This window comes from Actinoalloteichus caeruleus DSM 43889, from assembly GCF_000429185.2.
GTDB classification, from domain to species: domain Bacteria; phylum Actinomycetota; class Actinomycetes; order Mycobacteriales; family Pseudonocardiaceae; genus Actinoalloteichus_B; species Actinoalloteichus_B caeruleus.
The window spans coordinates 4,145,130-4,202,800 of record NZ_AUBJ02000001.1 but is presented as its reverse complement, the minus strand read 5'-3'; the positions used below and the strand labels follow the sequence as shown (position 1 = coordinate 4,202,800).

Annotated in this window: 47 protein-coding genes; 18 read left to right on the top strand and 29 right to left on the bottom strand. The window is 72.4% G+C overall.

The window, feature by feature from the left end:
- Nucleotides 1-297 precede the first annotated feature (297 nt).
- The 5 genes from G443_RS16625 to G443_RS16605 form a co-directional block, all read right to left on the bottom strand.
- Entirely contained in the window at nt 298-756 is a 459-nt protein-coding gene (locus tag G443_RS16625) for a hypothetical protein (protein WP_026417908.1), read from the bottom strand.
- A 570-nt stretch (nt 757-1,326) separates the two neighbouring features.
- Nucleotides 1,327-2,145: an acyl carrier protein gene (locus G443_RS16620; protein ID WP_026417907.1), complete on the bottom strand. Its 819-nt coding sequence runs from the start codon at nt 2,143-2,145 to the stop codon at nt 1,327-1,329.
- Nucleotides 2,146-3,023: 878 nt separating this feature from the next.
- On the bottom strand, nt 3,024-3,500 hold the full coding sequence (locus G443_RS16615; RefSeq protein ID WP_155886052.1) for an acyl carrier protein: 477 nt from the start codon (nt 3,498-3,500) through the stop codon (nt 3,024-3,026).
- A gap of 163 nt (nt 3,501-3,663) precedes the next feature.
- A complete protein-coding gene (locus G443_RS16610) occupies nt 3,664-5,271 on the bottom strand; it encodes an AbgT family transporter (protein WP_081715282.1) in 1,608 nt (535 codons plus the stop codon).
- A 550-nt stretch (nt 5,272-5,821) separates the two neighbouring features.
- Nucleotides 5,822-7,153: a M20 family metallopeptidase gene (locus tag G443_RS16605; protein ID WP_026417905.1), complete on the bottom strand. Its 1,332-nt coding sequence runs from the start codon at nt 7,151-7,153 to the stop codon at nt 5,822-5,824.
- Nucleotides 7,154-7,333: 180 nt separating this feature from the next.
- Between G443_RS16605 and G443_RS16600 the strand changes: the two genes are divergently transcribed.
- The gene (locus G443_RS16600) at nt 7,334-7,585 is read left to right on the top strand and encodes a LapA family protein (protein WP_051313573.1); all 252 of its coding nucleotides are present in this window, start codon (nt 7,334-7,336) and stop codon (nt 7,583-7,585) included.
- Nucleotides 7,586-7,652: 67 nt separating this feature from the next.
- Here G443_RS16600 and G443_RS16595 read toward each other — a convergent pair whose 3' ends face one another.
- The 6 genes from G443_RS16595 to G443_RS16570 form a co-directional block, all read right to left on the bottom strand.
- Nucleotides 7,653-8,438, bottom strand: a complete 786-nt coding sequence (locus tag G443_RS16595) for an amino acid ABC transporter ATP-binding protein (protein ID WP_372492983.1) — start codon at nt 8,436-8,438, stop codon at nt 7,653-7,655.
- On the bottom strand, nt 8,435-9,235 hold the full coding sequence (locus tag G443_RS16590) for an amino acid ABC transporter permease (protein ID WP_026417902.1): 801 nt from the start codon (nt 9,233-9,235) through the stop codon (nt 8,435-8,437). The genes G443_RS16595 and G443_RS16590 overlap by 4 nt, the downstream gene beginning before the upstream one ends.
- A gap of 178 nt (nt 9,236-9,413) precedes the next feature.
- A complete protein-coding gene (locus tag G443_RS16585; RefSeq protein WP_245588715.1) occupies nt 9,414-10,355 on the bottom strand; it encodes a transporter substrate-binding domain-containing protein in 942 nt (313 codons plus the stop codon).
- A gap of 91 nt (nt 10,356-10,446) precedes the next feature.
- Entirely contained in the window at nt 10,447-11,283 is an 837-nt protein-coding gene (locus tag G443_RS16580) for a transporter substrate-binding domain-containing protein (RefSeq protein ID WP_026417901.1), read from the bottom strand.
- A gap of 262 nt (nt 11,284-11,545) precedes the next feature.
- On the bottom strand, nt 11,546-12,379 hold the full coding sequence (locus G443_RS16575; protein ID WP_026417900.1) for an ABC transporter substrate-binding protein: 834 nt from the start codon (nt 12,377-12,379) through the stop codon (nt 11,546-11,548).
- Nucleotides 12,380-12,584: 205 nt separating this feature from the next.
- Complete coding sequence (locus tag G443_RS16570) at nt 12,585-14,039, bottom strand: M20/M25/M40 family metallo-hydrolase (protein ID WP_026417899.1); 1,455 nt, start codon at nt 14,037-14,039, stop codon at nt 12,585-12,587.
- Nucleotides 14,040-14,387: 348 nt separating this feature from the next.
- Here G443_RS16570 and pdhA point away from each other — a divergent pair, with 348 nt between their 5' ends.
- Genes pdhA through G443_RS16555 form a run of 3 tightly spaced genes read left to right on the top strand, consistent with a single transcriptional unit; the run spans nt 14,388 to nt 18,048 of the window.
- Entirely contained in the window at nt 14,388-15,632 is a 1,245-nt protein-coding gene (gene pdhA, locus G443_RS16565; RefSeq protein ID WP_081715281.1) for a pyruvate dehydrogenase (acetyl-transferring) E1 component subunit alpha, read from the top strand.
- The gene (locus G443_RS16560; RefSeq protein ID WP_026417897.1) at nt 15,632-16,672 is read left to right on the top strand and encodes an alpha-ketoacid dehydrogenase subunit beta; all 1,041 of its coding nucleotides are present in this window, start codon (nt 15,632-15,634) and stop codon (nt 16,670-16,672) included. The genes pdhA and G443_RS16560 overlap by 1 nt, the downstream gene beginning before the upstream one ends.
- Before the next feature lie 8 nt (nt 16,673-16,680).
- The gene (locus tag G443_RS16555) at nt 16,681-18,048 is read left to right on the top strand and encodes a dihydrolipoamide acetyltransferase family protein (RefSeq protein WP_026417896.1); all 1,368 of its coding nucleotides are present in this window, start codon (nt 16,681-16,683) and stop codon (nt 18,046-18,048) included.
- Between the two features lie 164 nt (nt 18,049-18,212).
- Here G443_RS16555 and G443_RS16550 read toward each other — a convergent pair whose 3' ends face one another.
- Nucleotides 18,213-18,833 carry an SIMPL domain-containing protein gene (locus G443_RS16550; RefSeq protein WP_035275418.1) on the bottom strand — a complete coding sequence of 207 codons (621 nt, stop codon included), beginning with the start codon at nt 18,831-18,833 and terminating at the stop codon, nt 18,213-18,215.
- A gap of 359 nt (nt 18,834-19,192) precedes the next feature.
- Here G443_RS16550 and G443_RS16545 point away from each other — a divergent pair, with 359 nt between their 5' ends.
- Nucleotides 19,193-19,342, top strand: coding sequence for a hypothetical protein (locus tag G443_RS16545; protein ID WP_169731680.1), 150 nt, complete (start codon nt 19,193-19,195; stop codon nt 19,340-19,342).
- 764 nt (nt 19,343-20,106) lie between these two features.
- Here the strand turns inward: G443_RS16545 and G443_RS16540 are convergent.
- The 5 genes from G443_RS16540 to G443_RS16520 all read right to left on the bottom strand — a co-directional run bounded on the left by G443_RS16540 (nt 20,107) and on the right by G443_RS16520 (nt 25,825).
- Nucleotides 20,107-20,796: an SDR family oxidoreductase gene (locus G443_RS16540; protein WP_026417894.1), complete on the bottom strand. Its 690-nt coding sequence runs from the start codon at nt 20,794-20,796 to the stop codon at nt 20,107-20,109.
- A gap of 187 nt (nt 20,797-20,983) precedes the next feature.
- Entirely contained in the window at nt 20,984-23,050 is a 2,067-nt protein-coding gene (locus tag G443_RS16535) for a PhoX family protein (RefSeq protein WP_272500737.1), read from the bottom strand.
- Nucleotides 22,935-23,648, bottom strand: a complete 714-nt coding sequence (gene cutA, locus G443_RS25535) for a divalent-cation tolerance protein CutA (RefSeq protein WP_308208890.1) — start codon at nt 23,646-23,648, stop codon at nt 22,935-22,937. Before cutA ends, G443_RS16535 begins: the two co-directional genes overlap by 116 nt.
- Before the next feature lie 375 nt (nt 23,649-24,023).
- On the bottom strand, nt 24,024-25,115 hold the full coding sequence (locus G443_RS16525) for an inositol-3-phosphate synthase (protein ID WP_026417891.1): 1,092 nt from the start codon (nt 25,113-25,115) through the stop codon (nt 24,024-24,026).
- An 83-nt stretch (nt 25,116-25,198) separates the two neighbouring features.
- Complete coding sequence (locus tag G443_RS16520) at nt 25,199-25,825, bottom strand: PadR family transcriptional regulator (RefSeq protein ID WP_035291497.1); 627 nt, start codon at nt 25,823-25,825, stop codon at nt 25,199-25,201.
- A 201-nt stretch (nt 25,826-26,026) separates the two neighbouring features.
- On the opposite strand from G443_RS16520, the gene G443_RS16515 reads away from it, so the two are divergent.
- A complete protein-coding gene (locus tag G443_RS16515) occupies nt 26,027-26,431 on the top strand; it encodes a DUF5318 family protein (RefSeq protein ID WP_026417890.1) in 405 nt (134 codons plus the stop codon).
- Nucleotides 26,432-27,629: 1,198 nt separating this feature from the next.
- Entirely contained in the window at nt 27,630-30,194 is a 2,565-nt protein-coding gene (locus tag G443_RS25120; RefSeq protein ID WP_162147277.1) for a transglycosylase domain-containing protein, read from the top strand.
- 467 nt (nt 30,195-30,661) lie between these two features.
- On the opposite strand, the gene G443_RS16505 is transcribed toward G443_RS25120, so the two are convergent.
- The 4 genes from G443_RS16505 to G443_RS16490 form a co-directional block, all read right to left on the bottom strand.
- Nucleotides 30,662-32,227, bottom strand: a complete 1,566-nt coding sequence (locus G443_RS16505) for a glycosyltransferase family 87 protein (protein ID WP_051313645.1) — start codon at nt 32,225-32,227, stop codon at nt 30,662-30,664.
- Nucleotides 32,228-32,402: 175 nt separating this feature from the next.
- Entirely contained in the window at nt 32,403-32,648 is a 246-nt protein-coding gene (locus G443_RS16500; RefSeq protein WP_051313643.1) for a DUF397 domain-containing protein, read from the bottom strand.
- A gap of 368 nt (nt 32,649-33,016) precedes the next feature.
- Entirely contained in the window at nt 33,017-34,654 is a 1,638-nt protein-coding gene (locus G443_RS16495; protein WP_155886051.1) for a glycosyltransferase family protein, read from the bottom strand.
- A gap of 206 nt (nt 34,655-34,860) precedes the next feature.
- A complete protein-coding gene (locus G443_RS16490; RefSeq protein ID WP_026417887.1) occupies nt 34,861-35,634 on the bottom strand; it encodes a deoxyribonuclease IV in 774 nt (257 codons plus the stop codon).
- Nucleotides 35,635-35,913: 279 nt separating this feature from the next.
- On the opposite strand from G443_RS16490, the gene rpsF reads away from it, so the two are divergent.
- The 5 genes from rpsF to dnaB all read left to right on the top strand — a co-directional run bounded on the left by rpsF (nt 35,914) and on the right by dnaB (nt 39,352).
- Nucleotides 35,914-36,210, top strand: coding sequence for a 30S ribosomal protein S6 (rpsF, locus tag G443_RS16485; protein WP_081715277.1), 297 nt, complete (start codon nt 35,914-35,916; stop codon nt 36,208-36,210).
- Between the two features lie 22 nt (nt 36,211-36,232).
- A complete protein-coding gene (locus tag G443_RS16480) occupies nt 36,233-36,724 on the top strand; it encodes a single-stranded DNA-binding protein (protein WP_026417886.1) in 492 nt (163 codons plus the stop codon).
- A 70-nt stretch (nt 36,725-36,794) separates the two neighbouring features.
- A complete protein-coding gene (gene rpsR, locus G443_RS16475; protein ID WP_016698008.1) occupies nt 36,795-37,043 on the top strand; it encodes a 30S ribosomal protein S18 in 249 nt (82 codons plus the stop codon).
- Nucleotides 37,044-37,061: 18 nt separating this feature from the next.
- Nucleotides 37,062-37,517 (top strand): 50S ribosomal protein L9, encoded by a 456-nt coding sequence (gene rplI, locus G443_RS16470; protein WP_026417885.1) that lies wholly within the window; start codon nt 37,062-37,064, stop codon nt 37,515-37,517.
- A 473-nt stretch (nt 37,518-37,990) separates the two neighbouring features.
- On the top strand, nt 37,991-39,352 hold the full coding sequence (gene dnaB, locus G443_RS16465; RefSeq protein ID WP_026417884.1) for a replicative DNA helicase: 1,362 nt from the start codon (nt 37,991-37,993) through the stop codon (nt 39,350-39,352).
- 415 nt (nt 39,353-39,767) lie between these two features.
- Here dnaB and G443_RS16460 read toward each other — a convergent pair whose 3' ends face one another.
- Nucleotides 39,768-40,610: an LLM class F420-dependent oxidoreductase gene (locus tag G443_RS16460; protein WP_026417883.1), complete on the bottom strand. Its 843-nt coding sequence runs from the start codon at nt 40,608-40,610 to the stop codon at nt 39,768-39,770.
- A 64-nt stretch (nt 40,611-40,674) separates the two neighbouring features.
- Here G443_RS16460 and G443_RS16455 point away from each other — a divergent pair, with 64 nt between their 5' ends.
- On the top strand, nt 40,675-41,262 hold the full coding sequence (locus tag G443_RS16455) for a TetR/AcrR family transcriptional regulator (RefSeq protein ID WP_026417882.1): 588 nt from the start codon (nt 40,675-40,677) through the stop codon (nt 41,260-41,262).
- 239 nt (nt 41,263-41,501) lie between these two features.
- Here the strand turns inward: G443_RS16455 and G443_RS16450 are convergent, their stop codons facing one another.
- The 3 genes from G443_RS16450 to G443_RS16440 all read right to left on the bottom strand — a co-directional run bounded on the left by G443_RS16450 (nt 41,502) and on the right by G443_RS16440 (nt 44,630).
- Entirely contained in the window at nt 41,502-42,614 is a 1,113-nt protein-coding gene (locus G443_RS16450) for an NAD(P)/FAD-dependent oxidoreductase (RefSeq protein ID WP_035291491.1), read from the bottom strand.
- A gap of 74 nt (nt 42,615-42,688) precedes the next feature.
- A complete protein-coding gene (locus G443_RS16445) occupies nt 42,689-43,579 on the bottom strand; it encodes an RNA polymerase sigma-70 factor (RefSeq protein ID WP_026417881.1) in 891 nt (296 codons plus the stop codon).
- Between the two features lie 121 nt (nt 43,580-43,700).
- Nucleotides 43,701-44,630: a hypothetical protein gene (locus G443_RS16440; RefSeq protein WP_155886050.1), complete on the bottom strand. Its 930-nt coding sequence runs from the start codon at nt 44,628-44,630 to the stop codon at nt 43,701-43,703.
- A 499-nt stretch (nt 44,631-45,129) separates the two neighbouring features.
- Here G443_RS16440 and G443_RS16435 point away from each other — a divergent pair, with 499 nt between their 5' ends.
- Complete coding sequence (locus tag G443_RS16435) at nt 45,130-46,047, top strand: diguanylate cyclase domain-containing protein (RefSeq protein WP_081715276.1); 918 nt, start codon at nt 45,130-45,132, stop codon at nt 46,045-46,047.
- Between the two features lie 1,368 nt (nt 46,048-47,415).
- On the opposite strand, the gene G443_RS16430 is transcribed toward G443_RS16435, so the two are convergent.
- Both G443_RS16430 and G443_RS16425 read right to left on the bottom strand, forming a co-directional pair.
- Nucleotides 47,416-49,101 carry a hypothetical protein gene (locus G443_RS16430; RefSeq protein WP_026417879.1) on the bottom strand — a complete coding sequence of 562 codons (1,686 nt, stop codon included), beginning with the start codon at nt 49,099-49,101 and terminating at the stop codon, nt 47,416-47,418.
- Nucleotides 49,102-49,336: 235 nt separating this feature from the next.
- Nucleotides 49,337-50,368: a hypothetical protein gene (locus G443_RS16425; protein ID WP_026417878.1), complete on the bottom strand. Its 1,032-nt coding sequence runs from the start codon at nt 50,366-50,368 to the stop codon at nt 49,337-49,339.
- A gap of 363 nt (nt 50,369-50,731) precedes the next feature.
- On the opposite strand from G443_RS16425, the gene G443_RS16420 reads away from it, so the two are divergent.
- Nucleotides 50,732-52,033 (top strand): AI-2E family transporter, encoded by a 1,302-nt coding sequence (locus G443_RS16420; protein WP_211237466.1) that lies wholly within the window; start codon nt 50,732-50,734, stop codon nt 52,031-52,033.
- A 317-nt stretch (nt 52,034-52,350) separates the two neighbouring features.
- Here the strand turns inward: G443_RS16420 and G443_RS16415 are convergent, their stop codons facing one another.
- The gene (locus G443_RS16415; RefSeq protein WP_026417877.1) at nt 52,351-53,550 is read right to left on the bottom strand and encodes a diguanylate cyclase; all 1,200 of its coding nucleotides are present in this window, start codon (nt 53,548-53,550) and stop codon (nt 52,351-52,353) included.
- A gap of 373 nt (nt 53,551-53,923) precedes the next feature.
- Here G443_RS16415 and macS point away from each other — a divergent pair, with 373 nt between their 5' ends.
- The 3 genes from macS to G443_RS16400 all read left to right on the top strand — a co-directional run bounded on the left by macS (nt 53,924) and on the right by G443_RS16400 (nt 56,575).
- Nucleotides 53,924-55,084: a MacS family sensor histidine kinase gene (macS, locus tag G443_RS16410; RefSeq protein WP_245588713.1), complete on the top strand. Its 1,161-nt coding sequence runs from the start codon at nt 53,924-53,926 to the stop codon at nt 55,082-55,084.
- Entirely contained in the window at nt 55,081-55,743 is a 663-nt protein-coding gene (locus tag G443_RS16405; protein ID WP_026417875.1) for a response regulator, read from the top strand. Before macS ends, G443_RS16405 begins: the two co-directional genes overlap by 4 nt.
- A 244-nt stretch (nt 55,744-55,987) precedes the next feature.
- Nucleotides 55,988-56,575 (top strand): DUF1707 domain-containing protein, encoded by a 588-nt coding sequence (locus G443_RS16400; RefSeq protein ID WP_051713233.1) that lies wholly within the window; start codon nt 55,988-55,990, stop codon nt 56,573-56,575.
- 112 nt (nt 56,576-56,687) lie between these two features.
- Here the strand turns inward: G443_RS16400 and G443_RS16395 are convergent, their stop codons facing one another.
- Nucleotides 56,688-57,611 (bottom strand): sugar ABC transporter substrate-binding protein, encoded by a 924-nt coding sequence (locus G443_RS16395; protein WP_162147276.1) that lies wholly within the window; start codon nt 57,609-57,611, stop codon nt 56,688-56,690.
- Between the last annotated feature and the right edge of the window lie 60 nt (nt 57,612-57,671).

The following is a 57,671-nucleotide window of genomic DNA, read 5'->3' as shown; positions in this document are numbered from 1 at the left end:
GGCACCCCGAGGCCGGAGCGCGAGGATCGGAACGGGTCGGCGTGGCTCCGCCGCGAGGTCGACGCGGCTCCGCGCCCCGGTCCCGGGTCGTCACGGGTCGGGGTCTCCGCATACTGGCAGGCCGCACGACCGATGACCACACCCCGGGAGGAGTATTCGCCGGTCGGGCGTGGCGGCCGGCCCCGCGGTCGCGGGCGGGCCTGGGTCGGCGGCCCGCGGTGGTCGGGCGGTCCTGTTCACACGGCCCGTCCCCCAGCGCCCCGAGGTGAGCTCTCCGGCGAGGTACCCGACGACGGTTCAGAAGGACCGCGACGCCAACTCGTGGACGGGGGACCGCAACATCGTGGCTCCCTCCTCCAACAACACCGCCAGTCGGTCCGCCGCCTCCCCACCGAACCGCACCCGCCAGTCGGGGACGCGGTCGCCGTCCAGCCACAGGACCACTCCGGACACGGCGGCCGCCAGGTACAGCCGGGCGACGACCGCGTACGGGTGCAGCACCGTCACGGCGGACCGCACCCGGCCCCGGATCGCCGAGGCGGCCTGCTCGGCCTGACCGCGTTCGAACCCGATGGTGCCGAGCATGGTCGACGCGAGTCGCAACACGACGAGCTGCTTCTTCGGGCCGATCTCGACCATGCTGGTGACCGGACCGGTTTCCTCGTCATACCCCTTGAGGTGGTGGAACCAGCTGAATCTCGAGGAGTCCGCGGTAGGCACCAGGTCGTCGGCCGCGATGGGCATGTGCTGGGTCATGACGCCTCCCGGAGGTGCGGACGGATCGGGATCGCGGGAACCGGTGGCAGCGGTACCACCGGGCTCGTCCGGAGATCCGCCTCACCGACCACACCGCTCGACGCGAAACTCACATCACGGTCAGTATCGTGCGGTCTCGGGGACGACTTCAGCGATTCCACCCGGCGGTGCGCGATGATCACGCGTTGGCAGGCCGGGGTGGCGGTGGGTAGCCAGCTCCCCGGCCGGGTCCGCACCGGTCGGCTGGCGCGGGACCCTGCTCGGGCGAAGCGCCCGTCCCAGAGCCGCCGCCACCGGGGATCTCATCCCACGGCGGGGCGTTCTCGTCCCACGGCCCCGAACCGGGGGTCGCGAGCGGGCGAAGCCCAGCAGAGGAGCCGAACGTCTCCTCCTGGGTGGCGGTGCCTCCGCCACGTCGGGACAGGGCCCGGATAGGCGTCCCCGCCGTAGTGCCTACCCGCACCACGCCTCCAGCCGAACGCGCACATGGCCACCGGCTGTCAGCCGATGGCCACGTACCCGCTGGGAGGGCTGGCACGAGCGCCAGTCCCAGCGCACGAACGGGTGGGATCAGAGTCGTCCGTCCGAGCTCATGTCCTTGGGCTTGGACGGCGAACCCGGCAGGCACTCGCAACCGTCGCCCTCACCCGGCTTGCCGGGCTTGCCGGGCTTCCCCGGCTTGCCGGGCTTCCCCGGGTCGCTCGGGTCACCGGGGTCTCCCGGGTCGCTCGGGTCTCCCGGGTCGCTCGGGTCTCCCGGGTCGCTCGGGTCACCGGGGTCGCCCGGGTCACCCGGGTCACCGGGGTCGCCCGGGTCACCGGGGCCACCCGGGTCGCCGGGCAAGCAGGGTGAGCACGGCGCGCAGCCGCACCCTCCGCCGGAGACCGACGATTCCGAGGTCTCCGAGGTCTCCGAGGTCTCCGAGATCACCACGTCGAGCAGTGCGTGGACGACCTTGTCCCCCACGAGGTGGACCAGATCCCCGACGCTCTGCAACGCGGCGACCTCGTCCGCCAGCAGGGTGACCTCGTAGCGTTCCTCGACCGAGCGGCTGATCGAAGCCAGATCCTCGGCTGTCGCGCCGAGGTCCCGACGCAGGTGGAGGGAGTCGTCGATCTCCCGCCTCGGAACGGCGAGACGCGCGGAGATGATGCCGTGCACCTCCTCCCGTACCTCGTCCAACAAGGGTTCTCTCGGGCGCGCGTCGTGTCTCGCCACGGCGGAACCCGCGTCAGACCGTGGCGAGCTCGTCCCCACACCGGACACCGGGGTGCCGGCGACCTCAGCGGCCGGTCCCTCGGCCGCCGCCGCCGACGTGAGCGGCGCCAGGAACAGGCTCGACGCGGCCGCCGCGACGGCGACTACCAACTCCTTGCGAAACTGCCACACAGGTTCTCTCCTCTCGGTGGGCAACCCATCCAGATACTCCGCGTAGCGGGACAAGCGCGCTCCGTGACGCCCCTGCTTCCACGCCAAGGGGTGAGCGCCACTAACACTGGTGGTGGCGACCAATGGCCACCACCAGGCACTTCCGGACCACACGGCTCTATCCACCCGTGTGGGAGAAGGCTTTCGTTTCATCGGACAGCGCATTCCCGGCCGCCGCGCGAGGCCGTCCCGTGCCGAGCCACGGTCAAGGTGGTGGGGGACGTCCCGCACGGGTCGTCGCTGTCGCTCCGCGACGGTACGAGCTGGCCGGCACTGGCGGCACGCCGGTGGCCCAACGCCGGAACCCGGGCGCGCCAACGTCCGGTCCGCCCAGCACGGGCAACCCACCCCGGCAACGCTCGGCGCACCCGTGGTTCGGGATCCTCGACCAGGGGGAGCCTCCCGCGCACCCTGGGAGCCACGAACTCGGGCGGGCGTTGTTCCCGTCCGGCGTGCACGACGTCGTCCGATCGACGAGCAGGGCGGGGGATCGCCGGACACGGCCACGGGCAGGAAGTCCGGCGCGGCTCCTCGGCTGACGGGTACCGGCCGCCACCGCGCTGTCCTGTCGCCGTGCTGGGCGACCACGTCCGGTACCGGCGTTCGGAGCCAGGCGTCACACCCGCGACCTGGTGAACCCCGCGGGGACGCCTGACCGCCCGCATCACGGGGTCATCGGAGCCCCGGCCACGCCGGTCCTCCTGGCGACCACGGCTCCCGAACGAACACGGAGGTCCTGGGCTCGTGTGCTCAGGACCTCCGTACGCGTACCGGCCGGCCGGACCGGTGCCGGCACGCACGTCGGGGGAGAACCCGGGTTCACCCCCCGCTCACCACCGTCACCTCGCGGGCCGGGATGCCACCTCACTCGTCGCGCCGCCATCCGTCGACAGCGCGTCACCGTTCAGCACGGACACCAGCTTGTCCCGCACCAGCAGGACGAGGGATCCGACATCGCTGAGTTCCCGCACGTCCAGCTGGAGCAGCTGGACGCCGTAGGTGGCCTCCGCCCCGTCCACGATGCTGGCGGTGTCCTCCTCGGTGGCCCCGAGGTCGTCGACGAGGTGGTGCTCGTCCTCCACCGACACCGAGCTGATTCCCAGCTGGTCCGCGACGAGACCGTGGATCTGGTCGCGGAGCGTTCCGAGTCCGAGTGCCCTCTCCTCCTCGGCCAGCTCCCCGTGGGTCGACGTACCGGTTGGGGACTCGCTGGCCGTCGACCCGTTCACCGCCTCCGCGTACGCGGTCGGGGCGACGAGGACGGATGCGGCCGACAGGCCGATCAGCACTGACAGGTACCCACGACGCTGTCCCACAGTGTTCTCCTTTCCCACGTCCAACTTCCGCATCGATGCTCTGCTCTACTCACTCGTAGCGCCTGAGCACCGGGGCTGCTCCACTCCAAGGAGTGAGCCCGACACGCTTGCGCCGACCGGTGAAGATCGCTATTGCCGGCTCGTCCGTACCGCCGCTGGCGGGTCACTCCCCGACGAGGACGCCCATTCCCGGTCCCAGCGGCAGCTCGGCCACGTAGAAGAGCGTCAGGATCCCGAGCCACGCCACCCAGAAGGGGACGACGAAGGGGAGCATCCGCGCGATCACCGTGCCGAGCCCGGCGGTGGGCTGGTACCGGCGGACGAAGGTGAGCAGCACGATCACGTAGGGGTTCATCGGGGTGATCACCTGCGTGACGGAGTCGCCCGCCCGGAACAGCGCCTGCGTGAAGCCGGGCTCGAAGCCCACCAGCAGGAACATCGGCACGAACACCGAGGCCAGCAGCGTCCACAGGCTCGACCCGGAGATGATGAGGAGGTTCAGCACGGAGGCCAGCAGGACGAACCCGACCAGGGCCGGGTACCCCTCCAGCCCGCTGCCGCGCAGGAACTCCGCGCCGCGCACCGCGAGCCAGGTGCCGATGTTCGTCCAGCCGAACAGCGCGACGAACTGGCCGAGGGCGAAGGCCAGCACGATGAAACCGGACAGGTCACGCACGGCCAGCCCCACCAGGCGGGGGACATCGGCCGAGGTCCGGATAGCACCGGTGGTCGCCCCGTACGCGATGGCCGGCACGGCGAACGCCAGGAAGGTCAGCGTGGTGACCGAGGACAACAGCGGTGACGACGGCAGGTAACCGCCGTCCTCGGCGCGCAACGGCGACGAGGGCCACAGGGCGAGGGCCCCCAACATGACCACGAGGGTGAGCAGCGCGAGGCCGGCGGCGGCGAGACCACGCCGCTCGGCGGCGGTGACCGTCGGGGACACCTGGTCCAGGTCGACGGGCGGGTCCGCGGGGCCGGTGGGCGGGTCGTCCTCCACCACCGGTGACCGGGGGAATCCGGACCGCTCCAGACCCGGCTCCACGACCCGGGTGATGACCACCCCGACCAGCAGGCTCAGCACGACCGCCGAGACGACGTTCACGTAGTAGTTGGACAGGGCCGTCACCTCGGTGCCCGGCTGGGCCAGGGAGGACACGACACTGTTGGTGATGCCGGCGAACAGCGCGTCGAGGCTCGTGACCAGCACGGACGTCGAGTAACCCGCACCCGCGGCCGCGAAGCCGCCGAGCAGGCCGGCCACCGGGTGCCGTCCCGCCGCGCGGAACACCATCGCGGCCAGCGGAGGTACGACGATGAACACCGAGTCCGACATGACGCTGCCGGACACGCCCACGAAGCCGACCGCGTAGGGGAGCAGCCCCCGGGGTGCCCGGGCGAACGCGATCCGGACGAGCGCCGTCAACATCCCGGTCCGCTCGGCCAACCCCACGGCGAGCATGATCGTCACCACCGTCTCCATCGGGGGAAAACCGATGAAGTTGGCCGGCATCTCAGTGAACAGGAAGCGGATGCCCTCGGCGGAGAAACCGCCGCGCACCTCGGTGACCCCGTCCTCCCCCGGTACCACCACGGCGGCACCGAAGGCGGCCAGCACCGTCGAGACGACGCCGACCAGCAGGGTGAGCAGGGCGAAGAGCACGAAGGGCTCCGGCAGCCGGTTCCCGACCCGTTCGATCCACCCCAACACGCCGCCGACGCCGGCGGAGGTAGCCCCACCGCTCCCGCGTCCCCGCCCACCACGCGCCATCCGCGCCACCTCCCCGTGCCGTACGCCGGTGCACACCCTTCGGGTGGACCTGAGGCGCCACAAGGGAGATCACGAGCAATCAGCCGAACGTGGGTCCTCCCGGGACGGCCGAGGCGGACCGGGGGCCGGGACTGGTGGGAAGGCCGGCCCACGACGTCGGCAGGGGTCCAGGCGGGGGCCGGGGGCCTGGCGCGGCCCCGACCGAACCTCCGCGCCCACCGGGGGGCCGACCGGGGCGCGGCGGCGAACCACCGGGAGCACGGGGCGGTCGGAGCGGCGGGGGACGCGAGGCCGCCGAGGCCCGTCCCCACGCCGCCCAGGTCCGAGTCCCCGAACCGACGCGGGCACCCGGGGAACCACCACGGCCGGGCCGGGCGCGCACCAGGCCCCGAACGCGGGCGTTCCGCCAGGCGCCCCACGGGACGACGTCAGGACCGGGCCGTTCCGGTGCCCGGGCCGAGGGCGGGTCGGTCCGGCCCGTTCGGACCGCGACCGCCCCGGGCGGCGCGCCCCCAGGGTAGGAGGGGGGCCGCCGGTGTCCCCCAACCGGTCAGTCGAAGAACCGAGGAACGTCCAACGGGCCGCCGGCCGCCGCGAACTCCTCCTGGACCGCCGCGCGCAGCTCGTCGTCGGCGAGGTAGTCGACCGCCGTCATCGCGAGCCCGAAGGCGCCGTCGAGCACCGCCCGGTCCCCCGAAGGGCCAGCGGCGGCCTCCGCGAACTCCACGGTGTGCATCGAGATCGCCGGGTGGCCGATCGCGATCATGGGGTGGATCGCCGGCACCCGGAAGCTGAGGTTGCCCAGGTCAGTCGACCCGGTGAGGGAGGAGGGCACCACGTTCGGGGGCAGCGACCGTCGCCCCCGGCTCTCCTGGTGCGTCGCCCAGCGCCGGGCGAGGGCCTCGTTGAAGCGGATCGGCAGGTAGGGCGGCCGCTCGTCCCAGCGGAGTTCGACACCGCAGCCATGTGCCAGCGCCGCTCCCTGCGCGACCGCCGCCACCCGGCCCGCCAGGTCGCGCAGCGTCTCGGGTCGGGCGGACCGCAGGTAGAAGCGGAGTGCCGCCCGGTCCGGCACGACGTTGGGCCGGGCTCCACCGTCGGTGAAGACGCCGTGCGCGCGGTCGCTGTCGGGCAGGTGCTGCCGCAACGCGGCCACCCCCTGGTAGGCGGCCACGGCGGCGTCCAGCGCGTTCCGCCCCATGAAGGGCTGGGCGGACGCGTGCGCCGCCACTCCGTGGAAGACCATCTCCAGCTGACGACGCCCCAGGAAGGGGTGCATCGCCACGTCGTGGGAGAACGGGTGCAGCATCACCACGGCGTCGACGTCGTCGAGGACGCCGGCCCGTGCCAGGAACTCCTTGCCGCCGCCCCCCTCCTCGGCGGGCGTGCCCAGCAGCGAGACCCGGCCGCCGGTGCGCGCCACCGCCGGGGCGGCGGCGAGGAACGCGCCGACCGCGCTGGAGCAGATGATGTTGTGCCCACAGCCGTGCCCGATCCCGGGGAGGGCGTCGTACTCCGCGAGGACGGCGATGTGCGGGCCGCCGGTGCCCGAGGTCGCCAGCACCGCGGTGTCCAGCCCGCCGACACCGACGGTCACCTCGTGCCCGGCCGCGCGGACCAGCTCGGCGACGACGCCAGCGGACCGGTGCTCCTCGAAGCCCTCCTCGGGGTGGGCGTGGAGGTCGTGGCTGAGCGCCAGCAACGCGTCCTCGTGCCGCCCCAGCTCCGCGCCCACGAGCTGACCGACCTCGGTGTCCGCGCCGGCGAAGGGCGACGTCAGGGGTTCCGCCGCCGCGACGGCCCGCGCGGTCGCCTCGTTCAGCGCGCGCAGGTAGGTGTCGTCGGGGGGAACCGGAGCTGGGGAGGGGGTGGCTGCTGTCACGGCAGGCACCCTAACCCGAGTGCCACGCGTCCCAGCAGCCCGCGAGGCGCCGCCACCGTGGGCGGTCGGCCGCCCGCCGATCAGCCCGGCCTCGGCCCTGGCGCGGCGCTGGCCGGCCCTCCGGTCCAGGCGTAGCGTCGGACGCACCAGGCCCCGTCCGACCCGGATCCGGGAGGCGTGATGCGGTGGTCAGAGCGGACCGGCCCGACCCGGCCGGCGGAGGACCAGGACCGCGCTCGACGTCGGTCGTTGACCCGCCTGGTGGTGGGCCTCCTCCTCGGCGTGCTCGCGGTCGTCTTCATCGTGCAGAACCGCGACGAGGTGGCGATCCGGCTGCTCGTCCCGGTCGTCGACCTCCCGTTGTGGACCGCGCTGGCCGGCGTGCTGGTGCTGGGGATGCTGATCGGAGCGCTCTGGGTGTACCGCCGCTGACCCCGGATCACCACTCGGCACCGGAGCCGGTGGGGGTGTCGGACCGGTGACACCCCCACCGTTCCGGTCACCCGGTCGGGTCGCTCGGCCCGTGGTGGGTGGGGTCGAGCACCCTGCTGAGGAAGGTGCGGGTCCGTTCGTGGCTGGGTGCCCCGATGACGTCGGCCGGATCGCCCTGTTCGATGATCCCGCCGCCGTCCATGAAGACGACCTGGTCGGCGACCTCACGGGCGAACTGCATCTCGTGGGTGACCACGAGCATCGTCATGCCCTCCTCGGCCAGCTGCCGCATCACGCCGAGGACGTCGCCGACCAGCTCGGGGTCCAGCGCCGAGGTGGGCTCGTCGAACAGCATCACCTCGGGGTCCATCGACAGCGCCCTGGCGATCGCCGCCCGCTGCTGCTGCCCACCGGAGAGCTGCGCCGGCATCGAGTGTTCCTTGTCGGTCAGCCCCACCCTGGCGAGGTTGCGCCGGGCGACCTCCTCGGCCTGTTCCTTCGACCGGCGGAGCACCTTGCGCTGGGCGACCGTCAGGTTCTCCAGGACCGACAGGTGCGCGAAGAGGTTGAACGACTGGAACACCATGCCGATCCGCACCCGCGCGGCGTCGATGTCGCAGTCCGGGTCGGTCAGCTCGACCCCGTTGACCACCACGCTGCCGCTCGAGGGCTCCTCGAGGAGGTTGACGCAGCGCAGCAGGGTCGACTTCCCGGAGCCGGAGGGTCCGATGACGCAGACGACCTGCCCGCGCCTGACCTGGAGGTCGACCCCCTTGAGGACCTGGAGCGAACCGAAGCTCTTGTGCAGACCGGAGATCTCGACCACCGGTCGTGTGGTGTCGCTCATGCTCATTCCCTCCCTGGTCCCGTCTTCGCGCCCTTGCCGAACCGCCGCTCCAGGCGCCGGGACAGGTAGGACAGCGGAAGGGTGATCATGAGGTAGCAGAAGCCGGCCACCACGATCGGGGTCAGACTGCGGTCGGTGTTCAGGGCGTTGCGGGCGAACTGGGTCAGCTCGTGCTGCGCGAGCGTGCTGCCGAGGATGAAGGCCAGCGACGAGTCCTTGGTCAGCAGGATCAGCTCGTTGGTGAGCGGGGGCAGGATGATCCGGAAGGCCTGCGGGATCACCACGGTGATCATCGTCCTCGCCGGGCTCATCCCCAACGAACGCGCCGCCTCGACCTGCCCCTTGGGCACCGCCTGGATACCGGCGCGGATCGTCTCCGCGATGTAGGCGCCACCGACGAGCCCCAACGCCAGCATGATCGAGATGCTGCGGTCCAGGTTGAGTCCGAAGGCGTAACCGACCCCGACACCCAACGCGAGGAACACCAGCAGCGCCGGGAGCCCACGGAAGAACTCGATGTAGAGGGTGGCGATCCAGCGGTAGGGACCGACCGAGGACAGCCTCATCAGCGCGATCACCAGACCGAACGCGAGGGCGAACGCGAAGCCCATCGCGGTGTAGGTGATCGTGTTGACCAGGGCCACCGTCATGACCTCGGGGAACTGGTTGACGATGACGGCGGGGTCGAAGAAGGCCCGTCCGAGGCTGTCCCAGTCAGCGGCGAGAACGAGCACCAGCAACGCGACCACGAGGATGCCGTACTGGATGCCGCGGAAGAGCCGCGCCCGCTGTCGCTTGCTCATCCGTCGTCGGGGAGGCGCCGTGGGCGCCGGGGTTCGTCGGCCGGGTTCACCGGGCGGTTCCTGGTCCCGGTGCTGGGTGTCGCCCAGCTCGGTGTCACGCGACATGTGGTCAGTTCTCCAGAAGGTGCCGGGTAGGCGGCGGGGCCGGCGTCCACACGCCGGCCCCGGTCACGACGGGTCAGCTCTCGGGGTCCTCGGAGAGGGCGGGCGCGTCGGCGCTCTCGGAGGCGCCCGACGCCTCGGACTCGTCGGCGGCCTCGGACTCGTCGCTGGCCTCCTCGTCCTCGTCCACCGTGGCGTCGGTGCCGACGCCCTCCGGCGCCACGCCGAACCACTTCACGTAGATCTCCTCGTAGCGGCCGTCCTCCCTGGCCGCCTGGAGCACCTCGTTGATCCGCTCCCGCAGCGCGTCGTTGTCCTTGCGGACCCCGATGCCGTACTGCTCGTTCGTCTCGATGTCGGCGACCACGGCGAAGGTGTCGTTCTCGTTCGCCGCGTCGTACAGGACGCCGTTGTCGTTGATCCCCGCGTCGACCTCACCGGTCTCGACGGCCGCCAGCAGCAGCGGCAGGTCGTCGTAGCTGCGGATCTCGGTGCCGTCGGCCAGTTCCGCCTCGGCCCAGTCCTTGCCGGTGGTGTCGTTCTGCACTCCGACCGAGCCACCCGCGAGGTCGTCGACCCCGGTGATGCCCGAGTCGGCGGTCGTGATCAGCGCCTGCCTGGCGTCGAAGTACGGGTCGGAGAAGTCGAAGTTCTCCGACCGCGCGTCGGTGATGGTCATCCCGGCCGCGGCCACGTCGCACTCCCCGGTGTCCAGGGCCGCGCCGGAGGTGATGGTATCGAAGGAGATGTCGACGATCTGCTGCTCGAGCCCCAGGTCCTCGGCCACCAGATCGACGAGATCCACGTCGAAACCGACGACCTCGCCACCCTCGTTGAACTGGAAGGGCCGGTACGACAGGTGGGTGCAGGTCTTGAGCGCTCCCTCCTCGACGATGGGGACGCCATCCACCTCGACGCCCTGCTCACCGCCGCCGCACCCGGCGAGCACCAGGGCGAGGGCGGGGACCAGGGCTACCGGGGCGAGGGCTCCGCTCCGCTGTCCGCTACGACGACGCAATGTACTTTTCCTCGATTTCATCCGGTTGTGCCGATGGACTGGACGCACCGTAGACGGTGACGGCACGCCTGGGCGAGCGGCGCCGCCCAGGTCACCACTGGTTCGGTGTCACGCCGAACCACTTCCGGTGCAGTTCCTCGTACCGCCCGTCCTGGCGGATGCCCGCCAGGACCTCGTTCGCGACGGTGAGGAGTTCGGTGTTCCCCCTGCGCACGGCGAACCCGTACTGCTCGCCGGTGTCGATCTCGACCTTCACCGAGGTGTTCCGGTGGCTCCTGGCGAAGTGGTAGAGGGGTCCGTTGTCGGCGAGTGCGGCGTCGATCTCGCCGGCGCGCAGGGCCTGGGTCAGCGCGGGCAGGTCGCGGTAGGTGTGGATCGTGGGCGCGGCGTCGTGTTCGGTCGCGTACCGTCCTGCGTAGTCGGCGCCGGTGGTGTTCTCCTGGACTCCGAGTCTCCCCCCGCCGTGCAGGTCGTCGAGGCCGGCGATCGTGGAGTCCCAGTCGGCGAGCAGGGCCTGGTTGGCGTTGAAGTAGGGGACGCCGAAGTCGAGGACCTCCGCGCGTTCCTCGGTGATGGTCATGCCCGCGAAGGCGATGTCGCAGGTCCCGTCCTCGAGGGCCGCTCCGCTGGTGATGCGGTCGAAGGGGACGTCGACGACACGCTGCTCCAGCCCCAACCTGTCGGCCACCAGATCTCCGAGGTCGACGTCGAACCCGACGATGTCCCCGGTGTCGCCGTCCAGGGACTGGAACGGCTCGTAGGGAAGGTGTGTGCAGGTCAGCAGCGTGCCGGCGTCGACGAGGGTGACCGCCGGCGAGCTGGGCGTGGCGGCGTCGAGCGTCTGCCCCGGTTGCCCGCACGCGGCGAGCGCGGCGAGGGAGGATGCCACGAGGGCGATCGCGGACAGGCGACGCGTGTGCTCTGCCAAGGCGTACTCCCGAACACTTCCCGATTAACGGCGCCCTGCATCTTCGCACCGAACGGCGGAAAAATAAATAACCATCGGATGAACAATGGTGACGCGGAGTACGGATATCACGACCGACACCAAGAATGTAACCCCGAAAGGAGTAATCGAGCGTTTTCTTGCCACGAACGCGCGGGCCGGCCGGAAACCCTCGTCCGGCACGGTGTGGTCACATTGGCGCGTCGAGGCCGCGTCCGGGCGCCCGGCGCCCGAGGTCCCCCGGTCAGAGCTGGTTCGGCGTGACGCCCAGCCAGGTCCGGTGCAGTTCGACGTGCCTCCCGTCGGCGCGCATCGCCGCCAGCACCTCGTTCGCCACGTCGAGCAGGGCGGTGTTCCCCCGGCGCACCGCGAACCCGTACTGCTCACCGGTGTCGATCTGCACCTTCACCGAGGTGTCCCGGTAGACCCGCGCGAACCCGTAGAGCGGGCCGTTGTCGGAGAGCACGGCGTCGACCAGGCCCGAGCGCACCGCCGAGGTGAGTTCCGTCTGGTCGGGGAACCGCACCAGCTCCACCAGCGAACCGTTGCGCTCGTTGTGGTCGACGGCGTACGCCTCGCCGGTGGTGCCCTCCTTGACACCGAGCCGACGCCCGTGCAGATCCGCCATACCGGTGATCTCCTCGTGCACGCCCGCGAGCAGGGCTTGGCTCGAGTTGAAGTAGGGCTCGCCGAAGTCGACGTCCCGCGCCCGTTCCTCGGTGATGGTGACCCCGCTGATCGCGATGTCGCAGACGCCGTCGTCGAGGTCGGCCCCACTGGTGATCCGGGCGAAGGAGGTCTCGACGATCTCCTGCTCCACCCCGAGTTCCTCGGCGATGAACCCACCCAGGTCGATGTCGAAGCCGACGATCTCCCCGGAGTCGGGGTCGCGGAACTCGAAGGGTTCGAAGGGCAGCCGGACACACGTGGAGAGCGTGCCCGGCCGCACCAGCTCGACCCGGGGGTCCGCACCACCCACCGCGCTCCCGCCGTCCACCGGCTCCCCGCCGCACCCCGCGACGAGCAGAGCCGGGACGGCCAGCAGGACGAACGCGCGACGGAGCGACGACCGCGACACGGAGACCCCCACACACTTGTCCGGGCGAAAACGTGCGCATCCTCGCACCCGGAAGCGCGATCTGAGAACAGTTGACGCGAAACCGTGTTCTCCGTTTCCCGACCGGTCACCTTCCGTCGCCGGAGGTATCACTCACGCGAACCACAAGGAATGATCTTGTCAGAATTCTCGAGCTTCTCCGTGAGCGGTTTTCGACCGCCGGACATCACCCCCGGGCGTGTGCCGCGAGGACCATCGCCACCGCCGTCGTCACCCGCGCCGCGTAGGCCAGGTGCAGCGACTCGTCGGGGACGTGCGCGTTGCTGCCGGGGCCCAGCGCTCCGGTCACCACGAACTGCGCGGACGGGTAGGCGTCCTGGAGCAGTCCCATGAACGGGATCGACCCGCCCAGTCCCAGCGTCAGCCACGGGGCCCCGAACACCTCCGCGCCGGCCCGGTCCAGGGCCGAGCGCAGCCAGGGCGCCAGGTCGGGCGCGTTCCAGCCGGGTCCGCACTCCGTCCGGCTCAGCTCGACGGACGCCCCGTAGGGCACGTCCGAGGTGAGGGCGGCGCTCACGGCCGCCAGCGCGGCCTCGGGGTCGGCGGTCGGCGGCAGGCGGAAGCTCAGCGCCAGCGTGGTCTGGGGCCGCAGCACGTTGCCCGCCTCCGCCGGGGTGGGCAGCCCGTCGCCGCCGATCACGGACAGGGTGGGGCGCCACGTGTTGTTGAGCGCCTGCTCCAGCGGGTCGTCCACCACCGGCCGCACCCCCTCGGGCAGGGGGACGTTGTCGAGGACCAGCGTGGGAACGGCGTCCAGGGCGGCCCTGGTCTCGGCGACCCGGTCGGCTGGGACCTCCACCACCAGCTCGGGCAGCAGGACCTCCCCCGTGGCCGAGTCCTCGAGCCTGTCGAGGAGCTGCCGGAGCACGCGGAACGAGCTCGGGGCGACCCCGCTCGCCAGCCCCGAGTGCTGACCGGCGTCGAGCACGCGGACGGTGACGGTGACCTGCGCCATCCCGCGCAGCGAGGTGGTCAGCCACAGCCGCTCGTAGTCACCGGCCCCGGAGTCCAGGCACACCACCAGCTCGACCTCGCCGAGCTCGGGGCGGAGGTGCTCCAGGTAGGCGGGCAGGTCCGGCGAACCGGACTCCTCCCCCGTCTCCAGCAGCACGACCGCCCGGCCGTGGTCGGCGCCCAGCTCACGGACCGCCTCGAGCGCCGCGACCGCGGCGTACCCGGCGTAGCCGTCGTCCGCCGCCCCCCGCCCGTACAGGCGGCCGTCCCTGAGCACCGGGGTCCAGGGCCCCAGGCCCTCCGACCAGCCGCCGACCGGCGGCTGCTTGTCCAGGTGGCCGTAGAGCAGGACCGTCCCCCGGTCCACGGCCGCCTCGGTGGGCGCGACGTCGATGAGGAGCACCGGTGTGCGCCCGGGCAGCCGCACGGTGCGGACGGTGGCTTCCGCCGCGATCGGGCGCTGGGCGAGCCACGCCCTGACGTGGTCGATGGCGGCGTCGAGCTGGCCGTTCGCCTCCCAGTCCTCGTCGAAGACCGGGGAGAGGGCGGGGATGGCGACCAGCTCGGACAGGCTGGGCACGACGTCCTCGGTCCACCGGCGTTCGACGGCCTCGGAGAGGGCCTCGGTGGACGGGGTGGAGGCGGGGCGCGGGGTTGTCTCAGGCACGTGCCAGATCCTCGGCCCCGGTACCGGTACCACGCAAGGGCCACCGCGGCCGGCCGGAGCACCGGGGCCGTTCCCGCAGGTAGGACGAGGTCCGTCTGTCGGAACCCCGCTTAGTCGGAGCACGCGTAGTCGGAACCACTCTTAGTAGGAACCACGATCTCTTAGCCAGGAAAAAGAGCTGTGTTCGGGCTCACGGTCCGGGCTCGCGCCATGCCAATATGGCGGAAGCGATCCGTCAGCGCCGACGATCGGCATCCCGTCCCACCAGGGCGGTGATCTCGTCTGTCGGCGTACCCGCGCTCACGGCCACAAGCCAGGACGCGCGGCCCCACCTTGAGGGAGACACGTATGTCGTCGCCGGAGTACTGGACGAAACCCCAGCCGCCCGACGCGGCTGGGCCGGAGTCACCGTCAGGGAGTCCCCCAGCCGCCACAGCGGCCCGACCCACGGCGGAGCAAGTGATAGCCGGACTACGCGCCACCAGCGAAGGTGGCCCCGACCTCGTGCAGCTGCTGACCCCCGAGGGGGAGCGGGTGGCGCACCCCCACTTCGACATCGACATCACGCCCGACGAGCTGCGCGGGCTGTACCGGGACATGGTCCTGGTCCGTCGAGCCGACCGCGAGTCCAACGCGCTCCAGCGGCAGGGCCAGCTGGGCATCTGGGTCCCGCTGCTGGGCCAGGAAGCCGCGCAGATCGGCGCCGGCCGGGCGATGCGCCCCAGGGACATGGCCTTCCCCAGCTACCGGGAGCACGGAGTGGCCTGGTGCCGGGGCATCGACCCCACCGAGCTGCTCGGCATCTTCCGGGGCACCGACCACGGCAGCTGGGACCCGATGGCCACCCGCTTCCACCCCTACACGATCGTCATCGGCAACCAGTGCCTGAACGCGGTCGGCTACGCCATGGGCCAGCGGTTCGACGGTCGGATCGGTGACGGGCACGACAGCGCCGACGCCGAGGCCACCGTCGTCTTCTTCGGCGACGGCGCGACCAGCCAGGGCGACGTGAACGAGGCCTTCGTCTGGGGCGCCGTCTACGACGCCCCCGTCGTCTTCTTCTGCCAGAACAACCAGTGGGCCATCTCCGAACCGATGGAGCGGCAGAGCCGCATCCCCCTCTACCAGCGGGCCAGCGGCTACGGCTTCCCCGGGATCCGGGTTGACGGCAACGACGTGCTGGCCACGCTCGCCGTCACGCGGTGGGCGTTGGAGGAGTGCCGCAGCGGGAACGGGCCGGTCCTCATCGAGGCCTTCACCTACCGGATGGACGCCCACACGACCTCCGACGACCCCAGCCGCTACCGGCTGGCCGACGAACTGGAGGCGTGGAAGCTCAAGGACCCGATCGAGCGGGTCAAGGCGTACCTGCACCGCCAGCAGTGGGCGGACGGCGACTACTTCGCGGAGGTCGAGCGGGAGTCCGACGCGCTGGCGGCCCGCCTGCGGGAGTACTGCCAACGGATGCCGGTCCCCTCCGCCGACCGCATGTTCTCCGAGGTGTACGCGAACGGCAGCAGCGCGGTCTCCGCCCAGCGCGACGAGTTCCTCACGTACCTGTCCCAGTTCGAGCAGACCGGAGGTGAGCGGTGATGACCGAGGTGGACGCCCGATCCCGTCCGCGCCCCGCCGACGGGTCCGACCCCGGGCAGGCCCCGAGCAAGGTGACGATCGGGAAGGCGCTGAACCTGGGTCTGCGCGCGGCGATGGAGCGCGACCCGAAGGTGATCCTCATGGGGGAGGACATCGGCCGGCTCGGCGGTGTCTTCCGGATCACCGACGGCCTCCAGAAGGACTTCGGTGAGCAGCGGGTGCTGGACACCCCGCTGGCCGAGTCCGGCATCGTCGGCGCCGCGATCGGCCTGGCGATCCGGGGCTACCGCCCGGTGTGCGAGATCCAGTTCGACGGCTTCATCTTCCCCGCCTTCGACCAGATCGTCAGCCAGCTGGCGAAGCTGAACTACCGCAGCCAGGGCCGCATCCGGATGCCGGTCGTCATCCGTGTTCCCTTCGGTGGTGGGATCGGCGCCGTCGAACACCACTCCGAGTCGCCCGAGTCGTACTTCGCCCACACCGCCGGGCTGAAGGTCGTCGCCTGTTCCAACCCGGTCGACGCCTACTGGATGATCCAGCAGGCCATCGAGTCCGACGAACCGGTGCTCTTCTTCGAGCCGAAGCGCCGGTACCACGAGAAGGCGGAGCTGGACCTCACCGCGACGCCCGTCCCGCTGCACTCCTCCCGGGTGCTGCGGCGGGGCGGCACGGCCACCATCGCCTGTTACGGGCCGATGGTGAAGACGTGCCTGGAGGCGGCCGAGTCCGCCGCCGAGCAGGAGGGGCACGACCTGGAGGTCATCGACCTCCGGACGCTCTCCCCCCTCGACCTGGAGCCGGTCCACGAGTCGGTGCGCCGCACCGGCCGGTTGGTGGTCGCCAGCGAGGCTCCCGGCGAGTCGTCCATCGCCTCCGAGATCGCGGCCAGGGTCCAGCAGGAGTGCTTCTACTCCCTGGAGGCACCCGTGGTCCGCGTCACCGGTTTCGACACCCCCTACCCGCCGAGCAAGCTGGAAGAGGAGTACCTGCCCGACCTGGACCGGGTGTTGCACGCCGTCGAGCAGTCGTTGGGCTGGTGAGGGAGAGCATGTCGCGCATCAAGCACTTCCCGCTGCCCGACACGGGCGAGGGCCTGACCGAGGCCGAGATCGTCAAGTGGCACGTCGGTCCCGGTGACACCGTCGAGGTCAACCAGACGATCGTCGAGATCGAGACGGTCAAGGCCGTCGTGGAACTGCCGTGCCCCTACGCGGGCACCGTCTCCGACCTCCTCGCCCCGGTCGGGCAGGTCGTCGAGGTCGGCGTGCCGATCATCGCGATCGACGTCGGTGGGGACGGGCCCCCGTCGGAGGCGGACGGCTCCTCCTCCGACGCGGGGGCCGGCCAGGAGTCGGACAACGGCAGGGTGGCCGCCCTCGTGGGTTACGGTGCCCGGACCGGGCCCGCTCGACGGCGGACCAGGAAGCAGGCCGCGCCTGCCCGACCGGAGCGGCCGGCAGCCTCCGCGTCGCCCGCCCCGGCGACCGCTCCGGCCCCGGACCCGGCGACCGCTCCGGCACCTCCCGAGGCGGAGCGGCGGACGGGCACCGTTCCGCTCGCGAAGCCGCCGGTGCGCAAGCTCGCCAAGGACCTGGGCGTCGACCTGCGCTCGCTGCGGGGCAGCGGGCCCGGCGGCGTGATCACCAGGGACGACGTGGAGAACGCCGTGGTCACCGAGCCCGAGGTGCCCACCTCGGGCGCCCCGTTCCAGCCCGAGGCCCCGGATCGGCGGGTCCCGGTGCGCGGGGTGCGGAAGGCGACCGCCCAGGCCATGGTGCGCAGCGCCTTCACCGCTCCCCATGTCACCGAGTTCCTCACCGTCGACGTGACGCCGATGATGGACCTGCGGGCCAGGCTGAGGAACCACCCGGACTTCCGGGACGTCAGGCTCACCCCGCTGGCCTTCGCCGCGAAGGCCGTGTGCCTCGCCGTGCGGCGCACCCCGGACGTGAACGCGGCCTGGGAGGAGGAGAGCGGCGAGATCGTCTACAAGTCCTCCGTGCACCTCGGTATCGCGGCGGCCACCCCGCGTGGCCTCGTCGTGCCGAAGGTCCGGGACGCGCACCGGCTGACGCTGCGCGAACTCGCGTCGGCGTTGGAGAACCTGGCCACGACGGCACGGGAGGGGAGGACGGCGCCGGCGGACATGTTGGGCGGCACCTTCACCATCACGAACGTGGGCGTGTTCGGGGTCGACACGGGAACGCCCATCATCAACCCCGGTGAGTCGGCGATCCTCGCGCTGGGTGCGATCCGCGACATGCCGTGGGTGGTGGACGGGCAGATCGTGCCCAGGAAGGTCTGCCAGCTGGCGCTGAGCTTCGACCACCGGGTGGTCGACGGGCAGCAGGGTTCCCAGTTCCTCGCCGACGTCGGCGCGCTGCTGGCCGACCCCGGGATGGCACTGACCTTCTGACCCCCCGGCCGGCAGGCAGGTCCGGGGAGCGGCGTGCCGCCGGGCGGCCCCACGAGGCCGCCCGGTGCGCTGTTCGCCGTGCGCCGCTCCCCGACATCCGGTCGGCGACCTCGCCGTTCCGGCTGCCCTCCGGCGAGCGGTGACGGGCCGACCCGGCTCGGGCGTCAGTCCAGCAGGGACCAGGTGGTGACGCAGCGGGCGGTGACCGTCACCTCCTGGGGCTCCAGGTTCAACTCGCGGACGTCCGGCGCCGCCCCGGAGCGGGCCGCCATCGGCGCGCCACCGTAGGCACCCCGTGGTTGCACCCGTTCCGCTTCCGCGTCGCTGATCCGCAGGAGGCTGCCCAGACGACGTCCCAGGGCGACCGCGTAGCCCTCCGCGCGGCGCCGCGCGTCGGCGACGGCGTTGTGCTGCGCCTCCCGCACGGCCTCGGCGTCCGAGGTCAGCTCCCAGTTCGGGCCGCTCAGGCTCTCGGGCTCCCGTGCGAGCAGTGCCGAGCTCAGCTCCTCCAGCGCTGCCGTGTCGGTGACCAGCAGCTGGTAGTGCTGCTCGGCCCGGCACCCGACCCGGCGGTTGCGTTCCCAGTTCGCGCGGACGGACAGCCGCCGGGAACGCACCGCCACTCCCGGACGGCGCAGCATCGCCTCGACATCACCGACCCGGCGTCCCAGCTCGTTGACCGCCGTGCTCCGGTCCTCCCCCGCCGCGGCGAAGGTGGCGACCAGCCACGCCCGATCGGCGATGCGGACGGCTTCTCCCGACCCGTGGGTCACTACCTCAGTCACGACATCCACCCAACCGTGGTCGCCGGCCGGGCGCAACGCTCCTGGCGGATGCCGGCGGCGGGGGTCGGGTGGGGTGACCGCCCGACGTAGGGGCGGCGGGGCCCTGGCTCCGGTGGCGACCGGGGCGGGCTCGCGCGACCCGCACCGCCCACTCGCCGACCGGTTCCCTGGCACGCGCGCGGGACGCGCACCGGGCGGACGCTATTACCTGGGTATCGGTCGTCCGGCCCGGAACGTTAGCCACCGGACAATCTTCGGCATGTGGACCATGTCACCGACGAATCGGGTGAATCTTGGCCCGCGATGGGCCATAATAGGAATCGAACATCAAGTCAACACACAAAGAGGTCACGATCACCATGAACATCGCCGCCACCCTTCGAGCCCGCCGTGCCCGGAACCGTGGCCGCCGCGCGATCCAGCGCGCCATCGACAACGCCGCGAGCAGCCCGGCGCTGCGCGACGAGCTGTTGATGATCCAGCAGCGCCACGAGACGATCCAGCGCTGACCCCCCGAGACCACCCCCAACCAGTTCGGTGACGTGGCTCACAAAGTCCGTGGGTGTAACACGTTCGGGTGGTCTTACGATGAGCATTGTGACCCTGCGGTGCTGGCGGACCCCCGACCTGGCAGCACTGCGGGGTCTTCCAATTTCCAGGTCACCCTCCCGCTGACCAGCGGAACACTTCCCCCGCCCCGGTACGCACCGACTCCGAGGCGGGATGTCACCTCCACCGCGTTCGTGGAGGCCGACCGCCCCACGCCCCCTCCAGCCCGTACGGGCGGCACGTCACGCCCTCCACCCGGACGACGTCGGGCGCCGAGGACGCGGACGAACGACGCCGAGGGGACGCAAGGGTCACCTCCCCGGGCAGCCGGCACCTCCCCGGGCAGCCCTGGCCCCGCCCCCGGGTTCCCGGGCCAACGTCGGCACCTCGCGGTCCGCGCACGGGCAGGACCGCCATCGCCGCGGCCCACCCCGCGCTCGCGGCGGGACGACCCCCACGCGGGACGACACGGCGCCGGAGCCGTCCGGCCCGCTGGCACCGCCCCAACCGGTACGAGCCTCAGCCGGCACCGCGCTCCCGACCACTCACCGCCGCCCGGTGAGGTGGCTCGGCTCCGGGCGGCGCTGGCCGAAGTCCACCCCCTCGGCACGGGCGAGCACGACGTCGACCGAGGCGAACCCGCGCCCGGCCGGGACGCCGTCGCGGAGGCACCCCGAGCGACGACCCGGCCCCAACGGCCGGGGCCGCCGGACCCCCGCCCGGATCAGGCGGGGCGCAGCACGATCTCGGTCGTCAGCCCGTCAGCGGGTGTCGACAGCGCCTGGCCGACCGCCCTGGCCACCGTCTCCGGCCGCAGGTAGTGCTCCGGCACGTAGTCGGTCCCCTCGGCCGCCCGCACCTGGCGCTGCATGTCCGTGGCCACCCGCCCCGGGAAGACGGAGGTGACCCGGACGCCGTGCTCCCGCTCCTCGACCCCCAACGCGTCCGCGAAGGCGCGCAACGCGTGCTTGCTGGCCGCGTAGGAACCCCACCCCGGGTTCGGGGGCCGCAGCCCCGCTCCCGAGTTGACGAGCACCACGTGCCCCCCGGCCGCCCGCAACGCCGGAAGCAACAGCCTCGTCAGCTCCACGACGGCGATCACGTTGACCTCCATCGTCCGCCGCCAGACCTCACCACCCTGGTCGGCGATGGCACCGATCTCGGCGACTCCCGCGCTGTGCACCAGGACGTCGAGCCGGTCGATGCCGCGCACCGCGTCCGCCAGCGAGGCCGCATCGGTCAGCTCCACCGCGAACGGCTCCGCACCCTCCACGGAGGACACGGTCTCGTGGAGCGTCGGCGTGTCCCGGCCACCGAGCAACAGCCGGTGCGTCGGCGCCAACTCCCGGGCGACGGCGGCACCCACCCCTCGGGAGGCGCCGGTGATCAGGGCTAGGGGACGAGAGGAAGTCATGGCCCCGACCGTATTCGTCCCACGGCCGACCCGTCCGACCGAGTCCGGGGTCCCGGGGTCACTCCCGTGCCTCGTCCGGCCGACCCGACCAGACGGGGGCCGTCCCGCACCCGTCGCGACGGCCAGCCAGACGGGGCCGGGCTGGTGGTGGGGGCGCCCCGCCCCGAACCGGGGGCGCCCCGGCTCGTCACCGGCCGATCCGGCCGACTCCCCGTCCACCCGGGCCGGTGCGCCACACCCCCACCACCGACGGGCGGGGGTTCGCGCCACCACCGTCCGGCCAGTCCGAGCCCGGCCGTTCCGCGCTCGACCCGTCGATCTCCCCCGGGTGCTGCACGCAGACCGTGACGAGGTCCTCGGTGACGATCGGTCCACACGCCTCCGCACCCCGGGGGACGGTGAGGAACAGCTTCAGCTCACCTCGGCGTTCGCCCTCGGTGGGGACCACGTACAGCCCGTCGTTGATGCCGAGCGCCCCGGTGGAGTCGGTGGAGATCCACAGGTTCCCGTGGTCGTCGAAGGCCAGGTTGTCCGGGCTGGTGATCGGACTGACCTGGCTCTTGTCGAAGCCCGCGAAGTAGGTGTCCGGCGACTCCGGGTCACCGCACACCAGCAGCAACCGCCACCGGAACGTGGTCGCGGCCGCGTCCCCGCCGGCCTCCTCCCACTCCAGCACGTGACCGTGCTTGTTCCCCGCTCGCGGGTTGGCCTCGTCCGGGCCGGCGCTGCCGGCGGCACCCCGGTTCGCGTTGTTCGTCAACGCCGCGTACACCCGCCCGGTGACCGGGTTCGCCTCGACGTCCTCGGGCCGGTCCATCTTGGTCGCGCCGACCCGGTCGGCGGCCAGGCGGGTGAAGACGTACACCTCCTCCGCGGTCATCCCCGGCACGAGGGAACGGTCGCCCCTGGCCAGCGGGACCCACTCGCCGGTCCCGCCGAACTCGCCGTCGGCGGGCAACGCCCCGGAACCGTCGATCTCCTCGGCGGGGCTGTCGCCCGTCAGCCTCGCCACGTACAGGGTTCCGTCGTCGAGCAGGCGCATGTTGTGCCGGCGGGCCGCCCGGGTGTTCCCGGGCACCATCCGCCCCCGGGAGACGAACTTGTAGAGGTAGTCGAAGCGCTCGTCGTCCCCCTGGTACGCCACGGCCCGGCCGTCCTCGGTCAGCCGGATGGTGGCGCCCTCGTGCTTGAACCGGCCCAGGGCGGTGTGCTTGACGGGAGTCGAGTCGGGGTCGCTCGGGTCGACCTCGACCACCCAGCCGAACCGGTTGACCTCGTTCGGTTCGACCGCGAGGTCGAACCTGTCGTCGAACCGCTCCCACTTGCGGGTGCTGGCGCCGCCACTGATGCCGTAACGCGCCAGCCGTTCCGCGGCCACCGGGTCTGTCACCTGGTCGGCGTTGCCGAAGTACTGGTTGAAGTTCTCCTCGCCCGAGAGCACCGTGCCCCAGGGCGTGACGCCGCCGGCGCAGTTGTTCAGCGTGCCGAGCACGGTGCGCCCGGTCGGGTCGGCCGACGTCCGCAGCAGCTCGCTGCCCGCCGCCGGACCGGTCAGTTCGAACGGGGTGCGGACGGTGATGCGGCGGCCGTACCGGCTGGGCACGACCCGCAGCCCGCCGGCCACCGGGTCCCGCAGCGCCCGCACCACCGACAGGCCGTGCGCGGCCCAACCGATGCGCACCTGCTCCTCGGTCGGGTCGTCCGGGTCGTAACCCCGGAACATCTCCGGTTCGGTGGTGTACTCGTGGTTGACGACCAGCCAGTTGTCCTGGCCCAGCGCGTCCCGGGGGATCAGACCGGCGAAGTCGCAGTTGTACCCGAACTGCGCCTCCTGCGCGGCGGCCGTCTGGTGGTCGAAGTCGAACCGGGGCGCGTCCCCGACCACGGGGTCACCCCAGCGGATGATCACCTGCTGCCGGTAGCCGGTCGGGATCACCACCGCGTCCTCGGTGTTCGGCGTGACCGACTCGAAGTCCGTGCCGATCGCGGGCCCCGAACCACCGCCGCGGGCCGTGGCCTGGCTGCCGCCGGGCCCGGCCGCCGCCTGGCCGGCCGTCATCGCCAGCGCCCCACCACCGACGGTCACCACGGCGGCGGCACGCAGCACACCGCGCCGGCTCATCGCCGTGCGGACGAGGTCACCGAAGTACGGGTTGTCGGAACGGTTGGGGGCGTCGTGCGCGCAGGCGTCGGCGCAGCGGTACCGGCAGGTGATGCCCGAGCGGCCGCCGACGTGCCCGGCGGCGAGCGGCAGGGGGATGGTGCGGCGTTCTCCGGGTGGCGGGATGGACACGGGGTCCTCCGGGGAGCTCGGCGACGGGAACGAGCCGACCGTAGGAGCGGCGGCCGTCCGCGAGGTGAACGACGGGGGAACACCACGCCGCGCCCACGCGAGCATCGTGCCGCCAGGCTTCCGCCGCCACCGACCGAGCGGTGCCACCACCCAGCCGGGGGCCGGGGATGTCCCGACCGCCACCGGACGACCGCGAGTACGAGATCGGCGCCATCGCCCGCCACCTCCCGCTCGTGGCCCCGGCGGGAGGTGGAGCACGACCGCTCGCACCGCCGGCCTCGCCCGCGCGTCGAACCAGGGCTGGCGGACCCGAACCCACCGGGGCCTGGGCGGTCTCCTCGTCCAGCCAGGACAGGTAGGCCGGGTTCCCTCGGGTGATGGGGCTGACGATCACTTCGGGCACGTCGTAGCCGTGGGTGGAACGCGGGTGCTCCACCAACCGGTCGGTGGCGGCGGCCGTGGTCTTGCGGACGACCTGCCACTCCTGGTCCGTCCGCACCTCGCCCTCCCACCGGTGGACGCTGACGACGGGCCCGACCACCCGCGCGCACGCCGGCAGCCGTGCTTCGACGGCGCCACGTGCCAGCTCCTGGGCCTGGTCAGCGGAATCCCACGGTGGTCACCACGACGTTGTGACTCGTGAGGCCAATGCTCCCAGCGGGGTCGACGCCCGACCCCGCGCGGCCGCCACCGCCCTCGGCGGCCGCCGACCCGAACCCCTGGCCGGTCGCCGTCCCGCTGCCACGCCGCCCGCCCGCCGGTCGAGCCCGCCGCGCGCCGCCGGCGGCACGCGACCTTGGCCAGCCCGCACCCGGCGACCCGGGCACCCACCCGGGGACCGCGTCGGGTCCACACCCGGTGTCCGGCGACCGCGGGGCAGAGCAGACGGGGGCCACGCGTCCGCGTGGCCCCCGTCATCCGCGACGCGGGTGGATCACTCGTCGATCTCGCCCCGGATGAACGACTCGACCTTGTCGCGGGCCACCGAGTCCGAGTACTGGGTGGGCGGCGACTTCATCAGGTAGGACGACGCCGAGTACACCGGGCCGGCCACCCCTCGGTCCTTGGCGATCTTCGCGGCGCGCACGGCGTCGATGATGATGCCGGCGGAGTTGGGGGAGTCCCAGACCTCCAGCTTGTACTCGAGGTTCAGCGGCACGTCACCGAAGGCCCGGCCCTCCAGCCGCACGTAGGCCCACTTGCGGTCGTCCAACCACTCCACGTAGTCGGAGGGACCGATGTGCACGTTGCGCTTGCCGAGGTCCCGGTCGACCTGGGAGGTGACGGACTGCGTCTTGGAGATCTTCTTGGACTCCAGCCGGTCGCGCTCCAACATGTTCTTGAAGTCCATGTTGCCGCCGACGTTCAGCTGCATGGTCCGGTCGACCTGCACGCCCCGGTCCTCGAAGAGCCTGGTCAGCACCCGGTGGGTGATGGTCGCCCCCACCTGGGACTTGATGTCGTCCCCGACGATCGGCACCCCGGCCGCCCTGAACCGCTCGGCCCACTCCGGGTCGGAGGCGATGAACACCGGCAGCGCGTTCACGAAGGCCACGCCCGCCCTGATGGCGGCGTCGGCGTAGAACAGCGCGGCTTCCTCGGACCCCACGGGCAGGTAGCAGACGAGGACGTCGGCCTCGCTCTGCCGCAGGGCCTCCACCACGTCGACCGGCTTCTCGTCCGACTCCTCGATCGTCTCGCGGTAGTAGCGACCGAGGCCGTCGAGGGTGTGGCCGCGCTGCACGGTGACACCCACCGGGGGGACGTCGCAGATCTTTATGGTGTTGTTCTCGCTGGCGACGATGGCCTCGGCGAGGTCGTGGCCGACCTTCTTGGCGTCCACGTCGAAGGCCGCGACGAACTCGATGTCCCGGACGTGGTAGTCACCGAACTGCACGTGCATCAGCCCGGGCACGTTGGTGTCGGGAGCCGCCTCCCGGTAGTAGTGCACGCCCTGCACCAGCGACGCCGCGCAGTTGCCGACGCCGACGATTGCCACCCGTACGCTGCGGCGTTCTCCGCCCATGGCCGGGTCCTCCTTCACTCTGTCTTCCAAGACCGGTGTGCTGTGCGGCTGGCTCACGCCAGCCCTGGTCGGGCCGGGAACCCTCACGGCTCCCGCTCCCGCGGCGCGGTGTCCCGCTCGGCCTCGTGTCCCGCCTGGCCGTCTCCCGCCTGGCTCTGGGGCTCCGGGGCGACGTTCGGCCTCTCCTCGTCCCGTTCGTGCGCGATCAACTCGTTCAGCCACCGCACCTCGCGGTCGGAGGTCTCCAACCCCATCCGGTGCAACTCCCGCGTGTACCGGTCGATCTGCTGCCCGGCCCTCGCGAGCGCGGCCCGCAGGCCCTCCCGGCGTTCCTCCACATGCCGCCGACGGCCCTCGAGGATGCGCATCCGCACCTCCGCGGGTGTGCGGGAGAAGAAGGCGAGGTGCACCCCGAAGGACGCGTCCTCCCAGGTCTGCGGTCTCACGTCCGCGACGAGGTCGGCGAAGCGTTCCTTGCCTTCCGGGGTGAGCCGGTACACCTTCCTGGCGCGTCGCCCCCACGCTCGGGGCGGAGCGTCCTCACCGTCCTCGGCGATGAGTTCGGCACGTTGCAGTCGCCGCAGCGTGGGGTACAGGGAGCCGTAGGAGAACGCCCGAAACCCGCCGAGGAGCGTGAAGAGGCGCTTCCGGAGCTCGTACCCGTGCATCGGCGCCTCATGCAACAGGCCGAGGACAGCCAGTTCCAGCACAACACCCCCGATCCACTCACCCAGGTACGGTGCATCGTCGACACTGACTGATGCGTCGCTCCACTATATCGCGTCGATACATCGGGTGCGTACTTGTGAGCGGCCCCGCGCGGTGCGCTCCGTCACGGTCCGCGCGGGCGGCAGCCGAAGGACCCCCGATCAGCGCATGGCCCCCCTTCCCCGGGCACGTACGCTGTTCTCGTGCGGACCCAACGACAGGTGGTGGACTACGCGTTGCAGCGCAGGGCGCTGCTCGCCGACGTGCACTCGGGTCGAGTCGGGGTGATGGAGGTCTGCGACGCCAGCCCGTACCTGCTGCGGGCGGCGAAGTTCCACGGCGAGCCAAGCGACGTGACCTGCCCGATGTGCCGGAAGGAGTTGCTGACCAGGGTTTCCTGGATCTACGGCGACGAACTCAAGCACGCCGCGGGGTCGGCGCGGGCGCCACAGGAACTGGCGCGGATGGCGACCATGTTCGAGGAGTTCTCGGTATACGTGGTCGAGGTCTGCCGGACGTGCGGCTGGAACCACCTGGTGCAGTCATACGTCTTGGGAGGGCGCGGATCGCGCGACGGCGGTTCCCGGCGGTGGACGGCCGCCGAGTGAGCACACCGTGACCACCACCAGCGCCGAGAACACACCGGAACCGCCGAGAACGCCGAACGACGTGCCAGGATGGGGCGTCAGTTTGGGAGGCCCTACTCGTGAACGACGCACATGACAACCGGTCGCAGGGTGACCGGGAACCCCGGTCGCCGCAGGGCGGCCCCGCACCCCGGGGACCGCGTGACGAACGCCACCCCGGTGGTGCACGTCATGATGTGAATGATCCACCGAGTGGCCACGCCCCCCGCGAGGGGGGTCCGGCGAACCACGGCCCCGGCGGAGACCAGCCGCCGTCCTGGCCGGGAGGAGGCGCGCAGCGCCCGCCGCAGCCGCCGCACGGCCCCGGCCCGCATCCACCACGGCCCGGCCCGGGAGGACAACGGCCACCCGCCGGCCCCGGTCAGCCGCCGCCGTCCGGCCGCCCTCCGGGTACGCCCCCTGGCGGCCAGCCCATCAGCGGCCCGCCGCCCGGTGCACCCCACGGGGCGGCCGGCGCGCCACCCTCCCTGAGCGGCCAGTTGGGCGGTTCGCCGCCCCCCGCCGGTCCGCCGGGAGGCCAGCGCCCCTCCGCCCCGAACGCCGGGCCGCAGGGGCAGAACCCGCCCCCGGGCCAGCAGCCCCAGCGCCCTCCGGCCCAGCCCGGGCCGGGTCACCAGAGGCCGGCGGGCGCGCCCGCCGGCCAGCAGCGCCCGGGCGGTCCGCCGCCCCAGCAGCCGCCGGGAGCACCGCAGCCACCCCAGGCCCCCGGCGGCCCGGGTGGTCGACCCCCGCAACCGCCGCCCCCGGCGCGCACCAGGGCACCCCCGGCAACCCGCAGCACGGCCCCGGCGCGCAGGGCGGTGCCCCGCAGAACCGGCCGGAACCCGGTGACCAGCCCAACCGCGTGGACCGCGCTCTCAACGGCCCCTCGGCCAGCCCTCAGGGCAGGCCCGGTGACCAGCCCGAGGGCGATCGACGCCCGCCACGAGGCCAGCAGGCCGGCGCGGCCGCCGCCGGAGCGCTCGGCGGCGCGGCCGCGGGCGCTGCCGCCGGCCACGCGGCGGCAGGCGGGCCGGGATCGCCGAACCAGGACCCGGCCACCCGGATGAACCAGCAACCGCCCGCCCCCGGAGGACACGGCCCCGGTCCGCAGGGTGGTCCAGGAGCGCCAGGTGGCCCCCCCGGTCCGCAGGGACCGGGTCAGGACGCCGCGACCCGGATGAACCAGGCACCCCCCGCTCCCGGCGGCACCCCGCCGGGTGGTCAGCCACCCCAGGGGCTGGGCACACCGCCCCGGAACGGCGCGGGGATGCCGCCCGGCGACGAGGCACCCACGACCGTCCTGCGCGAACGCCTGATCACCCACGAGGAGCCCCTCACCACCTCGGCGCACTCGCCGGGCTTCGACGACGGGGACGACCCCGACGACGAGGTCGACGAACTCGCCGCGAAGAAGGCCCGCAAGAAGAAGGTGTGGCGGCGCATCCGCCGCACCGGCTATGTCGCGGCGGCCCTGGCGTTCCTCGCCCCGGCCACCGCCTTCGCGGTCGGCTACTTCATGTGGGACGTGCCCGACCCCCAGGAGATCCTGTCCGGCCGCGACAAGACGGTGATCATCCAGTCCGAGGACGAGCGGGAGTTGATGCGCTACACCCCGCAGGCCGAGGACGGCGGTGACTTCCAGTTCGTGCCGGCCGAGGAGATCCCCGAGGTCCTCAAGCAGGCCATCATCTCGGTCGAGGACCAGTCGTTCGAGCGCAACAGCGGTTTCGACCCGGTCGGTATCGCCCGGGCCGCCATCACCGGCTACGGCGGCGGGTCCGGCCTGACGCAGCAGTACATCAAGCAGGCCACCCAGGAGATGGACTCCACCTACACCAGGAAGTTCAAGGAACTGGTGCTCTCGGTGAAGATCACCCAGGAGTTCAGCAAGGACAAGATCTTCGAGAGCTACATCAACATCATCACCTTCGGTCGGGGCACGACCGGGCCCTCCTCGGCGATGCAGGCCTACTTCGGCAGGGACGCGAAGCTGGAGGACATCACCCCGTCCCAGGCCGCCTTCCTGGCCGGGATGATCCAGCTGCCCTACAGCCACGACCCGGCCCGGTCCAGCCACGAGCACGCCGAGACGCGGTGGCAGCACGCGGTGAACAAGATGGTCGAGACGAACACCATCACCGCGGCCGAGGCCGAGACCATGGAGTACCCGATCGACACCCTGAAGGACCCGGAGGAGACCCGGGCCAGCGGGGTGAGCGCCACCGAGTACCTGCTGCGCGAGCAGATCATGCGGGAGCTGGACGCCAACGGCTACGGCATGGACGTGCTCCAGGAACGCGGCGCGACCGTCCGGACGACCATCGACCCGGCGGCCCAGCAGGCCGCGCGGGAGGCGGTCGAGCAGCGGTTGGCCACCGAACCGGCCCACTTCCGCAGCTCGCTGGTGGCGGTCGACCCGCAGACAGGCGGGGTCATCGCCTACATCGGTGGCGGTCTCAACCCGACCGGTGGCGAGGACACCGGCTGGGGGACCGGCATCGACTACGCGACGAGCCTCCAGCAGCCCGGTTCCTCCTTCAAGCCCTTCGTCACCCTCGCCGGCCTCATGCAGGGCAAGGGCCTGGGCGAGTGGTACGAGTCGCCCGACGTGATCGAACGCGAGGGCACCAGCTTCCGGAACTCCTCCAAGTGCGCCAGCACCACCTGGTGCACCGTGCGGGAGGCCACCGAGGTGTCGGCGAACACCCCGTTCATCGACATGGCGAACCAGTTCGGCACCAAGCGGGTGCGGGAGGCGGCCGTGTTCTCCGGCATCCCCGACGAGATCAACGGTGCCGAGACCATGGTGGAGCCGGGCAGCCAGGCCACCGCCCTCGGTATCGCCCTCGGCCAGTACCAGGTGCGCACCATCGACATGGCCGCCGCCTACGCCACCTTCGCCGCCGATGGCACCAAACGGGACCCGCACTTCGTCTCCAGCGTGATCTGGGAGGACACCGGTGAGGAGGTGCTCCTCAACGAGGAGGCCACCGCGGGCGTACCCGCCTTCGACCAGCAGGACACCGAGCACAACCGCCAGCTGGCCCGGAACCTGACCGAGAGCCTGTTGCCGGTCGCCGCCGCCAGCCAGCAGTCGCTGGCCGACGGGCGCCCGGTGGCGTCCAAGACCGGTACCCACCAGTTCGGCAACACCGACGGCAACGCCAAGGCCTGGATGGTCGGCTACACCCCGCAGATCTCCACCGCGGTGTGGGTCGGCTCCGACCAGGAGCAGGAGATGCGGGACGCCGCCGGGAACCCGTTGTACGGGCGGACCGTGCCCTCCGACATCTGGCGGGCCTTCATGGACGCCTACCTGGCGGACAAGCCGGTGGAGGACTTCCCGCAGGCGGTCGGCATCGGCACCCACCAGGCCGGTCCCTCGCCCGAGGAGATCGAGGCCAGCCGGCAGGCCGAGGAGGAGGCCGAGCGCCGCCGCCAGGAGGAGGAAGAGAACCGGGAGCGGGAGTCCGATGCCCCGGATCCCAGCCACACCGACGAGGAGTCCACCGAGCCCGAGGACACCGACCAACCCGATCCGGACCCGTCCGACGGCAACGACCAGCCTGATCCCGGCGGCCCGCCGCCAGGGGACTGCGAGGAACGCCCGTGGGAGTGCCACGGGCAGGGTGACGGCTGGGGTGACGGTCCGGACCGGGGCAGCAGGGGCCAGGTGCTGAACGGCTTCGGCTGGCGGTCGGACGACCCCCAGCTCACCACCACCCCGCAGCCGATCAGCTGACCACGGGACCAGGACCTCGTTCCCGTGCCAGCGGTCGGGTCGCCACCGCTGGCCGGGATCGGTGACTCCCTCCCCGGTCACCCGGCCAGCGGCCGCCACCACGGCGGGCACATCGTGCCGCCAGGGCCGGGTGGCGCCGAACGCCGGCGAGCCAGCCGCCACGCGGGCGTGCCGTCCCCACCAGGCGTCGCGGCCCCGGTCGAGCCTCGTCCCACGGCCGAACGCACGTCGTGAGATCCGGTCGACCGGTCAGATGGCTCCGGGGAGGGGCTCGCCGTGCCGGTCGATCCCGCCACGACGGGTCCGGGTGTCGGAGGGACGGGGGCGGCGGTCCGCTGCCTCCCGCGCCACCCGTCCAGCGCCGCACACCGACGCCGAGGTGGCGGGACGCCCCAGGCCGCCCGGCACGGGCGGGTGCTCGTGGCGGTGTCCCGCCGAGCCCCGCGTGTGGCCCAGCGGACCGGCGGCTACTCGGGGCGCGGGGGCATGACCGCGACGTCGGACTTCCCGTCGCCGCCCACCGACCGCATGGTGTCGGGCCGGTCCGCCCCGCCGCCCCGCCGCCGGCGCCCGAGCACCACCACGTCGGGCGCGTCGGCGAGCACCCCGCCGGTCGGGTCGTCGTCCCCGGCGGACCGGACCCGGTCCCGGGTGGGCCGGTAGATCTCCCACAGCACCAACACGCACAAACCGACGACGGCCAGGTCCCGGAGCACGACCATGCCGAGGAACCAGTCCGGGGGGAGGCCCTTGTCGTCCACCCCGAGGTAGAAGAACATGCGGGGCACCCAGACCAGCGCGTCCACCGTCATCCAGGCCAGCAGCACGCGCCACCTCGGGAGCGCGAGCACGGCCAGTGGCACCAGCCAGAGCGAGTACTGGGGGCTCCAGACCTTGTTGGTGAGCAGGAACGCGGCCACCGCCAGGAACGCGAGCTGCGCGAGCCGAGGACGCCTCGACGCGGAGAGCGCCACCCAGGCGACGCCAGCGCAGCACGCCAGGAACAGCAGCAGGCTGACGAGGTTCAACACCAGCGGCGCCTCCCCGGGGGAGAGCGGCCCGTCGAACCCGGCCCAGCCCGTGAAGTAGGAGACGACGTTGTACAGCGAGTCGGGGTCCGCCGGGCGTTCGGTGTTCAGCCGGAAGAACTCGCGCCAGCCCTCGGGGTAGAGCAGCCAGATCGGAGCGTTGATCGCCAGCCAGGCCGCCCCGGCCGCCAGGGTGGCCCGCAGGCCGTCACCCACCCTCCCGGCCCGCAGGCAGAGCACGAGGAGCGGTCCGAGGAGGAACAGGGGGTACAGCTTGGCCGCCCCGCCCAACCCGATCAGGACACCGGCCAGGACCGGTCTGCGCCGGGCCCACGCCAGGAGGCCGGCGGTCGCGAAGGCGGTCGCGAGCGTGTCGAAGTTCGTGAAGGCGTGCACAATGACCAGCGGCGACAGCGCGGCGATCGCGGCGTCCCACGGCCGGCGCCCGCTCAGCAGGAACAGCGCCCACACGGTGACCAACCAGCCGACCGCCAACCACAGCACCGAGAGGTTGAAGAACACCGCGACGGGGAGGGCGGCGGGGAGCAGGCCGCTCTCGGCGACGCTGAGCCAGGCGTCGGTGAGTTTCGCGTTGACCCACTGGAACATCCCGGTCAGCACCGGGTACTCCATGTACCGGACCTGCTCGTCCGGGGTGCCGGCGTTCTCCGTCCAGCTGTCCCGGTAGGGGAAGGCGCCCTGGTCGAGGTGTTCCGCGGTGTAGAGCGGGACGATGTCGGAGTAGCACATCGCGACGTACTGCCGGTTGCCGCGCCAGTCCAGGAAGGCCTCCCCGTCCTGGACGAACTGCTGGATGCAGGCGGCCTTCGTGCCCCAGCCGAGGCAGAGGATGACGATCGCGAGCAGCAGCCCGACCCGCAGCGGCGACCAGAACCAGTGCCTCCCGATCACCGCGTGCCGGCCAAGGGGGCCGCCGAACGGGGCGGCGGCCCGGCGTGCGAGCGGCTCCGTCCAGCTGGGGACGACCCTGGTCGACGGGGTCAGCGTGTCCTGGTCGACTCTCGCCCCGGCGGCCCGCCGCTGGCCGGCCCCGGAGCCGGAGCTCCGCTCCGGTGGAGCCGGTGGGTGCTGCTGACGCCGCTCGGGAGGGTTGGACACGGCCGGATGCTACGGGTTCCCGCCGCCAGGTGTTCCCCGAACGCGCCGCCCCGGTGGTGAACTATCGGCGGGCGGCACCGGGCCAGTCGCGCAGTTCCTCGGGTACCTCCCGGGTGACGAACTCGTCCCGGCGAAGACCCCGGAGGAACCGCCGCCACGCCATCCTGGTCACCAGCAGGACTGGTTCCCGGGGTCGCTTGGAGTCCCGGACGCCGATCACGCCGTCCCCGAACAGCACCTCCACGCACTGCCCGTCGCTGTGGCTGCTGCTGCGCCACCCGGACCCGGCAGCTCCCTCCTGGTTCATCCTCACCACTCCCGTCGGGTCTCGTGCCTCGTGGAGCGCTGCTCCCGACGGAAATCGTGAAACATCTTTGCGATTGATCGCGAGCCGGCGACCCGCGCGGGCCGGAGCACTCACCCGAGCCACACCAGCAACGCCCCTCCACCGAGGCACGCTGGACTCGTGAACACCCAGGACCGTGACGAGAATCTACGCCGTTCGGGCTAAAAACCGCGCCCCTGAGCGGGGCCAGCGCTGCCGGCGGTTCACACCTCAACAACACAACGTAAGCGAGGAAGGCCACCAAGGGCTTACGTAAACGGCGCTCATGGTCGACACTAGGACTCGGTGGCGCCGGCCTGGTACGCCCCCCGACCAGGCCTGCGCCGCCGCTACCTCACATCCCCCGGGGGTACGCCGCGTTCGGCGGTGCCCTCGGCGTCGCCACCCAGGTCGTCCTCCCGTCCCACCGGAGCGTCCGCCGCGCCGGTGCCCGGCTCCGCCGGGTCCCCGCCCCGCGCCACGGCTCCCGCCGACACGGCCGCCTGGGCCGGCGACCGGCTCAGCCCCGGCCGCCGGCGGCGCGGACTGGGCGCGGGTTCACCGTCCACCGTCGACCGGCTGTTCAGGAACACGAAGAACAACGCCAACAACAGGGCGGCCCGCCCCCAGACCCCGATCATGACCGCCTGCGGCGCGAAACCGTCGTAGATGGTCGGCGGCAAGCCCCAGGTGGTGATGTAGTACCACCGGAAGATCCCGATCCCCATGGCCAGGTCCGCGACGAAGTAGGCGGCGATCCACTGCCACCGGATGCGCATGAGCACGAAGAACGGCAACAGCCACAGCGTGTACTGGGGGGAGTGCACCTTGTGCAGCAGCAGGAAGCCGCAGAGCATCGCCGCCGAGACCGCGATCCAGGGGTAGGTGCCCTCCCGCTGGAAACGCCGCCACCCCAGCCAGCAGGCGAGTGCGAACGAGGCCAGCATCAGGGTCGGCGACAGCACGTCCATCGCGGCCTGGAAGGCGCCGTTGTCGGGATTGGACCACGGCCGGAAGCCCCAGTACCAGATCGAGTTCGTCGTCAGGTCGACCTTGCGGTTGCCCTGGAACTCGAAGGAGGCCCGCCAGCCCTCGAACCCGAGCAGCATGAACGGCAGGTTCACCAGCACGACCGTCACGACGGCGGCGAACGCCACCCGCATGGCGCCGGCCGGGTCGAGGCGCCGCCCCGCCCGCCGGACCGAGGCCGGCAACTCCCGGCCACCGATGCCCCCCGTCAGGACGTAGAGCAGCAGCGGCAGGACGAAGACACCCGGGTAGATCTTGAAGGCGAACCCGAGCGCGAGCAGGACCGAGGCGACCAACGCCCGATCCGTCAGCGGCCGGTGCGCGCCCCGCCTCCCCCAGCCCCGGTGCACGACGTACACGGCGGCGACCGCGCAGAGCACCACCGGCAGGTCCCAGTTGTGGAAGGCGTACAGCACGACGGGCGGTCCCAGCGCCCAGATCAGGGCGCGCCACCGGGAGAGCCCACCGAGCATCCACGCCGTCAGCAGGCCGAAGGGGGCCATCACCAGCGCCGACCCGAGCAGGAACTCGGCGTCGTTGTGGGCGAAGATCGCGCCAGCCCAGATGACCACGCCGGTCAGCACCGGGTACTCGACGGTGCCGCCCTCGGGCTGCCCGTACTCGTTCAGGCTGCCGTCGAGGTACGGGAAGACGTGCTTGTCGATGTCCCGGCCCAGCCACAGGTGCTGGATGTCGGAGTAGCAGACGTCGCCGTCGATCCGTTCCTTGTACATCGGGCCGCTGCGCCCGTACTCGTCGAACTCGGGTCCGGTGCAGCGGGCCTTGTTGGCGTATCCCGCCAGCAGCGTCAGCCCGCTGAGCAGGACCACCAGCGCCAGCCCGTACCGGGTGAGCCGGTTGGCGGTACTCGGTCCCGCCAACCCGCGCGCCCGACCAGCCGGTCGGTTCTCGGCTCCGTCGGCCGCCGGGCCGGCGCCGACCCCTTCCTCGCCCCGCATCTCATCCACCTGACTGTGCCCGCTCCGTCAGCCTGACCACTGGCCGGTCTCCCCCCGCTCCCTCAGCCACCGCGAGGGCACCAGCCCACCGGTGGCGAGTCGGACGCGGCGGGCCGGTCCAACTCCCGTCATCCGAGGACTCGTCCCGTCGTCCCGTCGCTGGTCGTCGTCGTCCGCGCGGGCCCGGCCGGCGGCACCCGCGCCGTTCAGCCCGCGCCCAGCCTGCCGCGCAGGAAGGCGATGTCCTCCGCCTGCCCCTCGGACGGAGTCTCCACCACCACCGGGGCGTTCGCCGCCGAGCAGACGCTGACCAGCAGCTCGGGGTCGATCGTGCCGTCCCCGATGTTGGCGTGGCGGTCACGGGAGGAACCGAACGGGTCCCGGGAACTGTTCAGGTGCACCAGGTCGATCCGGCCGGTGATGGACCGGACCCGGTCGACCACGTCGCCCAGGTCCTCACCCGCGGCGAAGGCGTGGCAGGTGTCGAGGCAGAAGCCCGGTTCGTACTCGCCGATCGCGTCCCACAGGCGGGCCAGCACGTCGAACCGCCGGGCGAGCGCGCCGTCACCTCCCGCGGTGTTCTCCACCAGGACGGGAACCGGGAAGCCCCCCTCGGCGTGCTGCCGGCCGAAGAGCTTGCGCCAGTTCTCGATCCCCACGTCCTCCGGCTCGCCCTTGCGGGCGTGCCCGCCGTGGACGACCAGACCGGCCGCGCCCGAGGCCGCCGCCGCCTCGGCATGGGACAGCAGGAGCTTGCGGGAGGGGATCCGGATCCGGTTGTTGGTGGAGGCGACGTTGATGACGTAGGGCGAGTGGACGAAGAGCTGGACCCCCGCGGCGCGGAGTGGCTCCGCCTGGGGGTGGGGCGTGGCGGCCTTCCAGCTCTTGGGGTCAGCGAGGAAGACCTGCACGACCTCGGCGCCCCTGGCCTCGGCCTCGTTGAGCGGATCGTCGTCACCGACGTGGGCACCGATGAGCATGGCCCCGAGCCTAGCTGCCCGGTTGGCCCCGTGGGCGGATCAGTGGCTGCCGGCCGCCCGTGGTCCGCCCGACGCCGACGACGTCGCCTCGCCGGCGGCCGGCCAGTGGGGTACCGGCACGTCGTCGCTGGTGTGGCCCACCTCATCCCCCGAGGACGAGGGGAGGCCGAGGACCCGGTGCCGGCCGACGCTGCTACGGTGGACGCCGTTGCTGACGCGACGACCCTCCTGCCACGGAGAGCCCGTGGCCACCAAGCCCACAGGAGGTGAAGGTCAGTCATGCGTCATTACGAGGTCATGGTCATCCTGGACCCGAGTCTGGACGAGCGCACCGTGGCTCCCTCGCTCGACACCTTCCTCAACGTCATCCGCACGGGTGGCGGCGAGGTCGAGAACGTCGAGGTGTGGGGTCGCCGTCGCCTCTCCTTCGAGATCAACAAGCACAGCGAGGGCATCTACGCCGTCCTCGACCTGCGTGCCGACTCCGACACGGTGAAGGAGCTGGACCGCCAGCTCTCCCTGACCGAGTCGGTGCTCCGGACCAAGGTGCTCCGCCGCGAGACCGCCAAGTCCTGACCAGCGAGAGGCGTGACCCACGATGGCCGGTGACACGGTAATCACGGTGGTCGGCAACCTCACCGCCGACCCGGACCTGCGGTTCACCAAGACCGGAGCGGCGGTGGCCAGCTTCACGGTCGCCTCCACCCCGCGCACCTTCGACCGCCAGAGCGGCGAGTGGAAGGACGGCGAGGCGCTGTTCCTGCGGTGCAGCATCTGGCGGCAGGCGGCGGAGAACGTCGCCGAGTCGCTCCAGCGAGGCATGCGGGTGGTCGTGCAGGGCCGGCTCAAGCAGCGGAGCTTCGAGTCCAACGGCGAGAAGCGCACCGTGATCGAGATGGACGTCGACGAGATCGGTCCGTCGCTGCGCTACGCCACGGCGAAGGTGAACAAGGTCAGCCGTGGCGGCGGTTCCGGCGGATTCGGTGGCGGCGCGCCCGCCGCCGCGCCCTCGGACGACCCGTGGGGCTCCGCACCGCCGGCCGGTTCCGGCGGCAACAGTGGCGGATACGACGACGAGCCGCCGTTTTGATCCGGTCCCGGATCAACCACGGCACGCGCCGCCCCGTCGAAGATCTGACGAGTTTCGGGAGTAACACCAGATGGCCAAGCCACCCGTTCGCAAGCCCAAGAAGAAGGTTTGCGTCTTCTGCAAGGACGCCCGGAAGGGTGTTCTGACGAACATCGACTACAAGGACACCACGCTGCTGCGGAAGTACATCTCCGACCGCGGCAAGATCCGCGCCCGTCGGGTGACCGGCAACTGCAGCCAGCACCAGCGTGATGTCGCCGTCGCGGTGAAGAACGCCCGCGAGATGGCGTTGTTGCCCTACACCTCCACCGCTCGCTGACCAGGAAGAGGATCGAAGATGAAGCTCATCCTCACCACGGACGTGACGGGACTCGGTGGCCCGGGCGACATCGTCGAGGTCAAGGACGGTTACGGCCGCAACTACCTCGTTCCCCGCGGCTACGCCATCCTGGCGACCAAGGGCGCGGAGAAGCAGGTGGCCACGATCCGCCGCTCCCAGGAGTCCCGGCGGATCCGCGACCTCGACCACGCCAAGGAGGTCAAGGCGACGCTGGACAACCTGGGTCCGGTCCGGTACGAGGTCCGTGCCAGCGCCGACTCCGGCAAGCTGTTCGGCTCGGTCACCACGGCCGACGTCGTCTCGGCCGTCAAGGCCGCCGGTGGCCCCCTGCTCGACAAGCGGGCCGTGCAGCTGCGCGGCCACATCAAGAAGACCGGCAAGTACGGCGTTGACGTCCGCCTTCACCCTGACGTCAAGGTCGACCTGCGGCTCGAGGTCGTCGCCGCGAGCTGAGGCTCCGCGACCGGGCGAACCCCGGCAGCGGTGCCGTAGTGACTGACGGACCCCCACGTGTCCCGCTCCTGATCGGTGCGACACGTGGGGTCCGTGTCGTTCCGGCCCTCCGCGACAGGTCGTGCGTTCCCGGCGGTGCCGGTGAGGAACAGGCGCGACACGCCGAATTCACAACTTGGACCGACACGCCGCACAACCGGCCGTCAGTTTATCCACAAGTTATCCACAGCCCCTGACCTGCACTGATGTCGGGGGTGCCGTGAGTTGTCCCCAAGTTATCCCCAGTTCTCCACCGAAATGTGGTCAACCCGCCCCAGGTTGTCCCCAGGTTGTCCACAGGCTGCCCCCATGCCTGTTTGCCTGGGCACGCCGGGGCGTCCTAGCGTGCCCGCACGGCGGTGCGCTGCGCTGTCGCGCCCAGCTGGGGCCGGGACCAGACCGAGACCGACACCACAGGAGTTCGAGGGGGACAGGTGGCGCTGACCGACGAGCGAGCTGCCACGCCGGAGGGCTTCGAGCGGCAGCCACCCCAGGACCTGACGGCCGAGCAGTCGGTACTGGGCGGCATGTTGCTGAGCAAGGACGCGATCGCGGACGTGGTCGAGGTCATCACGCCCAACGACTTCTACCGCCCGGCACACCAGTCGATCTACGACTGCGTCCTCGACCTCTACGGGCGGGGTGAACCGGCCGACCCGATCACCGTCTCGGCGGAACTGGAACGCCGGGGGGAGCTGACCAGGGTCGGTGGTGCTCCCTACATCCACACCCTGATCGCGACCGTGCCCACCGCGGCCAACGCGGGCTACTACGCGGAGATCGTCGCGGAGAAGGCGGTGTTGCGACGGCTCGTCGAGGCCGGCACCCGCATCGTCCAGCTCGGCTACCACGGCGCGGAGGGCGCCGACATCGACGACGTGGTCGACCGCGCCCAGTCCTCCATCTACGAGGTGACGGAACGGCGCACCTCGGAGGACTACTCGGTGCTGGAGGACCTGCTCCAGCCGACGATGGACGAGATCGACGCCATCGCGTCGCGAGGGGGGATGTCCCTCGGGGTCCCCAGCGGCTTCACGGATCTGGACGCCGTGACCAACGGCCTCCACCCGGGCCAGATGATCATCGTGGCCGCGCGTCCCGGTGTCGGCAAGTCCACCCTGGGGCTGGACTTCGCCAGGTCCTGCTCCATCAAGCACGGCATGACCAGCGTCATCTTCTCCCTGGAGATGAGCAAGACCGAGATCGTGATGCGCATGCTCTCGGCGGAGGCTCGGATCCGGCTCCAGGACATGCGGGGCGGCCGGATGTCCGACGACGACTGGACCCGGTTGGCCAGGCGGATGAGCGAGGTCAGCGAGGCACCGCTCTTCGTCGACGACTCGCCCAACCTGACCATGATGGAGATCCGGGCCAAGGCTCGGCGCCTGAAGCAGCGCAACGACCTCAAACTCGTCGTCGTCGACTACCTCCAGCTGATGACCTCGGGCAAACGGGTGGAGTCCCGCCAGCAGGAGGTCTCGGAGTTCTCCCGGAACCTCAAGCTCCTGGCGAAGGAACTCGAGGTCCCGGTAGTGGCGATCAGCCAGTTGAACCGTGGCCCCGAGCAGCGCACCGACAAACGCCCCATGCTCTCCGACCTGCGGGAGTCCGGCTCGCTGGAGCAGGACGCGGACATGGTCCTCCTGATCAACCGCCCGGACGCCTGGGAACGGGACGACCCCCGGATGGGCGAGGCCGACCTCATCCTGGCCAAGCACCGCGCCGGCCCGACCTCGACGATCACCGTCGCCCACCAGCTGCACTACAGCCGTTTCGTGGACATGGCCCAGACCTGAGCCCCGGCACCCGTAGGGCCTGGCCCGTGTGGTGCCTTCCTGGTTCCGCCGGTCACCGGGTGGACGCCACTCCGAGCTCCCGGGCGGCCGCGACCGATGCCCACGCGCGACGGAGGTGGGTCGTCGCCAGGCCCTGATCGCCATCTCGGCCAGGAGGCCGGGCCAGGAACGGGGCGGCCACCCCCGCTTCGACTGGCTGGAGGACGAGGCACCCGGGCCCCTGATCGCACGTGTCTCGGAGGTGGCACTCACGCACCGGCACGTGGCGCGCGGGTGCCGGTGGGAGACGGCCCCGGACGCCCCGGATCAACCCGTCACCCGGCGCGGGGCTGGCGTGGTGACCCGGGTCCGACCACCTCTGCTCCTCGACCACGTCGGCCGATCGGCCGTGGCTCGGCCCAGGTCCCACCCGCGATCACCGCCTCCCGTGGATGACGCCGGCCAAGCGGTCGAGTTCACGGAGGGTGTCGTCGGGGTCCTCGTGGTCGGGCAACTCGAACAGGACCCGGTCGAACCCCGCCTCGTGGTACGAGCCCAGCGCCCCCGGGCTGCCGCCGTAGAGGGTGACGTCCACCGCGCGCCCGACGTCAGCCGCCCGGGAACGCAGCTCCGCGATGCGCGCGGCGAACCGCTCCGCGCTGAAGAGCGGGAGCGGTAACCAGCCGTCACCGTGGCTCAACACGCGGTCCAGCACGGTCGGCCCGACGCCCGCGACGAGCACCGGTGGGCGGCGGACCGGTTTGGGCCAGGACCAGATCGGGTCGAAGTCGACGAACTCGCCGTGGAACTCCGGTTCGTCCTCGGTCCAGATCGCCCTCATGGCCGCGACGTGCTCCAGCATCCGCGCGATCGGCCGCGCCGGGTCGACACCGTGGTTGGCCATCTCCTCGTTGTTCCAACCAGGGCCGACGCCCAGTTCGAGCCGTCCTCCGGAGATGCGGTCCACGCTCGCGACCTGTTTGGCCAGCGTGATCGGGTGGTGCTGGTTGACCAGCGACACGGCGGTGCCGAGGCCGACGCGCTCGGTCGTCGCCGCGATCGCGGCCAGTGCGGCCAGCGGGTCGTAGGTGTGCGAGTAGTGGCGGGGCAGGGGTCGCGGGACCGGCGCGCCCACCGGCCACGGGGTGATGCGGCTGGCGGGGATGTGCGTGTGCTCGGTGAGGAACAGGGACCCGAACCCGCGCTCCTCCACCGCATGGCCAAGGCGGACCGGGTCGATGCCGTAGTCGGTCAGGAAGGTGACGATGCCGTGTTCCATGGACGCATCATGACACAACTGTCACTTAACTGACATTTACTGGGAGGGGTGTTAGCGTTGCGCGGTGGCGGAGAGCAGGAACGGGCCCCTACGCGCGGACGCCAGGCGCAACCGGGCCGCCATCGTGGCCCAGGCCCGGGCGGCAGTGGAGGAACTGGGCAGCGAGGTCCCCCTGGAGCGGATCGCCAAGGACGCGCGGGTCACCGCGCGCACGCTGTTCCGGCACTTCCCCACCAAGGAGGACCTCCTCACCGCGGTGCTCGAGGACTACTTCTCCGAGCGGGTGGAACCGGTCCTGCGGCGCGCCGCCGCCGACGACGATCCACGTCGCGCGCTGGCCACCGCCCTGGCGGAGAGCACCGCCGTGTTCGTCGAGCACCCGAGGATCCTCGAACTGGTCGGGGGTGGTCGGGCCGCCGCCATCGCCAGCCGCTACCTGCGGCCCCTTGACGAGGTGTTGACCCGGGCCAGGCAGGCGGGCGTGGTGCGCGCCGACCTGACCCCGGAGGACTTCCCCTGCCTGGTCACCATGCTCGTCGCGAGCGCGGACCACGTCGGACGGGGCTGGTCGCGCTACCTCGCGCTCGTGCTCGACGGCCTGTCCCCGGAAGCTGCCAGCGCACCGCTGCCCCCGGCGCCGGCGCCGGCGTGACCCTCCGAGCCGCGGCGACCATCCGACCGGGAGGAGCCCCGACGCCCCTGGACCGGTCCTCGTGACGCCGACCGCCGTGCCGCCCCCCTGGTGGGGACCCCGCCCGCGCCTCGGGCAGCGGAGGTGGTGGGCACGGCCCGGTGCCCACCGAGCGGCGACGACGCCACCCACCTCCCGCCCGGCACCCCCGGGACCAACCGGCCGGACGCACCGCGAACGCGCCGCCCGAACGACCGTCGTCAGGCCCCGGCCAGCCACGCGGCGGCCCGAACCACCCTGTGCTTGATCCATGCGGCGGGTCGCCCCGTCAGCACGGCGCCCACGGGGCGACCGCCTCCCCGGAACAGCTGGACGACGGCGTTCCGACGGCCGAGAGCCACGTCCAGCCCGAGGTCACGGATGCGGGCTGGTCTCCCCGACCGCCGCCCCCGCAGGGTTCGTGCCAGGTCCACCGCGACGTAGCGGCCCATCGGTAGAGCGGCCTGGCAGGACATCCGCGTCTCCCCACCCGTCACCGTCGCCGCACTCGCGCTGTCCCCCACTCCGTACACCTCGGGGTGCGACACCGAACGCAGCCGCCCGTCCACGACGAGGCGCCCGCGCTCGTCGGTCCGCAGCGCCGAGCGCGCGGCGGGAGACGGCACCCGGAAACCGCCGGCCCACACGAGGGCGGTGCACGCGAGCCGCGCCCCCTCGGCCGTCACCACCCCGTCCCGCTCGACCGCCGTGACCCGCTGGTGCTCGCGAACCCCGACACCCAGCCGCGCGAAAGTCCGACGCAGGTGACGTCGCGCCCCGGGGGACAACCCGCCCCCCAGCTCCGATCGCGTCACCAGTTCGACCGACAGGTCGGGCCTGGCCTCCGCGAGTTCGGCCGCCACCTCGACACCCGTGGGCCCCGCGCCGACGACCGCCACCACCGCCCCACCCGGCAGCTCGTCGAGACGGGCCCGGAGGCGCCCGGCCCCCTCCGCGTCCGCCACGGCGAACCCGTGTTCGCGGAGCCCGGGCACGGCGTCGAGGTCGGCGGCACTGCCGAGCGCGTACACGAGCGTGTCATAGGTGAGCCTGTCCGCGCGGCCGGCGACGGTCACCGCGCGGGCCTCGGCGTCGACCTCAGCCACCTCGCCCACGACGAGGTCGACCCCACTGCCGGCGAGCGCACGGAACAACGACTGCCCGGGCGGAATCCCCCGCGCCGCGAGCTGGTGCAGTCGCACCCGCTCAACGAACCGCTCGGACCTGTTGACCAACGTCAGGCGGACGTCGGAGCCCCGCAGCAGCCGGGCGGCGCGTCGAGCGGCCGTCAAACCCGCGTACCCGGCGCCCAGGACGACGATGTGGTGCGTCATGGTCGTACCCCTTTCCCTCACCCGGGATGACCAGGTGGGGGACCACGCCGTGACAGCAGCGGCGGTGACGTGCGTCACGCGAGCTGGGAGGCGACGAACCTCAGCTTCTCCGGGTTGACGACCACCCGCAGCGTGGTGATCCGCTGGCCGTCCGTGTCGGGGGACAGGACGGCGACGAGATCGTCCCCCCGCAGCAGGAGCACGCCGAGCTGGCCGTTCACCTCGGCGAACCGGGTGTGGAGGAGTGCGGCGTCCCGGTGCCCGGCGAGGCCGAGCACGTACCGCAGCACGGACTCCCGTCCCACCACTGGCCGGCGGGCGGCGGTCGTACGTCCCCCACCGTCCGACCAGGACACCACGTCCTCGGCCAGGAGCTCCTCCAGCCCCCGGACATCCCCTTCCGTGGCGGCCGTCAGGAAACGCTCCACGACCCTGCGGTGCTGGTCGGCGTCCGCGCCGAACCGACCCCGCTCCTCGGCGAGCCGAGCACGGGCCCTGCGGTGCAGCTGCCGGGACGCCGCCTCGCTGACACCGATGATCTCCGCGATCTCCCGGTGGGGGTGGCCGAACGCCTCACGCAGGACGAAGGCGGCACGTTCCGGCGGGGTCAGCCGTTCCAACACCACCAGCACGGCCATCGAGACCGACTCCCGCCGTTCCGCCGTCTCCGGTGGCCCCGGGACGTCGTCACCGGTGAGCACGGGCTCCGGGAGCCACGGACCGACGTAGCGCTCCCGCCTCGTCCGGGCGGCCGACAACTGGTTCAGGCACAGGTTGGTGGTGACCCGCGTCAGCCAGGCCGGGGGCGACACGAGGGCTCCCCGATCGGCCCCGAACCAGCGGAGGAACACCTCCTGCGTGATGTCCTCGGCTTCGGTGGCCGAACCCAGCATCCGGTAGGCCAGCCCGAAGATGCGGGGGCGCTGCTCCTCGAACACGGCCAGGTCCTGGTCACCGGTCCGCACGCGGAGATCGTAACCCGGCGTGGTCGGCGCCGGTCGTTCTTTCGGCTCCCAGGTGCGGGAGCGGGCCCGGTCCGCCAACGGCGCCCCTGGCCGGCGACGACGCGTCCCCCGCGCCGCCCGGTCACCGGTTCGCGAACAGCCCGAGAACCACCAGCAGCGCGAGGACGCCGACGGGAACGAGTGCCGAGCGGCCGAGCCAGCGCCAGAACCACCGGCGCAGGGGGTTCCCCTCGGCGGGCAGCGACCGCAGGACCACGGCGGGCGAGGGACCGACCTTGAGGCGGAACCACAGCCGTTGCACCCGGAACCGGGGGAACCGCCACGCCGGCGCACCGGCTCCGGTGCGGAGCCGGCGGGCCAGGTGGTCCAGTTCCCGACGCCAACCGCGGATCCGGGCGGACCGGACGAAGGCGTCCTCGGAGAGCCGGCGGAGGGCGACCGACATCACCAGACCCCAGCCGACCAGCAGCGGTGGGCCAGCCACCAGCAGCCCGAGCGCTCCCCTCGGGGGGAGCGAGACGAGCACGAGCACGAAGACGAGCGCCACCAGGACGAGCCCGACGAGGACCGAATCGGGCTTCGAGGCCCGATGCCGCTGCTCGAAGGACGTGGCCCGCGTGTACCACGCGTCCATCCGGGCGTGGACCGCGTCGATGCGCGCCCAGTCCTGGGAGGCGCTGCCGCGTGGTGGCCGCGCCGCCCAGGTCGTCAGCTCGGCCTCCGCCGCGTTCCGATCCGCCACCGCCCGCCGGTACTCCGCCCCGACCGGACCGTGCCGCGCGGTCAGCGGGCGCAGCGTCGTCCACCACACCAGGGCGAGCAGCGCCACCCAGCCCACCACCACGAGACCCAACGTCGGCATGCCGGCGTCCCGCGCGGAGAACACCGCGACCAGGCCCACCACGACACCCAGCAGCGTTCCCACCAGTCCCGCGGCGAGGGAGCCCGCACCGACCGAGGTCAGGTGCCGCCAGGACACCGCGACCACCCGCTCGTCGAGTTCCCGGAGTCGGGCGAGTGCCGGCTCGTCCTCCACACCATCTCCCCTCACCGGACGTTCCACGGGGCCACCACGATGTGGGACGCCGGCCCGCTCGACGCGGTTCCTCCGAGGACCCGGCCGTCCGGCGAGCGAGCCCGCACGCCGACGCGGTCCGCCCAGGCGACGGCACGGCCGGAACCGGACCGGGCCGCCGGGCGCGGCCCCTCCCCCCGGGGCCGACCGCGAAGGGCTCGGCTTCCTCGGACGGCCACGTGGCTCCTCCGGCGAGGCCCGGCCCGACAAGGCAAGCCTGATTAGCCCTTCAGTTGAAGAGTGCTACCCGATCGACTGATCGTCACCCGCGCGGTCGCGGCTGAACTGGGCAAAACCGGGAGACGCCGCGACTCCCATCCTGCTTCCGAGGACGTCCCCACGACGAACCAGCTACCCGTCGTCAACGGGGCAACAGAATCCCACCCTTCCGAGTGGTAGCGGCGCGCTTGAACTGTTCGTGCTTCCGGGGGAAGCTCAGCCCCAGTGCTCCGTTCGGCGGAAGGTATGGGGCCACATGGGTGCCGTGGGGACGGCGGCACGGCGGGGGACCGGGACGGTCTGGGACGAGCTCGTCGCGGAACTACCGGTGGGAGTGCTGCTGGAGGACGAACGCGGCGACATGATCGCCGCGAACGAGCTCGCCGGAGCCTTGCTCGGGTTGAGCCGCGAAAGGCTGCTCAACGGGAGGAGGCCGGCGGGTTGGGCGCTGCGTGACGATTCGGGAGCCCCGCTCCCGGACACCTCCGCACTGCTGACCCAGCTCCGCAGGAACCCCGGGACCCTGACGCTGCCCCTGGTCGTCCGGCACCGGGCCACCCCCGAGACGCGACTGATCGGCACCTACCACCTGGTGAGCCACCGGGGCCGCCCGGCGCTGCTGGTCCTGCTGCGCCCGGTGGACAGTCCCGGGCTCGGCGAGGACGTCGGCAGGGACCCGCTCACGGGTCTCCCCGGTCGCGCCCTGCTCTTCGACCGGCTGGAACAGGCGCTCGCCCGTGCCGACGTGCACGGGACCCTGGTCACCCTCGTCCTGCTCGACGTGCAGCAACTCGCGCTGTTCAACAGCAGGCACGGTTTCCAGCGGGGTGACGAGCTGCTGCACCTCATCGCGATGAGGCTCCGCACCGGGATGCGTCGCGACCACACCGTCGCCCGGTACGGCAGTGACGAGTTCGCCGTGATCGCCGAACACCCCCGGGGCAACGGGGCGCCGATCGCACTCCGGGCCCGGGAGGTCGTCAGCCAGCCCACGCGGCTCGGTGGCGCCCGCCTGCGGCCCCGCCTCCGGAGCTGTTGGGTCACCGGGGACGGCTCGGCATCCGTGTTGGCCATGATGGCGAAGGCGGAGGAACTGCTGCGGGCGGAACCGCACGCCTGGCCCGTGCCACACCTCGCGGGCCGGCTGGAGCTGCCCGAGGTGGAGAGCGGCTGACCGGCTGGCGGCTCCAGGGCACCGCGACGTCGCGTGCCCCGGGCGGACGTCCGCGTCCCCGGCACGATCACCGAGCCGGGCCCGCTCCACCCGCCACCCGCCGAGGGACAGCCGACTCGGCTCGCCGCCGGCGGAGCAGCCGCTCGAAACCGGCCGCGCCGGCGGCAGGGCCCGCCCAGGGAACGGTTCGACCCCCTCGGTCAACACCCGGACCGCCCAGGCCGCCGGCGGCCCTGCCTCCTGTCGAGGCGGCCCCGGGCCGCCTGCACCCCGGAACACCAGCGAGGGCGGGGTACCCACCGACCGGGGGGGCCGTCCGCCGCCGCGCACCACCATCCCGTGCCCGCACCGCCTGGTAACAGTGCCTCCCACCAACGGCCGGTACTCGCTGCTCCCGACAACACCGCGTGTTCGGGCAGTCCCTCCTGGATCGTCGCCGCGCCGCCCCTGGACTCCGGCGGCGGAGCCGGGGTGCGCGCCGGTCTGGGAGCCGGGAACGCGACCGCCCGACCGGGGCGCCGCTCCCGCCGGAGCGCCGGGAACCGTCGTCGACGTGGCGCCGACCAGCCGGGGGAGGCACCCATCCCTCCGCGACCTCCACCAACCCCGGCGGACCAGCGCGGATACGGGGGCTAACCGCAGGTGCCGGGAAGAGCCGGCGCTGCGGCTCCGACCGGAGGCGCCCCAGGAGACGCGACCAGGTGGTGCGTGGCCACGGGGAGGCCTGGAGGACCTGGTGGCCGGGTGGTTCGCGCGAGGAGCGGCGCCGGGAACCCTCGACCCGGCACCGGGCGTGGGGCGGGACCCGCGAGGACCACCACCACCGCACCGCTCGCCCAACGCGCGGGGAAGCCGCCCAGCTCGCCTCCCCTGCCCCCCCGGGAACACCCCCACCGCGCCCCCGGCCGACGTGCAGGGGCATCACCCTCGTCTCCACCAGCGCCGGAGGGTGGGCCGCCTGGCACCACGGCGACCGCATCGGACGGAGGGCCGCCGGCTCCAGTGGCGAGTTCGGGGATGGGGGCGGGACGGCCCCCAGGCGAGCCCACCGGCGGTCGCCGGGCCCGTCCACGACGCTCCGACGAGCCCCGTGGGTGGCCGGTGGCAGCGAGGCCCGCCCGGGCGCGGCTGATCCCCGCCTCCCCACCGGACGACGGAGGCGGGCCCCGAGAGCGTCGCTCTCGGGGCCCGCCGGAATCGGAATCACCGTTCGCGTGGATCCGGTGGGAAGGTGCGGTCGGAGACCGGGGGCAACGGCCTCCGACCCGTCCTTCCCGAACCACCGACCGGGGCGACCGTCCGTGCTGGTCGACGCGTGCGCGTGGCGCCGCCCAACACGACCGACCGCGACTTCCCGGTCAGTACGGCTCAGCTCTGGGACAGCCGGCTGCTGCCCTCCTCGTCACCGGTCACGCTCCGCAGCAGGACTGCGGTGTCCAGCGTGCTCAACGCTGGAGCCTGGGAGGTACGCGGGGGAATCCGCACCGCGTCCATGTTGTTGAGGGCGTCGATCTGCACGGCGTCAAGCGCGCCCCGCAGGGGGAGGTCGCTGGTGTTGGCGACGGGCAGCCGCACTCCGGTCTCGTTGTTGCGGCCGGCGGGAGCCGTGGCGAGAGCCGTCCGCCGGGGCTGGTCAGCGCTCCCCAGCGAGGCGGGCAGCAGCTGCTCAGCACCCGAGATCTGGCCGACCTGGAGGTTCGGGCGACCCACGTTCAGGTCGGGGAGCCCGTCCAGGCCGAGCTTGTTGGTGGGCAGGATGTTGCTCCGGCCCGCCACCTCGTCCTCGGAGTGCACCGCGGGCAACGCGACACCAACCGAGGTCAGGTCCGACAGGCTCGGCAGCCCGTTCTCCGAGTTCAGCTGGCCGATCTCCGGGAACTCGGGGAGTTCGGTGGGCAGCAGCAGCCCCCAGGACAGCGAGCGCAGCGGGTCGAGGATCGACAGCTCGGCGTCGAGGTCCTTGGTGAACTGGCCCAGGGCAGGGGCCGGAACGCTGCTCAGTTCACCGCTGCCGACCTCGGGCAGCACCGCCGCGTCGGTGGCCGCGACGCTCGGGAACTCGACCGTGGGCCGGTCGTCGACGAAGGGGTCGGCCTCGGTGCCCTCACCGGCGTCCCGGGCCCGCGGGGCGGCGGGTAGGGCCACTCCGGTGGCGTCGCCCAGCCCGGCGAGCAGTCCCATCCCGGGCAGCACGCTGGCCTTCGACAGGGCACTGGTGCGCACGAACTCGCTGATCTCGGGGATCCTCGGCAGCTCGCCAGCGTCGGGCAGCTGCTCGCCCCAGACGACCAGCGGGTCCCTGTCCTCGGTCTCCGGGTGGGCCTGCCCGAGCGCCGACCGGATGACCTCGGTGGGCACCCCGTTGAGGGTCAGCAGCGAACCGTCCGGCAGGACGGAGGTGGTGACGTCCTCCGAGTCCCGCTCCGAGTGCTCGACCCCCACTCCGGCTTCCTGGCCACGGGGGTCAGCGGCGAGGGCGGCCCGCACGTCGCGGAGCGACAGCTCCGTGGTCTTGGAGTTGTCCGCCGGCTGTTCGGGGGAGCCCGCGAAGATGTCACCGGCCAGCGCGCGGTAGAGCCCGCTGAACAACCGACCGCCCGGGAGCCCGTCCAGCGCCGCCGCGTCGGCGACGGGCCGCCAGTACTCGGCGGCCTCCTGGTGTTGGCTGTACTGGCTCTCGTCGAAGTGGTTCAGCGCTGCGTCGTCGGCAGCGGGCATGGCCATGTTCGTCCTGCTTTCGTTTCGGGGTGCACGGTCGTGGTCGGGACGGAGGTCGTCGGCGCCGTCGGTGGGAGACGGGGCGGTCGTGAGTGGCTCGATGACGTGCCGGGTGGACTGGCCAACGGCCGCCGCACCGGCCGGGGTAACCCGCCCCAGCGGCATCGTCACCTCGGTGGCGTTCTCACCGTGGGGCAGCGGGATCGTGCCGGTCAGTGGAGAGCTCGGCCGGTCGGGGCAGCACTCGGCCGCCGCCGCGGCACCGCCCTGGCCGACGATCAGCAGGCCGCTGGTGACGAGAGCTGCCTGCACGCCTCGCTTCGCCCAGGACTGCATGGGGGCTCCTTCCGTTTCGCTTACCCGAGGGGGAGTGGGTCAGGTAGTCGGACCAGTGCGCACCGTGAGGGGAAGTGGTCCGGCCACCCAGTTCGACGGGGCAGCGGCGGGAGAAGGCGCTCAGAGCGCGATGCCGCCTGCCCGGGGGGTGGTGGCTCGCGGACTCAACACGAAGGACCTCGCACAGGCTGGAGAACCAGCGCACCGCGGAGGGGTGCTGAATCCGCGCGAGGTGTCAGTCGGGGGTGACGCCGGGCTGCTCCGGCTGCTCCGCGGCGACGCCCTGCGCGATCGGCTGGACGGCGAGGCCGCTGGAGAGGAGCTGAGCGTTCACGGTCGGAACGACGTGGCCCAGCATGAGGGCACCCGGTCCGGACGGCGATGCGCTCGCCGAGGAACCAGCGGGGGCCGGGTGGGTCGCGGGGGCGTGGGACGCACCCCGGGGGAGCTTGGGTGAGGAGGTGTCCTGCTCACCGTGTTCCTGCTCGGCACCGTGGCCGAGGGGGGACGGGACGCCCGTGGCGCCCCAGGGGGCCGTGGGATCCACGCCCACACCGGTCGAGGGACGGCTCGTACGGGAATCCGAGGGGCGGTCCTCCGCCTCCCGGGCCTCGTCGGTGTCGTCGTCCTCGTCCGGGCGGTCCTGCTCCGGGCGGTCGCCGAGCTGCTCCGAACCTTCGGCGCCCGTGCCCTGGCCGGGACCGGTGGCGTCCGTGGCGGGGTTCTCCTGGGCCGAACCGCCGCCAGGCAGCACCGCGCCCACGAGGCCGTCCTTGCCGATGGGCAGCGGGAGCAACCCACCGTCGGACGCCCCGGTGGAGTCGTCGTGCTCGGCGTCGTCCCGCCCGCCGTGCAGCACGGCGTCGGAGAGCCGGTTCACCACGGAACCGACCGGCTTGACGACCCGGCCCAACGCGCTCTCCCGGCCGTCCTCCGCCGGCTCGCCCTCCTCCGGAGCGGCGTGCGCCGGCGAATCCCCCTCGGGCTCACCGGCGACGAGGCGGCGAGGAGCACCGAGAGTGGCTCCCCCCAGTTCGTCGACCGTGCCGAGCACGGAGCGGACCGGCGGCGCCGCCGGGATCTCACGGAGAACTCCGACGAGGCTCCGGGGAGCGGGGTCCTTCTGGTCGGCGGCGGCGGTGCCGCTACCGAGGGTCCAGGCGATCGCCGTGGCGGCCAGCGTGCCCCCGGCGGCCAGCGCGGCACGTGACAGCAGGCGCCGGAAACGGCGGCCTCCTGATCCCGTGTGCTGGTCGGCGGCTGACAACTGGACCCTCCAGGTCTACCGGCGGGAGATGACCTGGGTCACTCTCCGGCGCGGCGAGAATCGGCACGACGTCAGGGAATTTCAGTCGATCCGGAGTGGACCGGCTGCGACACATACGTTACTCACAGCCATCGGCGGAATGGCAGCCCCGTCCGCAAAGATCACCGGACCGGATGACGTCGCGGGGCACCCGAGGCCCTCCACCAGGGGCGATGCCACTCGGGTCCGATCGGGAGGGGCGGTCGCGGGCCCGGCCGGCCCCGCTCGGCGGGCGGACCCACGACGGTCAGCGGGAGGTGGCGCGAGCGGCTTCCGGGGCGAACCCGCACCACCCGGCCCACCAGGACGATTACCGTAGCTGGGGTGAGTGAGGCGAAACAGGAAGCGCGCGTCGACCCCGGTCCCCCCGTCCCACGTCCCCTCCAGGTCGCGGCCGCTGTCTGCGGACGTCTCCTGGTGGTCGCCGCCGCCGTCTGGGTGGTGGCCTGGCTGATCGGCGCCTTCTCCGTCGTGGTCGTCCCGGTGGCGATCGCCCTGCTGCTCGCCGCCCTCCTCGCGCCGGCCGTCGACCGGCTCGTGCGCTGGGGGGTGCCGCGCGGGGTATCCACCGCACTGGTCATGGTGAGCGGGCTCGCGGTCCTCGCCGGGGTGCTCACCTTCGTGATCACGGCCTTCAGCACCGGTCTCCCCGACCTGGTGGACAAGGTCGTCGACAGCATCGAGACCATCCGGACCTGGCTGGTCGAGGGCCCGCTCCAACTCCAGCAGGACCAGATCGACGACTTCCTCGGCCAGCTCACCACGATGCTCCAGTCCAACCAGGACCTGATCACCTCCGGTGCCATCTCCACGGCCACCACCGTCGGCGAACTGCTCACGGGACTCCTGCTCGCGCTCTTCACCCTCATCTTCTTCCTGCACGACGGCGCCCGGATCTGGACCTACCTGACCGGGGTGTTCTCCGGGGCCACCCGGGAGCGCGTCCGGCTGGCGGGTGTGCACGGCTTCCAGTCGCTGGTGGGCTACGTGCGCGCCACCGCGCTGGTGGCCATCGTCGACGCCGTCGGCATCGGCATCGGCCTGGTCGTCCTCGAGGTACCGCTGGCGATCCCGCTCGCGGCGCTGGTCTTCCTCGGCGCGTTCGTGCCCATCGTCGGCGCCGTGGTGTCCGGTCTGGTCGCGGTCCTCGTCGCCCTGGTCGCGAACGGCCTGGTCACGGCACTCCTGGTCCTGGGCGTCGTCCTGCTGGTCCAGCAGCTGGAGGGTCACGTCCTGCAACCGCTGCTGCTCGGCCGGGCCGTCCGACTCCACCCGCTCGCCGTCGTCCTCGCGATCACCGTCGGAGTCGTGCAGGCGGGTATCGCCGGCGCTCTGCTCGCGGTCCCGCTGGTGGCCGTCCTCAACGCCGGGATCAAGTCACTGCGCCGCCAGGCCGAGAACCGGCCGGCCGAGGACGAGCCGGCGCCCCGGCTCAGCCTGCCCAAGCTGAGCCGGCTGAACCCGGCGAAGGCACGATCGGTCCTGCCCAACGTGCGGCGCCGGGGCAAGCCGAGTTCCTCCGGTCCCGGGTCGTCCGGTCCTGCTGGTGGGTCCGGCGGATCCGGCTCCTCGGAGGACTCGGGCGGTTCGGATCCGTCCGGCGGCCCGGCGAGCAAGGACAGCTGACCCCGGGCGCCCAGCCTGCCGTGCCGCCGGCCACGTCGGAACCCGTGACCCGCCTCGTCGGCTGGCATCCCGTCGCGGGGTGCGATCCCGGCGCGGGGTGGTCCGCCCGCCGAGGAGGCTGGGCTCCGTTCGAGGCCGGGTCGCGGGGCCGGTCCGGGAGGTGCGCGCGCCGGCCTCGAGCGTGCGCGGTCGGACGGCCCCCGGCGCCCCGCCGAATCCGGCAGCGGTGAACCGTCACCTCCTCGTCCCACGCGCCGGCCCGCCCATGCCACCCCCGCACCAGCGGGGGTCCGCCCGTCCACCCGATCGGGTCCGGCTCAGGCCATCGTCACCAGGTTCCGGCCGGCGCCCTTGGCGGAGAGGAGCGCGGCGTCGGCGGCCGTCAGCAGGCTGGACAGGTCGTAGCCGAACCGTTCCGAGGTGGCGACGCCGATGCTGATGGTGATGCCGTCCAGGTCGCGCCACTCGCCGTCCGCGCACGGCACCGGGACGCGCAGTTCGGCGACAGCGCCCCGCAGCGCCTCCGCCACCGCCCTGGCCTCCTGGGAGCCGGCGTCCTGGAGGAGCACCACGAACTCCTCACCCCCGAAACGACCGACCGCGTCCCCACGGCGAACGCTGCTGCGCAGGAGCAGCGCGACGGCGGCGAGCGCGGCGTCACCGGCGAGGTGACCGACCTGGTCGTTGACCCGCTTGAAGTGGTCGATGTCGAGGAGGAGGAGCGCGACCGGGGTCCTCCTCGGGCGAGCGCGGGCCAGTTCGTCCCTGGCCACCCGGTCCCAGTGCACGGCGTTGGCCAGACCGGTCTTGGCGTCGTGCTGCGCGGACCGCCGCCAGTGCGGGAGTCGACCGACCTGGTCCAGCAGGGCCATCGGCGGGCCGACCAGCAGCGCGTAGGCCGCCCCGTGGGACATGGCGACGAGTCCCATCAGGCCGCCCAGGCACACCGCGACCACGCCGAGCACGATGTCGATCGGGTCACCGGCGACCGGGACCACCCCGGCGGAGGGGTCCCGCAGCCAGAACCCCACACCCACCAGCAGCGCCCGGGTGAGCACGAGGACGACACCCGCCAGGACGATGTCGTTGGGGCTGGCGGTGACGTCGTGCCACCCGACGAAGGCACGGGCGAGGAAGGTGGCCACCACGGTGGCGGCGGTGGTGAAGGCCCAGCGGTGCGGGGCTGGACGCGCGCCGAGGACTCCGTGCAGGGCCGGACCGAGCAGGAGGAGGACGACGAGGTTCAGCGGTAGCGTGAGCAGCCCGGCGAGGAGGTAGCAGCAGTGGATGGCCCACGGGCTGCGCTCCCGCTCGCCCCGGATGCGCCCGACCAGCCGGGTGCAGACGATGACCAGGGCGGCGGTCAACGCGATGGCACCGAAGCGGTGCAGCTCCTCGGGTTCCGGCCGTCCGGACGCGGCGACGGCGAGGACGCAGACGGCCAGCGCCACCGCCCAGACCACCAGCCAGTAGGCGAGCGCGCTCCACCGCAGGGACCACAGCTCCCAGTGACGCAAGCAGTCCTCCCGCGTGCTGAGGGTCGCGGGCGTCGCACGGCACGGCCCTCGTCGTCGGCGACCGACGTGGGCGCCCGGTCAGCTGGCGCCCGACGATGTCCGTCGCGGTGGCTGACGCCTCCGTCCCCTGCGGTCCGACACCGCTCGGTTGGAAAAACAGCCTGGCACAGTCGCGCGGCGGGCAGAAGGCCAACCGCCACCCGTCGCACGGTCGTCGCATCGACGTCGCGCACCGTGATCAGTTCGTGACCAGTGGGTGGCATCGGGTGGGCAGCCCGCCCGTTGGTCCGCTCGGCGGGGCGCGGCTGCTCCGCGAGAGGGATCGTGCCACCGCCCCGGATCAGGAGCCGCTTCACTCGGATAGGTTGCGACGGTGACTGTTTCCACTGGTGAACGCCACTCGCGGTTGCTCGGACCGCTGTGGATCGCCGCCGTGATCCTCCGTGTCGTCACCCTGGCCTACGCGGTCGTCGCCTTCGCCGTCCACCGGGAGGGGTACGCGAACCAGGGCCTGGGGGCCGCGATCCTGGTCGTGATGGTGCTGTGGACCGGCGTCATCGGTTACGCGTACGTGCGGGGGCCCCGGTGGCGGGGCGCCGCGGCCTACGTGGACCTGGCGCTGACGAACGTCCTCGTGCTGTTGTCCCTGTTCGTGCTGAGCAGGGACCAACTCGACGTGCCCACCCCCTCGGTGACCACGGTCTGGGCCTCCGGCGCCGTGGTCGCGGTCGCGGTCCAGGGCGGGCCGTTGCGCGGTGTGCTGGCAGGGTCGTTGACCGCGCTGGTGAGCTACCTGATCCGGGGCTATGTGGACACCGACATCGCCAGGGACACGGTCATGCTCGTCGGGGTGGGCTTCGTGTTGGGCAACGCGGCGAGCACGGCCCGCGCGTCGGACGAGCGGTTGCGCCGCGCACTGCGGACCGAGGCCGCGACCGCCGAGCGGGAGCGGCTGGCCCGGATGGTGCACGACAGCGTGCTCCAGGTGCTCGCCCGGGTCAGGCGCCGTGGCGCCGACCTGGGCGGCGAGGCCGCCGAGCTCGCCCGGCTGGCGGGGGAACAGGAGATCGCGCTGCGCGCCCTGGTGACCACGGCTCCTCCCGAGTCCTCGGTGGACGGGGAGACCGACCTCGGCAGGGAGCTGCGGCTGTTGAACACCTCCCGGGTCGCCGTCTCGGTGCCGGCCACGCCCGTGGTGCTGCCCTCGGCGGACACCTCGGAGCTGCTGGCGGTGGTCAGGGAGGCACTGGCGAACGTCAACCGGCACGCGGGGCCCACCGCGCGTGCCTGGGTGTTGCTGGAGGACCTCGGCGACGAGGTGGTGCTCAGCGTGCGCGACGACGGGCCGGGCATTCCACCTGGTCGGCTGGGGGCGGCCGCCGTGGAGGGCCGGATGGGTGTTTCACATTCCATGCGCCGTCGCGTGGAGCTGCTTGGTGGCAGCCTGGCGCTGGAGACGGCTGAGGGGGAGGGGACCGAATGGGAGATGCGGGTGCCAAGACGACAACCGGCGGGGAAGGAGAGGAGCAGGTGACCGACCCACCGATTTCCGTGATGGTGGTCGACGACCACCCCATCTGGCGCGGCGGAGTGGCCCGCGACCTCACCGAACGGGGATTCGAGGTCCTGGCGACCGCGTCGGACGCGGACGCCGCCGCCCGCATCGCCCGCACCGTCCGGCCGGCGGTGGTCCTGATGGACCTGAACCTGGGTTCCTCCTCGGGAGTGGACGCGACGAGGGAGATCACGACCGCGCTGCCGGAGACCCGGGTGCTGGTGCTCTCAGCGAGCGGGGAGCACAGCGACGTGCTGGAGGCGGTGAAGGCCGGGGCGTCCGGCTACCTGGTGAAGTCGGCCTCCGTGGAGGAACTCGTCGCGGCGGTGCGGCAGACGGCGGCGGGGGACGCCGTCTTCACCGCCGGCCTGGCCGGGCTCGTACTGGGGGAGTACCGGCGGATGGCGGCCTCGGGGGACAGCGGCCAGGAGGCCCCTCAGCTCACCGAGCGGGAGACCGAGGTGCTCCGGTTGGTCGCGAAGGGACTGACGGCGCGGCAGATCGCCCGGCGGCTGGTGATCTCGCACCGGACGGTGGAGAACCACGTGCAGTCGACGTTGCGGAAGCTCCAGCTGCACAACCGCGTCGAACTCACCAGGTACGCGATCGAGCACGGTCTGGACCGCGACCCCGACTAGGCACGCGCTCGACTCCGGGACGGGCACGCCTCGGGGAACGAGCGGGGAGAAGGGCTCCGGGGCGGCGAGGTCCCCGGGGCTCGTGGACCACCGCGGCCGGCTGGCGGCGGGACGCGCAGCTGCTCCCCGGGTTCGTGGTCGGTGGGGAGCGCGGGCACGACGAGCGATGCGGCGGGGTTCGAGCGCCCATGTTTCCGCCGGAAGACCAGAACACCGGCCCCGGCGGTGTCCTACCCTGGTGAGGGTGACGGCAACGAATCCAGTCGCACCGAGATACCTCCGGGTCTCCGACGCGGAACGGCAGCACGTCGTCGGTCTGCTGCAGAAAGCGATCGGGCTTGGCCTGATCGACCTCGACGAGTTCACCACCCGCACCGACTCCGCGCTGACGGCGCGCACGCGGGGTGACCTCAACTCCCTCCTGGTCGACCTCCCCGGCCTCTCCCTGCGGGCCGGCGCGGAGGAGCCGGAGTCGATGACGCTCTCCAGCCACGGCTCGAGCCTCGTCCGGGAGGGCCACTGGCGGGTACCGACGGCGCTCCGCGTGGAGAACCAGGGCGGCGTCGTCCGCCTCGACTTCACGCAGGCCGAGTTCGCGGGGGAGACGGTCCTGATCACCGTGGCGATGCGGCACAGCCACCTGGTCCTGACCGTTCCGGAGGGCATCGCCGTGCAGGACGAGGTGACGTCGAAGCACAGCGTCGTCCGGCTGCGGGACCTCGCGCCAGCCTCGGCCTTCGGGCGCCGGATCGTGCTGCGGGGCGAACTGGTCCACAGCAGCCTGCGGGCGGGACGGCCCGGCCGCAGGTGGTCGCTCCTCGGTCGTCGCTGAAGGGCGGCCGCACCCGGGGCAGCCGACCGACCACCCGAGGGCGTCGCCGCGGTCTCCCCGATGGCCGCCTCGGACGCCCCGTCCGCCTCGCCAGGGCCGGTTCCCGGGGCGCTCAGCCGGCGGCGGCGTTCTCCCGGTCCACCAACACGTGATCCACCAGGACCCGTTCCGCCGGCTCGTCCTCGGTGAGGACGCGGACGGCGTGCCGGACCCCCGCACGTCCCAGTTCCCCTGGTTGTTCGGTCACCGTCGCGGTCAGCGTCCCCTCGGCGAGGGCGGCCCGGGCCTCGTCACCGCCACCGAAACCCAGGACGAGCACGTCCCGACCGGCGCGGTCCCCGAGCGCGTCGAGGGCGCCGAGCGCCATCTCGTCGGTCTCGGCGAAGATCGCGACCAGGTAGGGATGCGCGTCGAGGAGCTCGGTGGTGCGCTCGGCTGCCCGGTCCCGGTCGTACCCGGCGGCGCGCTCGGCGATCAGGGTGACCTCGTCGCGCTCGGCGAGGGTCTCCTCGAAACCGGTGAAGACCTGCTGGCTGGCCGTGGTGTCCGGCACGCCGCGGAGCACGGCGACCTCGCCGATCACGCCGGTCCCCAGGACACCGCGCGCCGCCACCCGCCCCGCCTGCTCGACGTCGGGGAGCACGGCGGCGGTGGTCGTCTCCAGCGATCGGTTGAGGGTGATCACCGGGACGTCCTCCTCGGCGGCCCGGTCGAGCACGGGGGCGAGGACCGACGGGTCCAGCGGGTCGAGCAGGACCGCGTCCACGCCCTCCGCCAGCAGGTCGGCGAACCCCTCGGCCTGCCGCCCCGGGTCGGGTTCGGCTCCCACGTCGGCGGTCACCACCTCGACGCCGGTGTCCGCCGCGGCGGTCCGCACTCCCTCGGCGAGGGCGGTCGCGGTGGCGGTGTCCCCGCCGGTCGCCACGAAGCCGACGCGCAGCCCCTCACCCGGCAGTGGTTCCGGTTCCACGGGTTCGGGGGAACACCCGGTGACCGCCCAGGCCACCGCCACGGTCGCCACCGCCGTACGTCGCACGAGAACTCGACCCCTCTCGTCGGGACACCTGCCGCCTGATGGTGGCACAGGCCGGCTGCC

Coding starts and splice junctions, on each gene's coding strand:
- pdhA (WP_081715281.1), top strand. CDS start 14,388: ATGTCGTCGCCGGAGTACTGGACGAAACCCCAGCCGCCCGACGCGGCT.
- G443_RS16525 (WP_026417891.1), bottom strand. CDS start 25,115: ATGGGCGGAGAACGCCGCAGCGTACGGGTGGCAATCGTCGGCGTCGGC.
- G443_RS16460 (WP_026417883.1), bottom strand. CDS start 40,610: ATGGAACACGGCATCGTCACCTTCCTGACCGACTACGGCATCGACCCG.
- G443_RS16595 (WP_372492983.1), bottom strand. CDS start 8,438: ATGAGCATGAGCGACACCACACGACCGGTGGTCGAGATCTCCGGTCTG.
- G443_RS16600 (WP_051313573.1), top strand. CDS start 7,334: ATGCGGTGGTCAGAGCGGACCGGCCCGACCCGGCCGGCGGAGGACCAG.
- G443_RS16450 (WP_035291491.1), bottom strand. CDS start 42,614: ATGACGCACCACATCGTCGTCCTGGGCGCCGGGTACGCGGGTTTGACG.
- G443_RS16435 (WP_081715276.1), top strand. CDS start 45,130: ATGGGTGCCGTGGGGACGGCGGCACGGCGGGGGACCGGGACGGTCTGG.
- G443_RS16540 (WP_026417894.1), bottom strand. CDS start 20,796: ATGACTTCCTCTCGTCCCCTAGCCCTGATCACCGGCGCCTCCCGAGGG.
- G443_RS16545 (WP_169731680.1), top strand. CDS start 19,193: ATGAACATCGCCGCCACCCTTCGAGCCCGCCGTGCCCGGAACCGTGGC.
- G443_RS16555 (WP_026417896.1), top strand. CDS start 16,681: ATGTCGCGCATCAAGCACTTCCCGCTGCCCGACACGGGCGAGGGCCTG.
- rpsR (WP_016698008.1), top strand. CDS start 36,795: ATGGCCAAGCCACCCGTTCGCAAGCCCAAGAAGAAGGTTTGCGTCTTC.
- G443_RS16590 (WP_026417902.1), bottom strand. CDS start 9,235: ATGAGCAAGCGACAGCGGGCGCGGCTCTTCCGCGGCATCCAGTACGGC.
- rpsF (WP_081715277.1), top strand. CDS start 35,914: ATGCGTCATTACGAGGTCATGGTCATCCTGGACCCGAGTCTGGACGAG.
- G443_RS16500 (WP_051313643.1), bottom strand. CDS start 32,648: ATGAACCAGGAGGGAGCTGCCGGGTCCGGGTGGCGCAGCAGCAGCCAC.
- G443_RS16495 (WP_155886051.1), bottom strand. CDS start 34,654: ATGCGGGGCGAGGAAGGGGTCGGCGCCGGCCCGGCGGCCGACGGAGCC.
- G443_RS16430 (WP_026417879.1), bottom strand. CDS start 49,101: ATGCAGTCCTGGGCGAAGCGAGGCGTGCAGGCAGCTCTCGTCACCAGC.
- G443_RS16625 (WP_026417908.1), bottom strand. CDS start 756: ATGACCCAGCACATGCCCATCGCGGCCGACGACCTGGTGCCTACCGCG.
- G443_RS16560 (WP_026417897.1), top strand. CDS start 15,632: ATGACCGAGGTGGACGCCCGATCCCGTCCGCGCCCCGCCGACGGGTCC.
- G443_RS16610 (WP_081715282.1), bottom strand. CDS start 5,271: ATGGCGCGTGGTGGGCGGGGACGCGGGAGCGGTGGGGCTACCTCCGCC.
- G443_RS16480 (WP_026417886.1), top strand. CDS start 36,233: ATGGCCGGTGACACGGTAATCACGGTGGTCGGCAACCTCACCGCCGAC.
- G443_RS25120 (WP_162147277.1), top strand. CDS start 27,630: ATGAACCAGGCACCCCCCGCTCCCGGCGGCACCCCGCCGGGTGGTCAG.
- G443_RS16490 (WP_026417887.1), bottom strand. CDS start 35,634: ATGCTCATCGGTGCCCACGTCGGTGACGACGATCCGCTCAACGAGGCC.
- rplI (WP_026417885.1), top strand. CDS start 37,062: ATGAAGCTCATCCTCACCACGGACGTGACGGGACTCGGTGGCCCGGGC.